Below are 48,900 nucleotides of genomic sequence, written 5' to 3'. Positions count from 1 at the left end.
CTCGTTTATTTTCAAGGCCATCGCTCGTTCCCTCCATTGGCGGGAACAGGGAATCACGCTCACCCAAAACAAGACAATCACAACCGAGTCAGATCAAGCGCGGACCGGTATCATTGCGCTTCTGCACGAGGTCGTGCTCTGCCATGGTCATCTCCGGTCAGCATGAGGTTGAACCATACATGGCCAGGGATGGCGCCGCGGCGAGGGCACATGGGCGCGACAACTGCGGCCGCGGTCGCAGCCGCCAACATTCGTGTCGGCGTTGGCGGGAGCGGCATCCGGGGGCGGCATCCCGAAAGTAATACCCCATGACAGTTTCGGACGAATCGCTTCATATCGTGTGCGGCAGGGAGTGGCCGAATGGTGCGTCGATGCGGTCGTTGGGGGGACGGGATGACGAAGCATGCGGAACGCGGCGGTTCGAGGGCCCGGTGACCCCATGACATCCGAGCGTCTTCCAGATGCGGCCGCGCCTCTGTTCTCCCTCGACGGTCACGTCGCGCTCGTCACCGGCGCCAGCCGTGGGCTCGGCCTCGAGATTTCACGCGCGATGGCGGCAGCGGGTGCCCGGGTGATCATGGCGGGCCGCGACCGGCAACGGCTGGCATTGGCAGCCTCGACCCTGTCCGGCACCGCGCACGCTGCGGCGCTGGCCGTGTTCGACGTCGCGGACCCTGCCGCGACACGGGAAGCCCTTGGCCGGATCCATGAGGAGCATGGTCGTCTGGACATCCTCGTCCACAATGCAGGGGCGCGCAAACGCCAGCCCCTGTCCGGCTTTTCCGATATCGAGATCCGGGACCTCATCGACACGAACCTGACCGCCGGCATCGTCCTGGCGCGCGAGGCGGCCAGGATCATGGTTCCGCAGCGATCCGGCCGGCTGATCATGATCACGTCTATCGCCGGCCAGGTCGCCCGCGCCAACGACGCGGTATACACGGCCTCCAAGCATGGCCTGACGGGCCTCGTGCGGGCACTGGCAGCCGAATACGGGCCGCACGGCATCACCAGCAATGCAATCGCACCCGGCGGTTTTGCCACCGAGGCCAATGCCGAGCTGATGTCCGATCCGAAAGCCTCCGAACATTTCGCCAGCCGGTCGCTGCTCGGGCGATGGGGGCAACCCCGCGAGATCGCGGGCGCGGCCGTGTTTCTGGCGTCTCCCGCCGCGTCCTACGTGACGGGTCACGTGCTGGTGGTCGACGGGGGACTGACGGCGGCAATGTGAGTTTTGCGCGCGGTGCCGATCGCACGCGCCGGGAGGAGCCCAGGATATCCAGGGATATGAAAACGGGAGGAAGATAGATGGACCGCAGACACTTCATCGCCACAGCCGGACTGGGTGCCGTCGGCACGACCCTTGCCAAACCGGCGATCGCGCAGTCGCAGCCGGAAGTGATCTGGCGCCTGCAGTCCAGCTATCCGAAATCCCTGAACACGATCTACGGCGCGTCGGAATCCTTTGCGAAGGCCGTGGCGGAGGCGACGGACAACAGGTTCCAGATCCAGGTCTTCGCAGCCGGCGAGATCATTCCACCGCTGAGCATCGTCGACGGGGTGCAGCGCGGCACCGTCGAGATGGGGCAGACCGGCTCCTACTTCTACATCGGCCAGGACCCGGCCTTCGCCTTCGGCACCTGCATTCCCTTCGGCCCCAACGCCCGCCAGCAGAATGGCTGGTTCTACGAGGCCGGCGGCAACGATCTCTTCAACGAGTTCTGCGCGACCTACGATCTGGTGCATTTCCCCGCCGGCAACACCGGCACCCAGATGGGCGGCTGGTTCCGCAAGGAGATCAACAGCGTCGACGATCTGAAGGGGCTGAAGATGCGCATCGGCGGCCTTGCCGGCAACGTCCTTCAGCGGCTTGGCCTGGTTCCCACGCAGATCGCGGCGGGTGACATCTATCCCTCGCTGGAACGCGGGACGATCGATGCGGCCGAATTTGTCGGGCCGCAGGACGACCAGAATCTCGGACTGTCGAAGATCGCGCCGTATTATTACTTCCCCGGCTTCTGGGAAGGCGCGGCATCGCTGAGCTTCTTCGTCAATCTGGAGACGTGGAACGCCCTGCCGGCCGGCTACCAGTCGGTTGTCCGGACGGCGGCGATGGCCGCCGGCACCGAAATGACGGCGAAATACGATGCCCTGAACCCTATTGCGCTGGCGACGCTGCTCTCGGAGGGAACGCAGCTGCGGGCCTTCCCGCAGGATGTCCTCCAGCAGAGCTATGCAGCGGCCCGGGAAGTCTACGCCGAGCTGAGCGAACAGAGCCCGGCCTTCAAGAAGCTCCTCGACCACCAGATGGCATTTCGGGACCGGACCTATCAGTGGTGGCGGATCGCCGACTACAGCTACGATACGCTGATGCTGCGCGCGGCACAGGACCAGTGGTGAACGTAGTGGCCTGACCCGGCGTCGGAACGGTGGAGAAGCCGAGAGGCGATCCGTCAGGTTCTCGCCGCCTTGTCGATGGGCATCCAGCTGCGGAGAGGTCTGTCGCCGATAACGATGAGGAACAAGCGGATCTCTGCCGAGCTTTCGCCGGCGCTTGCCCGACCCCGGTCAGTTGCCGAAGATCAGATTGGGAACCAGCAAGACGAAGGACGGCACGAAGATCAGGATCAGCGTGACCAGCACCACCGCGAGGAGTAGCGGCGCGGATTCCCGCGTGTATTCGCCGATCGGACAGCGAAGGATCGAGCAGACCGCATACATCGCCGCGCCGACCGGCGGGGTGAAATTGCCGATGGTCGCGGCGACGATGAAGACGATGCCGAAATGCACCGGATCCGCCCCCAGTTCGCGCACCACCGGCAGGAGGATCGGCGTCAGCATGATGATCAGCACCGTCGCATCGATGAAGAAGCCGATCCCCACCACAGCAAGGGCGATCAGGATCATCGCGCCGTAGATATTGTCGGTGATCCCGAGGATCCATCCGGCCACGGTTTCCGGCACCCGCTCCAGCACGATGCCATAGGTGAAGATCGCCGAAAGGGCGATCAGGAACATCACCGAGCCGACATCGGCAAGACTGCTTTCGAGACCCTCGACGAAACCCTGCCGCTTCATCTTGCGATAGATCAGGACGCCGATGAACACCGCGTAGATGACTGCAAAGGCGCCGATCTCGGATGGCGTGAAGATGCCCATCCGCAGACCGACGAGCAGGAAAACAGGGAAGAGCAGCGCCCAGATGCAGCCGGTGAACGCCCGGCCGACATCGCCGGCGGTGGGGCGGGTGGCGCGCTCCGGCTGGTAGCCGCGCCGGCGTGCGGTCAGCCAGACCGCCAGCCCGAGTCCCGCCCACAGAAGCAGCGCCGGGGCGAAGCCGGCGGCGAACAGGCGTCCGATCGAGACCTGGCCGATCGTGCCGTAAAGGATCATGCCGATGCCCGGCGGGATGATCGGTGTCAGCACCGCCCCATAGGAGAGGACGCCGGCGGTAAAGCCCCGCGTGAATCCGCGTCGCACCATCTCGTCGCCGAGCATGCGGCTCTGCATCGCCGCGTCGGCGATGGCCGAACCGGAGACACCGCCCATGAGCGCCGAGAGCGCCAGCGACACCTGCGCCAGCCCGCCCTTGAGCCGCCCGGTCAGTACCGAGGCGAGGTCGAGCAGTCGCCCGGTGATGCCGGAGCGGTTCATGAAGTTGCCCGCCAGGATGAACAGCGGGATCGCCAGGAGAGCGAAGTTCTGGGTCTGGGAAATCGTCACTTGCGCCGGGATGGTGAACGGCAACCCCGGGTTCTGGAAGAAGAACAGCGTCCCGGCAATGCCGATGGCGAAGGCCACCGGCATGCCGATCAGAAGAAGCACGACAAAGCCGAGCGTGACGATCAGCATCGCGGGGTCAACCTTGCTTGGCAGCGGCCGTGGCGGCGCTGTCTGCCTGGCGGTCCCGCAGTACTGCACGCAGCTTCACGATGGTGGTAATCAGCAGCAGCAGGGCTCCGACAGGCAGGCTCATCGTCACCCAGGAGTAGCTGATGGCGGGAATACCCTGGAAACTCCGGGCCCGGCTGATCCAAGCCAGCCAGATACCGGCATAAATGCCGACGCCGAGAAATGCCATGATCATCAGGTTGTTGGCGATCTGGAGCAGGTGCCGCGCACCTTCCGGGAGCCGCGCCTTGATCACGTCGATCGACATCAACGCGTCCTTGCGCCAGGCGATGTCGGCGCAGAGAAAACAGGCCCATGCGAAGAAGCATGTGGCAAAGTCGATGGTCCAGTTGATCGGGCTGTGCATCATCCGGGCGATGCCGCCCCCAAAGATCAGCCCGACCATCAGCAGCAGCAATGTGCCGGCGAGGATGGCTTCCGCCCTGAGGACGGCTTGATAGAAGGTGCGCATCGTCATCTCCCCGCCGGCTGCGTGCTGCCTATTGCTGGCCGGCGATTTCGGCCTGCACCTTGTTCTTCGCTTCGGTCAGGCCGAGCGCCTCGTAGGCCTTTTCGCCTGCGGCGCGGAACGCACTGCTGGATCGCATCTACACCGAGACCGGCACCGACGGCTGAGCGCGCGGAGCGGCCTGATGAAGCGTCTCCTGAATTCGCTGGACAGCTTCGAGGATTGGACGATGGTGTGCGGCGTAGCAGTCGCCACCATTCTCGTCGTCACCCAGGTGGTGCTGCGCTACGTCTTCAACATGTCGATCTATTGGGCGGAAGAAGCCGTCCGGTACATCGTTGTCTGGATGGCGATGGTCGGCGCGAGCATGGGCGTCCGCAAGGGCAAGCATGTCTCGATCGACCTGCTCAGCATTTTGGCTCCTAGCTGCTTGGAAACGAACTGGCGCCGCCGTGTGCGGCGGACCATTCCAGCGGGTTGTTGAGGAAGGCTTCCACTTCACGCAGCGTCCGGTCGTCGAAGTAGCCCTGCTCCTTGGCGACCTTCAGCACGTCCCACCACGTCGCGAGCGCATGCATCTGCAGCCCGAAATCGCTGAGCACCTTCTTGGTGTCGGGGAAGATGTCGTAGTGGAAGATGACGAAGGTGTGCTCCACCGTCAGGCCGGCGGCACGCATCGCCTCGCAGAAGCGGATCTTGGACCGACCGTCGGTGGAGAGATCCTCGACCAGGACGACACGCGAGCCCTCGTGGAAATCGCCCTCGATCTGCGCGTCGCGGCCGAAGCCCTTGGGCTTCTTGCGGACGTACTGCATTGGCATGGACAACCGGTCGGCAATCCATGCCGCGAACGGGATGCCGGCCGTTTCGCCACCGGCAATCGCGTCGAGCGACTCGAAGCCGATGTCGCGCAGGATGACCGAGGCGGCGAAGTCCATCAGCGTGGTGCGCACGCGCGGATAGGAGATCAGCTTGCGGCAGTCGATATAGACCGGGCTCGCCCAGCCGGACGTGAATCGATAGGGCTCGTCGGCCCTGAAGTGAACCGCCTTCACCTCCAGAAGCATTTTCGCGGTGAGTTCGGCGATCAGCGTCTTGTCGGTGAAGCTCGTCAAGGGGTCGTCCTTTTCTGGAACAGCGGCCCGCTCGCAATCGGCGCCGACCGATCGACGGCGGCTTTATTTTTCGGGCGGCGTACCCTTAATCGCTCTTTTCCTTCGCCCACAACACCCTTGGCTGCCTTTCCTCCGGCAAATGACGCAGTCCGACTGGGTCCGATCATCGCGACAGCTGCTCCACTGTCCGCTGCATGACGGCGACGCCGGCCATGAAATCAGCCAGATCCATGGCTTCGTCGGGATTGTGCGAGCCATTGCGGTTGCGCACGAAGATCATCCCGGATGGCACGCCCGCCTGCGCGAAGATCGCCGCGTCGTGGCCGGCGCCGCTCGGGATCGCTTCGGCTGGCAGGCCCTCGGCCCGGCAGGCCTCCAGCATGGTGCCGATGAGGCCGGTATCGAGCTGGGCGGATGCGGTGTAGCGCCTGTCGTCGAAGACGAAGCGGACCTTGCGCTCGCGTTCGATCGACTGGCACTCGGAGCGAAAGAGCGTCTCGATCGCGGCAAGGGTCGCGGGCTCCTGGCTGCGGGCTTCGAAGCTGAAGCTTGCCTCGCCGGGGATGCGTGACATCGCATGGTGGGCGGCATCGGTCTGGAGCATGCCGACGGTCACGACGAGATCGCCGCCGTGCTGCTGGATCGTCGCCCAATGATCGTTCATGCGCGTCACGAGCTCACAGATTGCGAAGACCGCGTCGCGTCGCAGCCAGCGCGGCACGGCGCCGGAATGGCCCGCTTCCCCGAGGCACTGGATCTCGCGATGCCGCAAGTTCCCGCGAATGCCTGTCACCGCCGCGATGGGCCAGCCGCGCTCCACCAGGACCGGGCCCTGCTCGATATGCATCTCGATGAAGAAACGGATCGAGGCCGCGTCGCAGAGCGGCTGCCCGGCGCGAATGCGGGCGATGTCGATCCCCGTCTCGCCCATGGCCTCGCCGAGCGTCTGTGCGACGCCGCGCCCCTGCGATTCCAACACGTGCGGGTCGAGAGCCCCCAGCAGCGCCTGCGAGCCGATACAGGCCGTTCCGAAATACGCGCACTCCTCGCCGCGCAGGGCAAGGACCCGGACGGGGGAGGCGAGCCGGGTGCCGGCCCGTTGCAGTGAAACGAGGACGAGCATGGCGGCGGCCACGCCCGCCAGCCCGTCGAAATTGCCGCCGCGCGGCACGGAATCGACGTGCGAGCCGATGTAGCCGCAAGCCGATGCCGCGCCGCCGTCCTCGCCCATGGCGATGACGAGATTGGCCCCGTCATCGCGCCAGCTGCGCAACCCGAGATCCGCCGCCACGGCGGCCAGATAATCGAGAACCTGCGTTTCCCGATCGCTGTAGGCCGGGCGCGACACGCCCCGAACGTCGCCGGTCATGGCGGCGACGTCGTCGAAGACGCGCTCCGCGAGCGCCTGAAGCGTCGGCGATCCGTCCGCTGCCTGTGCCCCGCGGGCGGCCAATGTTGCGCTCACGTCGAGGCCTCCCAGGCTGCCCCGTCGGATATCACCGGTTCGCGCAGGCCGCCGACGATCTCGCCGACACTCAAGACGCCGTGCGCCTCGCAATAGCGTTCGATGCCGTCGATCACGTCCAGCATGGCACCGGGATGCAGGAAGGTCGCCGTGCCGACCTGTACGGCGGGGCAGCCGACGAGCATGTATTCGAGCGCGTCATCGGCGGTGGCGATGCCGCCACAGCCGATGACCGGGATGTCCACGGAGCGGACGCACTGATAGGCCATGCGCAGGATGATCGGCTTCACCGCCGGTCCCGACAGGCCCCCCATGACATTGCCGAGCGTCGGGCGGCGGCTGGCTAGGTCGACGCTCATGGCAAGGATCGTGTTGGCGACAACGAGCGCGTCGGCCCCGCCGTCCTCCGCGGCTCGTGCGACCTCGCGGATCTCCCCGGTGTTCGGGGTGAGCTTGGCCCAGAGCGGCAGGTCGGTCGCCGCCCGCAACGCTTCCATCACGCGCAGCGTCGTCTCCGGCCGCATGGCGAAGGCGCGGCCATCGTCCTCGATATTGGGGCAGGAGATGTTCACCTCCACGGCGGCGATGCCGGGTATCGAGACCGCCCGGCACAAATCCGCGAACCCGGGAACCGTGTCCGCCGACAGGGAGACGACAAGCGGGACGCCGATGGCCGCGTAAAGCGGGATCGCCTCGGCGATGAAGTGCTCGGCACCCTTGGAGGGGATTCCGATGGAGTTCAGCATGCCGGAGGCGTCCTCCGCCACGCGCGGCGTCGGGTTGCCGAGACGCTTGCCCGGCGTGATGGTCTTCGTCACCAGCGCGCCCAGCCGGGACAGCGGGATCGCCTGGCCGAGTTCGTGCCCGAAGGTCCCGGCTGCGGGCATGACGGGATTGGCAAGGCGCAATCCGCCGCAATCGATCGACAGGTCTACCACGTGATCGCATCCGCCAGCGGAAAGACCGGCCCGTCGCTGCAAACCCGGCGGTGCACGATCGACGCGCCCTCGCGGAACGGGCGAACGCAGCAGAAGCACATGCCGAGACCGCAGGCCATCTGCTGCTCCAGGGCCGCTTCGCCATAGAGTCCATGGCGCCGCGCAATCTCCTGAGCCGCCTGCATCAGGCGGTTGGAGCCGCAGACGTAGAGTGCGCCCATCTGTCCCTGCGCATGACATGCCTCGAGAATCGCGGCGACATTTGCCAGGGCGGAGGTGCCGTCGGCGTCGGTGTCGGTCACCGTCCGCACCGTCGCGCCGTCCCGGCGCATCTCGTCCACCGACATCAGCAGATTGGGCGATCGCGCGCTGAGGACGGCCGTGACACGGTGGCCGTTGTTGCGCGCGAAGCGCACGAGCGGGGCCATCGTCGCAAGCCCGACCCCCCGCGCCAGGATGACGATGGGGCTGCCGCGGGCGGGAGCGAGAATCCGACGCCGAGCGGGCCGAAGACGTTGAAGACTTCGCCTTTTCCAGACCGGCCATCGCGGTCGTGCCGATGCCGGCGACCTTGTAGAGAAACGAGACGCGGTGCGGCTCCTCCTCGACGCGATAGACGCTCATCGGACGGCGCAGGAACGCGCCCGGCGAACCGGTCCCTGGGCACAGGAGCTGATAGAACTGACCGGGCACCGCGCGTGGCATCGTTTCGGGCAGGGATAGGGTCAGCCGACGGTACTCGCCTGCCACGGAAACGTTCGACAGCACCAGCCCGTCGATCTCGCCGCAGGTCGCCGCGGACCGCGTCTCTTCCCGGGACCATGCGCGGTTCGGCACGATCGACACCAACGCATCGCCGACGGGTTTACGGGCAGAATGCGTTCTGACGGCGATGGCCGTGCGCGGGGACCCCGCCGACCGGGAGCCTGGCCGAACGAAGGTCCTGCGCGATGCTTGAGAGTGCCCGATTCCACGAGAGCAGCGCTCCGACTGGATTGATCAAGCACCTAAAGGAACGCTGTCCGGCATCTCTTGTCAACGAAAAATCTCAAAATTGGGACGGCTCACTGAATGAGATGCCGTGGATCTCGGTCAAGCTGATCGGCGAGCGCTCGGCGACGACCGGGCGGCGCGTGCACATGCATCTTCTGGTGACGCGCTACCAGCGGGCCTGGGCCGACCGGACGTTCCCACAAGGCCTCCTGCGCCACCTCGCCGAGATCGGGCTCGTCAACGAGCGGGTCTCCTTCGCCCACGGAATCTATCTGCGCCCCGATGAGATGGAGCTGATCGCCGAGCGCGGTGCGACGATCGTCGTCAATTCCACCTCGAACCTCGTCCTCAGTTCCGGCACGGCCCCGGTGGCGGAATTCCTGAAGCGTGGTTGCCGTGTCGCCATGGGGCCTTGCTCCGGCCGGCATCCTCGCCGTGACCGAGGGAAACGGCTGCGTCAACGACGTCGCGAGCGTTTTATGGAGCGTAATCCTTTGAATTTCTTCTCGGTCACGTCCAGCCGGACACAGCTGGCGGGGGCCGCGAAACGTCATTGCCCGGTTTTCATTTGCCACCGGACCCAACCGTGGGCGCACCGCGCAGACCATTGACCATCCACCGAACGTGTTGCCAGACCGGCACCATCAGCCAGAAGTGAAGATAGCATCATGACGACAGTTCAGATTGAGATCGGCGGCGAACGCTTCCCTGCCCGCTTTGAAGCGGAGGCGGCGCCGCGCACCGTGGCCGCCATTCGCCGTATTCTTCCCTACGAAGAGCGAATAATCCACGTGCGCTGGTCGGGCGAGGCCTGCTGGATCCCGCTTGGCGATCTTGATTTCGGACTCGGCTACGAGAATGCTACCAGCCATCCTGCCCCCGGCCAGTTCATCATCTATCCGGGAGGCGTCAGTGAAACTGAGATTTTGTTCGCCTATGGCCCTGTGGCGTTCGCGTCGAAAGCCGGACCGCTGGCCGGCAATCACTTCCTGACGATTACCGAGGGGCTGGAAACGCTGGCAAAGCTGGGACGCGAGACGCTCTGGACCGGCGCGAAGTCGATCCGTCTCACGGCAGCGTAGTCCCCTCCCGGCTTTTGACGGAAGGCCACCTTGCAGCATGTGCGGGGAGAAGCGCCATTGAAGACTTGAGTTAGCCTTTTTGGACGGGTCCGGCTCCGCAGACGCCTGGCCCTGGCATCGAGGTTAACGAGGTGGTGCTGCGGCAACACGCAGCGGCGAGCTGATATCGGTCCGTCACGAGAATGGCCGATGGTGTGATTCGCCGCGCTTGATCCGCCGGCGGCGTGCTGGTGCGCCCGGATGATGGATCTGTCGTGCATCGCGCCCGGCGAACTGGCCGACAGGTCTCGAGTATCGGGACCCAGACACCGCCGTGGCCCGCCGGTTGAAGCGATTGTAGACCGTCGTGTACGGACAATGACGACCGGGTAGGTCACGCCGCGGGATCCGGTGGGCGCCATACAGAAGATGACGCGCGGCTTATTGGGCAGCGGCGCGATCAGCCGCCACTTCGCTTCCCTCAGATCGTCTCGCCGCAAGCTTTATGGGTTCAGAACCTAGCGCCTGCCTCGATGCGATACGTTACCTGAAGAAGTTCGGCTATTCCGGCGCCCAGACCTTTGCCAGCGAGCGGCCCTGGACGATCAGCCACTGACGCGTGGCGCCGGTGCGGTGCGATGACCGTACCGGCGTGTTGCCGCCCCACCATGCGCAATGGTGCGGCAACGCCCGAGAGGCGGACCGTCCGGCTAGCCGTGTTTGATCGAGATCGTCTTCAGGCGGGAGAAGCCGTAGAGGGCCTCAAAACCCTTTTCGCGGCCATGGCCGGATTTGCTGACGCCGCCGAAGGGAAGCTCGACGCCGCCGCCGGCGCCGTAATTGTTGATGAAGACCTGGCCGACATGCAGCTTGCGGGCAAGTCGCATCTGGCGGGCGCCATTCTCGGTCCATACGCCCGCGACGAGGCCATAATCGGTGCCGTTGGCGATGCGCACGGCGTCGGCCTCGTCCTCGAAGGGGATCAGCACCTGCACCGGGCCGAAGATCTCCTCCTGGGCCAGCGTATGGTCCGGCGGCACGTCGGCAAAGAGGATCGGCGCGATGTAATGGCCGCCCGACGGTGCGTCGGCATGGATCGTTCCTTCGCCCGCGACCGTGAGTTCGGCCTTGCCCCTGGCGATGTAGCCCGCGACGATCGCCTTCTGCTTGCCCGAAACCAGCGGTCCCAGATCGTGGTCGGCGGCGGCGGGGCCGACGACGAGCCCGGCATAGACCTCGGCCATCCGGCGCTTCACCTCGTCATAGATCCCGCGCTGGACAAGCACCCGCGAGGCGGCCGAGCAGGTCTGGCCGGCGGCCTGGATGCAGGCGCCGACGAGAACCGGTAGCGCGGCGTCAAGATCGCAATCATCGAAGACGATGTGCGGCGACTTCCCGCCGAGCTCGAGGGTCACGGGCACGACATTCTCGCTGGCGGCGGCCTGGATGCGCCGGCCGGTGCCCACCGACCCGGTGAAGGAGACATGGTGGACGCGCGGATGCGACGACAGCGCCGCGCCGACCTCATGGCCGTAGCCGGTGACGACGTTGAGGGCGCCGGCGGGCAGGCCCGCCTCCTCGGCGAGGGCGGCAACGGCGAGCGCGCTGAGCGCGGCGTCCTCGGCCGGCTTCAGCACGCAGGCATTGCCCATGGCGAGCGCCGCGCCGACCGAACGGCCCATGATCTGCATCGGGTAGTTCCAGGGGATGATGTGCGCGGTCACGCCATGGGACTCGCGCAGGGTCAGCACCGTCGTGCCGGCCTGGTAGGGGATGGTCTGGCCGGTGATCTTGTCGGCGGCGCCGCCGTAGAACTCGAAATAGCGGGCCAGGGCGACGGCGTCGTTGCGGGCCTGGCCCAGCGGCTTGCCGACATCGCTCGATTCCAGATGCGCCAGCGTCTCTGCCCGCTCCTCCACGAGGCGTGACAGGCGCACCAGGATGCGGCCACGCTGGGTCGCGGTCATGGCGCCCCATTCGCCGTCGAGGGCCGCCTCCGCCGCCGAGACTGCCGCCTCGACGTCGGCCGCCGTGCCTTCCGCGATCGCGCCGATGGTCTCGCCGGTCGACGGGTTCTCGATGGCGATCGTGCCGCCGCCCGTGCCGGGGCGCCATCTGCCGCCGATGAGCAGCATGGACGGGTCGAACCAGAGACCGGTCTGGATTGTCATGTGAGGGTCCTCCCAGAAAAAATGCCTGCGCCGGATCCTGCCTCGGCAGGTCGGCCCGCAGGCCTGCGGCGTTCAGATTGCGCGCCGCACATGTGGTTCGAGACGTTCGCGGGCGGCATCGATATGGTCGAGCATGGCGGCCTCGGCCCGGGCCGCGTCGCGGCTGGCAATGGCGTCGAGGATCTCGACATGCTCGTCGATGACGGCGTGGGCGACGTTGGAGTGATAGCGCAGGCGAAAGATGTGCATCTGCGTGAACAGCCGCCCCAGCGTCTCGGCGATGAGGTCGTTGCCGCAGGCCTCGGCGATGGTGGTGTGGAAGCGGCTGTCGAGAACGACGAGCCGGGCGCGGTGCAGGTCGACGTCCTCGGCCGACAGCGAGCGCATCTCCGCAGCGATCGCGCTCAGCGCCGCGCGCTGGCTGGGGGACGCATGCTCGGCCGCCCGCGCGGCGCTGCGCGGCTCGACCAGGGCGCGCATCTCGAAGATGCTTTCCAGCCGGGCGAGGGAGGGCAGGGGCGCGACGCTGTAGCCGGTCAGGTGCTTCTTGACGACGAGTCCCTCGGCTTCCAGCCGGATCAGCGCGGCCCGCGTCGGGGTCTGCGACACGCCGAAGCGGCGGGCCAGCTTGTCGACCGACAGCCGTTCGCCCGGCGGCGTCCGCAGCGAGATCAGGTCGTCGACCAGCCGCTCATAGACTGCGTCGCCCAATGACGGGCCCTGGACGATGATGTCCTCCCCGGACCCGGTCCAGTCTCCCATGCGCTCCTCGTGAAAGGCGGTGTTCGGGTCGGCCACAGCCCTGTCCTTGACCAAAGCCATTCTCTCTCTTACGAATATCGTATCGGATATCTGGTGTAAACATCATCGGATTTGCGGGTGCCGACGCCGGAGGATGCGGGGCGGCCGCAACCGCCACGGTCCGAACCGAATGGGAGGAATTCGCATGTCATTGAGAGGCATTCTCGCCGGTGTCCTGCTGGCGACCAGCGCGCTGACCGCCACGTCGCTGGCGGCCAAGGAAATGAACTTCGCCATCGTCACGCCGCCGGACGGACACTACGGCAAGGGCGCGCAGGCATTCGCCGAGAAGATGAACGAGCTGTCGAACGGCGAGATCACCATCAACGTCAAGGCGGGCGGCTCGCTCGGCGGCGAGCGCGAGCTCCTGGAAGGCGAACAGATCGGCACGATCGAGCTGGCCATGACCTCGACCGGCCCGGTCGGCAGCTTCGTGCCGGAGATCTACGCCCTGGACTTCCCGTTCCTGTTCAACGACTACGCCAGCGCCCACGAGATTCTCGACGGCGAGATCGGCGACGAGCTCCTGGCCAAGTTCGAGGACAAGGGCATGATCGGCCTGGCCTGGTCGGAGAACGGCTTCCGCCACATCACCAATTCGGTGCGTCCGGTGAAGACGCCGGCGGACGTGGCGGGCCTCAAGCTGCGCACGATGGAAAACCAGGTCCATATCGACGCCTTCAAGGAACTCGGCGCATCGCCGACCCCGATGAGCTGGACCGAGGTGCTGACCTCGCTGCAGCAGGGCACGATCGACGGGCAGGAAAACCCGATCCCGATCATCGTCTCCAACAACATGTGGGACATGCAGAAGCATGTGACGCTGACGGGCCACGTCTATTCGCCGGCCGTCATCACCATGTCGAAGATCCACTGGGACCAGCTTTCCGAAGAGGAGCAGGGCTGGATCGAGGAAGCCGCCGATGTCGCGGTCGAGGCGACCCGCGCGGTTGTGGCAGAGACCGAGAAGAACGGCGTCGCCACCATGCGCGAGAACGGCATGGAGGTGATCGAGGACGTCGACAAGCAGGCGTTCCAGGATGCCGTGCAGCCGACCTATGATCGCTACGGCAAGGAATATGGCGAGGCGATGATCAAGCGGATCCGCGACGCCCAGAAGTAAGCCGCCTTACCAACCCGCGGGGCTGGCCTTTCGGCTCCGCGGCGCTCGGCTCCTGCCGCCGGGTCTGCGCTGGGTGTCCACGACGCCGCGGCGGGACCTTGCGGGGCTGGGCAAGCGGGTTCCGCCGTCCGATCTCGAAGGTGTCGTCCATGCGCAAGGCCCTCCTGCTCGCCGCAGAGAAGCTGACCGTTCTTACCCATAACCTCGCGGCGCTGCTTCTCGCGCTCGCCACGGTGCTGGTCTTCTGGCAGGTGGTGACGCGCTTCGTGCTCGGCGACGCCGCGGCGTGGTCGGAGGTGCTGGCGCGCGGCGTCGTGATCTGGATGGTGTTTCTCGTCGCCGGTGCCGGTTTCCGCCTCAGCGCAATGATTCCGCTGGAATTCGTGCGCACCGTCCTGCCGGAGCGCATGCAGCGCGGCGTCTCCTTTCTCGTGCTCCTGGGCATTCTCGCTTTTCTGGGGGTGCTCACCTGGTTCGGGACGATGATGGCGATCCGCGTCTCCGGCCAGCAGGTGGCGATGCTGAACATCCCGATCTCCTGGCTCTATGCGGCCATTCCCGTCGGCGCAGTCCTGGCGATCCCGGGCGCGATCCTCGAATTCCTGCGCCCGATCGAGCCGTCGCGGGCCGATCCGGATTTGCGGCGCGACCGGGAAGCCTTCGAATGAACGCCGCACTCGTCGCCGCCCTGCTGGTCTTCTTCTCGCTGTCGGTTCCGGTCGCGGTGGCGATCGGTCTCGCCGCGATCGTCGGCGTTACCTTCTTCTCGTCGCTGCCGCTTCTGGTCGTGCCCCAGAAGATCTTCACCTCCATCGACAGCTTTCCGCTGCTGGCGGTGCCGTTCTTCATCCTGGCCGGCAATCTGATGACCCATGGCGGTGTGTCGCGCCGGCTGGTGGATTTCGCCAAGTCGCTGGTCGGCGGCGTGCAGGGCGGGCTGTCCTCGACCTGCGTGGTCACCTGCATGATCTTCGCGGCGATCTCCGGTTCCTCGGTGGCGACGACGTTTGCCATCGGTGCCATCCTCGTGCCGGCCATGGCGCGGCACAATTATCCGCTGCCCATGGCCGCGACGATCCAGGCCACCTCCGCCGAACTCGGCGTGATCATCCCGCCGTCGGTGCCGATGATCATCTTCGGCGTCTCCACGGAAACCTCAGTGACCAAGCTCTTCATCGCCGGCATCGGGCCGGGGTTGTTGGTGGCTGGCGCGCTGATCGTGATGACGCAGATCTGGTGCCGGCTAAAGGGCATCGGCAAGGAGGACGGCGACGACGCGCTGCCCATCGTCAAGAGCACGGTGGACGCCTTCTGGGCGCTGATGCTGCCGGTGATCATTCTCGGCGGGATCTATGGCGGCATCTTCACGCCGACAGAGGCGGCCGCGGTTTCGGCCGTCTATGCCCTCGTCGTCGGCCTCTTAATCTACCGCGAGATGACATTCTCCGACCTGCCGCGGATCTTCCGTGCCTCGGCGGTGGCGACCGGCGCGATCATGCTGATCATCGCGACGGCCGGGCTGTTCTCCTTCCTCGTCAGCCTGTCCGGCCTGCCCAACGTCGTCGGCAGCTGGGCCGCGGCGAATTTCGACAGCGCCGTCGGCTTCCTGCTCTTCGTCAACGTGTTGCTGCTGCTCGTCGGCATGTTCGTGGAGACCTCGGCGGCAATCCTGGTGCTTGCGCCGATCCTCACGCCGATCGCCATCAGCTTCGGCGTCGACCCGGTGCATTTCGGCATCGTCGTCATCGTCAATCTGGCGCTCGGCATGGTAACGCCGCCGCTCGGGGTGAACCTCTTCGCGGCCGCCGCCGTGGCGGGCATTCCGGTGCAGAGCATGTTCAAGTCGCTGATCGTGCCGGTGCTGGTGGTGTTCGCAACGCTGCTGCTGATCACCTTCGTGCCGGCGATCTCGCTGTGGCCGGCGGCGCATCTGTGACCGGCCCGCTCCGCGCACTCTTTCCAGGCATTCCAGGGACAGCTTCATGACCGCAGCAATGGCGTCGCCCTACAGGATCGCGACCATCGAGGGGGACGGGATCGGGCCGGAGGTGACGCAGGCCGCCATGCGGGTTCTGGCCGAGGCCTGCGGCTCGGGCGTCCTCGACTTCGTCATGCTGGAAGGCGGCGCCGGCTGCCACCAGGCGACCGGCGAGGTGCTGCCGGCAGCCACCGCCGAGGCCTGCCGGACCCATGACGCGATCCTGCACGGCGCGGCCGGGCTGCCGGGCGTCGTCTACCCGGACGGAACCGAGGTCGGCAACGAACTGCATCTGAAGTTGCGCTTCGAACTCGACCTCTATGCCAATGTGCGGCCGATCAAGCTCCTGAAGGGGGTGACCTCGCCGCTACGGGCCTTCGAGGGCGGCGGCATCGACTATGTCATCGTGCGCGAGAACACCGAGGGGCTCTATGCCAGCCGCGGCGCCGGGGTGGTGTTGCGCGGCGAGATGGCTTCCGACAGCCTCGTCATCACCCGCAAGGGCACCGAGCGGGTCGCCCGCTTCGCCTTCGAGCTCGCCAAAAAACGCAACGGGGCATTAAGCGACGGCAAGCGCCGGGTGACGGTCTGCGACAAGGCCAACATCCTGCGCAGCTACGCCTTCTTCCGCCGGATCTGCGACGAGGTCCACGGCGCCTATCCCGATGTCGAGATCGACTACGCCTATGCCGACGCCATCACCGTGCACCTTTTGAAGCGGCCTGATTTCTACGATGTGATCGTCGCCGAGAACATGTTCGGCGACATCATTTCCGACCTTGGTGCCGCCACCGTCGGCGGCATGGGCATCTCGCCGTCCGGCGAGATCGGTGACAGCCACGGCCTGTTCCAGGGCGCCCATGGCTCGGCGCCGGACATTGCCGGCCAGGACCTGGCGAGCCCGGTCGCGGCGATCCTGTCGGGCGCGATGATGCTGCGCTGGCTGGCCGACAAGCACGACGACGCGGCGCTGGCGACGGCCGCCGGGCGCGTCGAGGCGGCGGTCGACCGCACGCTCGGCGAGGGCGCCTTCGTGCCCACCGATCTCGGCGGCCATGCGCGCTGCAGCGAAATGACCGAAGCCATCCTGCGGGCCATGGCGTGATCGCCCGTTCCGGACAAGAGGACAACAGCATGACGAAGCAGATGATCGGCGTGATCGGCGTCGGGATGATGGGCCACGGCATTGCCCGCAACATCCGCAGGAAAGGATGGCCGCTCGCCTATCTCGACCATCCCGGCAACCAGCCGAGCGACGATCTCGACGCCGACGGCGCCCAGCGGTTCGACGACGCGTCGGCGCTGGCTGCGGCCAGCGACGTCCTGATCCTGTGCGTCACCGGCAGCCCGCAGATCGAGGCGCTGCTGCTCGGGCCGGACAGCGTTACCGCGTCGCTGCGGCCCGGCACCATCGTGGTGGACTGCTCGACCGGCATTCCCAGTGCCACCATGAAGGCGGCCGAAGCCGTGAAGGCGGCTGACTGCGACTTCGTCGACGCGGCGATGACCCGCACGCCGAAGGAGGCCGAGGAGGGGCGGCTGAACCTCCTGATCGGCGGCGATCCGGCGACGGTGGAGCGCCTGACGACGCTCTTCGAGGCGTTCTCGGAGAACCGGTTCCACGCCGGCGGCATCGGCCGCGGCCAGACGCTGAAGCTCCTGCACAATTTCGTCTCGCTGGGCAGCGTCACGCTGATCGCCGAAGCTGCGGCCTGCGCGGCGGAAAACGACATTGCCCCCGAGGTTCTGGTCGACTGCCTGCGGCGTGGCGGTGGCTATGGCGCCGCGCTCGACCGCACCGCACCGTACATCCTGGAGGGCGACGTGACGCCGATGCGCTTTTCCAATGCGAATGCGCGCAAGGACCTGACCTATTACAGCCAGCTCGTCGAGGAGACCGGCACCTCGCGCAAGGTTGCCGAAGGCGTGCGCGCCGCGCTCGACTGGCTGGTGGAATCAGGCCATGGCGACGAGATGATGCCCACGGCCTGCACGACCTTCCGCAAGACGGAACGCTGAATTTCGGCATCCAAAAGTCGACATCGAAGCCGGCAAAGTGAACCGCGGCTTGTGTGTTCACTGTGATGAACCGGCAGCGGCGGCGCCGCTGCCTGTTCCGTTTGGGTTGTCCGATCAGGCGATATGGGCGCCCTGGGCGGCGGTGAAGATCGCGTAGACCGACTGGCTCGCGGTCATCAGCAGCCGGTTCCGGTGCTCGCCCACGAAGGTGAGGTTGGCGCAGCCTTCCGGTGTCTTGATCTGGCCGATCTTGGTGCCGTCGGGCGAATAGACATGCACCCCGTCCTGGCCCTCGCCGGCAAAGCCCGTCGCGGCCCAGACATTGCCGTCGACATCGGCCCGCACGCCGTCATGGAAACCGCTCTCCAGCGTGGCGAATTCCCGCCGGCCGGTCAGCCGGCGACCATTGTCCTCCACCGTCCAGGCGATGATCCGGGCCGGCTCCGGATGATGGGTGGCGGCGGAATCGGCGACATAGAGCGTGCGGTAGTCGGGCGAGAAGCAAAGGCCGTTCGGCTTGAAGATCTCGTCGGTCAGCCGGGTCAGCGCGCCGCTCGAGGCATCGATGTGGTAGACGCTCGTCGGCAGTTCGAGCTCGCGCACGTTGCCTTCGTAATACCAGTGGCTGCCATAGCCGGGGTCGGTGAAGATGATGCCACCGTCGTCGGGATGGACGACTGCGTCGTTGGGGGCGTTGAGCGGCTTGCCTTCGAAGGTCTCGGCCAGCACCTCGGCCGGACCCTGATGACCGTAGCGCACCACGCGGGCCGTGGAATGCTCGCAGCTGATCTGCCGGCCCTGGAAGTCGAAGGTGTTGCCGTTGGAATAGTTCGAGGCGTGGCGCAGCGGCGTCACCGCTCCGGTGACCTCGTCCCAGCGCATCTGGCGATTGTTCGGGATGTCGCTGAAGACGGCGTAGCGGCCGACGCCGTTCCAGGCCGGGCCCTCCGCCCAGAGAGCACCGCTCCACACGCGCTGCAGCGGCGTGTTGCCGATCATGTATTGCGAGAAGCGCGGATCGAGCACCTCCCAGGCGTCGTCCGGATAGCGTGAAGGCTGCGGTGCCAGGGCTTGTGCCCGGACGACATGCGGCATGGCGAGAGCGGCCCCGAGGGCCGCACCGCCGGCAAGCAAGGTGCGTCGATCCATGGTCATGGGTTTCCTCCCCGTCGACCGGCACCGACCTTCCGGACGACCTTGTTCTTGTTGCTGTGTCGATCGGTGGCCAAGCCTAGCGCGAAGCGGTCATCCGGGCCAGCGCCGCGCCGCAATGTCATGCCACACGGTTGCTGCTGCATCACAAGTTTACGTTGCGGTGCAGCACAAGTTTTCGTCCGTCGCCAGCTTCGAACCATTGCGCCGACCCCGGTGCGCATACAGTATGCCGCTGCAACTTGATGCGGGTGGGGGTTCGATGGCATCGGTGACGTTTCGGGACGTGCGCAAGGCGTTTGGCCCGGTCGAAGTGCTGCATGGCGTGTCGATCGACATCGAGGAGGGGCAGTTCGTCGTGCTGGTCGGGCCGTCCGGTTGTGGCAAGTCGACCCTGCTGCGCATGCTGGCCGGGCTGGAGCACATCACCTCCGGCGAGATCCTGATCGGTGACCGGGTCGTCAACGCCCTGCCGCCCAAGGATCGCGACATCGCGATGGTCTTCCAGAACTATGCGCTCTACCCGCATATCACCGTGGCCGAGAACATGGGCTTCTCGCTCATGCTGAAGAAGGTTTCCAAGAGCGAGATCGCCGAACGGGTGCGGCCGGCGGCAGAGATCCTCGGCCTGACGAATTTGCTCGACCGCTATCCGCGGCAGCTGTCCGGCGGCCAGCGCCAGCGCGTCGCCATGGGCCGCGCCATCGTGCGCGAGCCGCAGGTCTTCCTGTTCGACGAGCCGTTGTCCAATCTCGACGCCAAGCTGCGCGTCTCGATGCGCTCGGAGATGAAGAACCTGCACCAGCGGCTGAAGACCACCACGGTGTACGTCACCCATGACCAGATCGAGGCGATGACCATGGCCGACAAGATTGTCGTCATGCATGACGGCATCGTCGAACAGGTCGGCACGCCCCTGGAGCTCTACGACCGGCCGGACAATCTCTTCGTCGCCGGCTTCATCGGCTCGCCCGCCATGAACATGATGACCGGCGCGGTCGATTCGTCCGACCGCACCTCTTTCGTGACCGGCAACCATCACCGCCTTCCGATCGGGCGGCCGGGCAAGGCCGAGCCGGGCCGCGAGACGATCTATGGCGTGCGGCCGGAATCCTTTCGCATCGGCGGCGACATTCCCCTGCGGGTCGAGGTGGTCGAGCCAACCGGCTCGGAGACCCACGTCATCGCCAAGCTGGGCGACAGCGACGTGATGTGCGTGTTCCGCGAGCGAATTTCGGCGGGGCCGGGCGACGAATTGCCGGTCTCGATCGACCCGGAGGCCGTGCATCTGTTCGACGCGGCGACGGGCGCGCGCGTCTCGGCCTGAGGCCGGAACGCGGCGCGTTGCCGGCGGGGCCATGCCCCCGACCGGCGAGGGAGGACAGCCGTGACGGCAGCGGGAGAGCCGTCGTGGCAGAACACCGAACGCTCCCGCGCAAGTGGAGGAGACGATGATGACCATCAATCGCAGGACGCTTCTGGCCGGCACGGCCAGCCTGGCCGCGGGGGCGGCGCTGACCGGGCCCTTCGGCATCCGCGGGGCGCTGGCCCAGGGGGCGGCGCCGAAATTCACGCCCGAAGAAGGCGCCACGCTGCGGCTTCTGCGCTGGGTGCCCTTCGTCGCCGGCGAGGAGGAAGCCTGGAACGCCAACACCAAGGCCTTCACCGAGGCGACCGGCGTCCAGGTGCAGATCGACCAGGAGAGCTGGGAGGACGTGCGTCCCAAGGCAGCCGTGGCGGCCAATGTCGGCTCGGGTCCTGACATGGTGATGAGCTGGTTCGACGATCCGTTCCAGTATCCCGACAAGCTGGTCGACGTGACCGACCTCGCCACATCGCTCGGCGAGCAGCATGGCGGCTGGTACGAGGGACTGGAAGGCTACGCCAAGCAGGGCGACACCTTCATCGCCGTGCCGCTGTGCGCCATCGGTAATGCAATCTGCTACCGCGACAGCCACATGAAGGCGGCCGGCTTCGAGGAATTCCCGACCGATACCGCAGGCTTCCTGGAGCTCTGCAAGGCGATGCAGGCCAAGGGCACGCCCGCCGGCTTCCCGCACGGCAAGGCGGTCGGCGACGGCAACAACTACGCGCACTGGCTGCTCTGGAGCCATGGCGGCATGACCGTGGACGAGAACGGCCAGCCGGCGATCGACAGCCCCGAGACCCGGGCCGCGATCGAATATGCCAAGCAGCTCTACGCGACCTTCATCCCCGGCACCGAGAGCTGGCTCGACATCAACAACAACCGGGCCTTCCTGGCCGGCCAGATCTCGCTGACGGCGAACGGCGTGTCGCTCTATTACGCCGCCATCAAGGATCCGGCGATGGCCGAGATCGCCGAGGACATCCGCACCACGACGATGCCGATCGGACCGGTCGGCCAGTCGGTGGAACTGCACCAGACCTCGACGCTCAACATCTTCAAGCACACCCAGTATCCGGAGGCGGCCAAGGCCTATATCGAGTTCATGTTCCAGCCGGACCAGATGAACGCCTGGATCGAGGGCGCCAGCGCCTATTGCTGCCAGGCACTCAAGGCCTATGCGGACAATCCGGTCTGGACGTCGAACCCGATCCACGAGCCCTACTCAAGGGCTTCCGCCAGCCTGCGGCCCAACGGCTATGCCGGTCCGCTCGGACCGTCCTCGGCCGCCGTCATGGCCGACTACGTGCTGGTCGACATGTTCGCCGAGGCGGTGACCGGCCAGCGCACGGCCGACGAGGCCATCGCCAACGCCGAGCGGCGCATCGCCCGCTACTACCGCTGACGATGCCGGCACCGGTCCTGCGACCGGTGCCGCACCCACTGCACGGGGCGCGCGGACCTTGTCGGTACGGGCGTCCTGCCGGCGCCGGCATCCGCCCGGCGCCCTGTCGGCAACGGAGACGATCGACGATGTCCAGTATAGAGGCGAGGGGCAGGCCCTCGGTCTTCCGCCGGTTCGTGCAGAGCCGCGGCGGACTTGGCCTGATGTTCATGCTGCCAGCCGCAGCGTTTCTCCTGTGCTTCCTGACCTATCCGCTCGGCCTCGGCATCTGGCTCAGCTTCACCGACACAACGATCGGGCGAACCGGCCTCTTCATCGGCCTGGAGAACTATGCCTGGCTGTTCGACGACCCGGTGTTCTGGCTGTCGGTCTACAACACGATGCTCTATACGACCGTCGCCTCAGTGCTGAAATTTGGGCTCGGCCTGTGGCTGGCGCTGATCCTCAACCAGCATCTGCCGTTCAAGAACTTCTTTCGGGCGATCATCCTCCTGCCGTGGGTGGTGCCGACCGTCCTGTCGGCGCTGGCCTTCTGGTGGATCTTCGACAGCCAGTTCTCGATCCTGTCCTTCGTGCTGATGCAATGGGGCTGGATCGACGCGCCGATCAACTTCCTCGGCGACCCCAACAATGCGCGGGCGTCGGTCATCGCGGCCAATGTCTGGCGCGGCATCCCCTTCGTGGCGATCTCGCTGCTCGCCGGCCTGCAGACGATCCCGCAATCGCTGAACGAGGCGGCGGCGCTGGACGGCGCCACAGCCTGGCAGCGCTTCACCAAGATCACCCTGCCATTGCTGACGCCGATCATCGCCGTGGTGATGACCTTCTCGGTGCTGTTCACCTTCACCGATTTCCAGCTGATCTACGTCCTGACCCGCGGCGGGCCGGTCAACGCCACACACCTGATGGCGACCCTCTCCTTCCAGCGGGCGATCCCCGGAGGCCAGCTCGGCGAGGGCGCGGCCATCGCGGTGGCAATGATCCCGTTCCTGCTCGCCGCGATCCTGTTCTCCTTCTTCGGCCTGCAGCGGCGCCGATGGCAGCAGGGAGGCGGCGAATGAGGCGCGGGCAGATGGCAGGGAGGACGATCCGATGAGCAAGCGATCGGCGGCCGCACAGGCGGCGAGCGAGCGGGCGGATGCCGCCGGCCTCAGCCAGTTCGACACCGTGCCGCGGCGCATCCTGACGATCTACCTGCCGCTGGCGGTGTTCGTCTTCGTGCTGCTGTTCCCGTTCTACTGGATGGTGATCACCGCGGTGAAGCCCGACAACCAGCTCACCGACTACCAGACCTACAGCCCGTTCTGGGTGGTCGGGCCGACGCTGGAGCACATCAAGTATCTCCTGTTCGAGACCTCCTACCCGGGCTGGCTGTGGAACACGATGGTGGTCGCGGTCTGCTCGACCTTCCTGGCGCTCGCCGCCTCGGTCTTCGCGGCCTACGCTATCGAGCGGATCCGCTTTTCCGGGGCGCGGGTCACCGGGCTGCTGATCTTCCTGGCCTATCTGGTGCCGCCGTCGATCCTGTTCATTCCGCTCGCCTTCATCGTCTTCCAGGTCGGCATCTTCGATTCCATGTTCGCCCTGATCCTGACCTATCCGACCTTCCTGATCCCGTTCTGCACCTGGCTGCTGATGGGCTATTTCCGCACCATCCCGTTCGAGCTGGAGGAATCGGCGCTTGTCGACGGGGCGACGCGCTGGCAGATCCTGACCAAGGTGGTGCTGCCGCTGGCCGTGCCCGGCCTCATCTCGGCGGGCATCTTTGCCTTCACCCTGTCGTGGAACGAGTTCATCTACGCGCTGACCTTCATCTCCTCCTCTGAGAACAAGACTGTGCCGGTCGGCGTCCTCACCGAACTCGTGCGCGGCGACATCTACGAGTGGGGCGCGCTGATGTCCGGCGCGCTGCTCGGCTCCCTGCCGGTCGTCGTGCTCTACTCGTTCTTCGTCGACTACTACGTGTCGTCGATGACCGGAGCCGTGAAGGAATAGGGCGCCCGGCGGCGGACCGGCGCACGACCTGAGCTGCGCACCGGCCGGCCTGCCCACTCCGTCCGGCGAGGGTCGCCCGTCCCTGGTCTTGGCAGGGCGCATCGCCCGCCCGAACTCCGTGCCGACGCGGCGTTTGCGGGCGCGGCGTGCGGAAATTTATCCGCGATTGCGCGCATCCTTTCGGGCTCCAGACACCTTACGGCAGGGAGGATTTCACAGACCCGGAGCATACATGTCCCAGCACAAGAACGCCGAAACACCCCTGAGCACCGGCAACAGCCAGGATTATCGGGGTGAGGGCGGCGAACTGCACCAGGTCGCGGGCGGCGACGTGCCGCAGCTGACGACCCAGGGCGGCGCCCCGATCGGCGACGACCAGAATTCGCTCAAGGTCGGTCCGCGCGGCCCCACGCTGATCGAGGATCAGGCCTTTCGCGAGAAGATCTTCCACTTCGACCACGAGCGCATCCCCGAGCGCGTCGTGCATGCCCGCGGCTTCGGGGTGCATGGCGTGTTCGAGACCTACGAATCCCTGTCCGACATCACCCGTGCCGACATGTTCCAGCGGGCCGGCGAGAAGACCGAGATGTTCGTCCGCTTCTCGACCGTGGCGGGCAACAAGGGCTCGGCCGACCTGGCCCGCGACGTGCGCGGCTTCGCCTGCCGCTTCTATACCGCGGAAGGTAACTGGGACCTTGTGGGCAACAACATCCCGGTGTTCTTCATCCAGGACGCCATCAAGTTCCCCGACCTGATCCACGCGGCCAAGCAGGAGCCGGACCGCGGCTTCCCGCAGGCCCAGACGGCACATGACAATTTCTGGGACTTCATGTCCCTGACGCCGGAAGCCATGAACATGGCCCTGTGGATCATGTCCGACCGCACGATTCCGCGCTCGTTCCGCTTCATGGAAGGCTTCGGCGTCCATACGTTCCGCATGATCAATGCCGAGGGCAAGTCGACCTATGTGAAGTTCCACTGGAAGCCCAAGCAGGGCATGCAGTCGGTGGTGTGGAACGAGGCGCTGAAGCTGAACGGCGCCGATCCCGACTTCCACCGCCGCGACCTGTGGGACGCGATCCAGATGGGCGACTATCCGGAGTGGGAACTCGGCCTGCAGCTCTTCGACGACGATTTCGCCGATCGCTTCGACTTCGACATTCTCGACGCAACCAAGATCATCCCCGAGGAAGAGGTCCCGATCCGCATCGTCGGTAAGATGACGCTGGACCGCTGCGTCGACAATTTCTTCCAGGAAACCGAGCAGGTTGCCTTCCAGACCGGCAACATCGTGCCGGGCATCGACTTCACCAACGACCCGCTGCTGCAGGGCCGCAACTTCTCCTACCTGGACACGCAGCTGAAGCGTCTGGGCGGACCGAACTTCACCCATATCCCGGTGAATGCGCCGCGGACTGCGGTGCGAAACTTCCAGCAGGACGGCCACATGTCCATGCGCAACCCCCGGGGTCGCGCGAATTACGAGCCGAACTCCTGGGGCGGGGAAGCTGGTGGGCCGCGCGAGGCGCCGCGGGGCACGTATCAGAGCTTCCCGGCCGAGGAAGCCGGCCGGAAGCAGCGGGTCCGTTCGGAAACCTTCGCCGACCATTACAGCCAGGCCCGGCAGTTCTACCTGTCGCAGACCCGGACCGAGCGCCAGCACATCGCCGACGCCTTCACCTTCGAACTGTCCAAGGTCGAAACGCTGGCGATCCGGGCGCGCATCGTCTCGCATCTCCTGAATGTCGACGAGGATCTCGCCGGCGCGGTCGCCAAGAGCCTGCGCCTGAAGGAGATGCCGGCGCCTGCCCAGGCGGCGATGCCGACGCGGATGGACCTGAACACCTCACCAAAGCTGTCAATCATCCTCAATGGCCCGGAGAGCTTCAAGGGCCGCAAGGTCGGCGTGCTGGTCACCGACGGCGTCGATGCAAGACTGCTTGCCGGACTGAAATCCGCCATCGAGGCCGAGGGCGCGATGATGGAACTGGTGGCGCCGATGGTCGGCGGCGTCGAGGCCAGCGACGGCAGCTGGATCGAGGCCAAGCAGAAGGTCGATGGCGGACCGTCGTTGCTCTACGACGCCGTTGCGGTCCTGGCCTCAAGCGATGGGGCGGCCATTCTCGCCAACGAGGCGACGGCGCGCGACTTCGTTACCGATGCCTTCGCCCACTGCAAGTTCATCGCCTACTCGGCGGAGGCGATGCCGCTGTTCGAGAAGGCCGGCCTGGCCGCCGATCTCGACGAGGGCTGTCTGCAACTGGGCAGTGCCGGGGGCGCGCCGGCCTTCATCGCCCACTGCCGCAAGTTGCGGCACTGGCAGCGTGAACCCAACGTCAATGTCGTCTGACAGCCAGCCCCTCGGTCAGGGGGCGCGGCGTCCCTTGGCAATAGCCTGTGGGCACCTGCCGATCGTGGCGGTGCCGGCCCGCAACGAGGAGGAGCGCCTGCCGGCGCTTCTCCGCTCCTTGGCGGATCAGAGCTGGATCGCCCGCTGCGGCCAGTTTCTCGACGTCGTCCTTGTCCTCAACAACACCGACGACCGCTCCCGGGCCGCCGCAGAGGCCGCCGCGGCCGGCACGCGGCTGCGGCTGCACGTGGTCGAATGTCTGTTTCCCGCGCCCTTCGCCCATGTTGGTGCCGCGCGGCGGCTGGGCATGGATCTCGCCCGCACGCTCTCGAGCGAGCCCGAACGCACCGTGCTGTTGACCACCGACGCGGATGCGGTGCCGTCCGCCGGCTGGATCGACGCCAATCTTTCCGCGATCGAACGTGGTGCCGATCTAGTGGGTGGCCGCGTGGTCGGCGACCGGCGCGAGGAGGCGCTTCTGGGGCCGGCCTTCGGAGCAAGGGTGGAGAACTATCTCTGCTATGCTGAATTGTGCGACCGGCTCGCCTGCCATGTGGATCCGATACCCCACGATCCCTGGCCGCGCCATCGCGACCATACCGGCGCGAGCCTGGCCGTGCGTGCCAGTGTCTACGACGCGGTGGCCGGCCTGCCGGCGACGGCCTTCCGCGAGGATCTCGAATTCGTCGCCCGGGTGCGGCGCGCCGGTTTCAGCCTGCGCCACGATCCTGCGGTGTGGGTGGAAGTCTCGGCCCGCACCTGCGGACGCGCCGCGGGCGGCATGGCCGATACGCTGGCGCAATGGGTTGCCGACGCCGAAGCGGGGCGACCGCATCTGGTGGAAGCGCCACAACGGGCGCTGGCACGGGCCGTCCGCCGCAATCTTCTGCGCGAAGTCGGCCGTGCCGACCCGGCGCGACTGGCTGTTATCGCCACGCGTCTCGGATTGAAGCCCGCCGAACTGCACGATGCGGACGGCCGCGTCCTGCCATCCTATGCCCTGATCGAACGCTTCGCACCGGACGAGCCGGATGCCCCAGGGATGATGCCGGTGGTGCAGGCGATCGCGGAACTGGGACAATTGCTGAGACGGGATGAGGCCAGAGAGCATGCTGCATAAGCTTCGACCGCAGGATGCGGCGTCGGCTCTCAGCCGCGCGCTGTTCGTCTTGCCGCGGTCCTACGAGACGGAGGCGGCGTTTCCCCATGCGGCCTTCGCGCTCTTGGCCAATTCGTCGCTCGCCGCCGATCCGCCTCTGGAGCCCGCCAGGATCGGCGATCTCCTGCGTCTGCTCGCCGCGATCGGACGCGGCGATCTCAGTGTCGGCCGCATCTATGAGGGACATGTCAACGCGCTGCTGCTGATCCGCGCCTATGGCAGCGACGCCCAGCGCGAGGCGGTGCGCCATGCCGCGGCCGACGGCGCATGGCTTGGGGTCTGGAACACCGATGCGCCCGGCCATCCCCTGACCGAGACCGCCGGGACCCTGTCCGGCGCCAAGAACTTCGCTTCCGGCGTCGACGGGCTGTCGCGGGCGATCGTCACGGTCCCGAGCGAGGCCGGTCGGCAGATGCTGCTGATGCCGCTCGCCGACGCGCCTGTCGACCGGTCGTGGTGGGACCCGATGGGCATGCGCGGCTCGGGCAGCCATGTCGTCGATTTTTCCGGCGTCGTCATCGACGACGCACATCGGCTGGGCCGGCCCGGGGACTACACCACGGAGCCGTGGTTCAGTGGCGGAGCCATCCGCTTTGCCGCCGTGCAGGTGGGTGGGCTCCATGCCGTCTTCGATGTCGCGCTCGAACATCTGACGCGCACCGGCCGGGCTGCGGATCCCTATCAGGCGCAGCGCCTGGCCCGGATGGGGCTGGCGGTCGATGCCGCCCATGGTTGGCTGGTTCGCGGGGCCCGTGCATGGGCCAGTGCGGCTGCCGATCCGGCCGATGCAGCGAAACAACGCCATCTCGTGGCGACGGCCAATGCAACGCGCTCGGCGGTCGAGGCTGCGGCGCTGGCGGTCCTGGAGGACGCCGAGCGCGCGGTAGGGGCCGCCGGCTTCAACCGGCCGCATCCGCTGGAGCGGCTGGTGCGCGACCTGCGCACCTATCTGCGGCAACCCAATCCCGACGGCGCCCTGCGCGCGCTCGGCGACGCCATCGCCGCCGGCGACTGGCTGCCGGGCGAGGGACCGGACGCATGAGCCAGGCGCGCGATCCGCGCATGCTGGCCGCCCGCAACATCCTCATCGTCGCGCCCCATGCCGACGATGAATCGCTTGGGTGCGGCGGCCTTGCCGCCATTCTCGCCAGGGATGGCCGCCACTTCCACACGCTGTTCGTCACCGACGGCGGCGCCTCGCACCGCAACTCGCCGACATGGCCCCGGCCGGCGCTCGCCGCCAAGCGTCTCCAGGAGGCCGAGGACGCGCTGGCCATTCTCGGTCTCGGCGTCATGCCCCGGAGCTTCCTCGACCTGCCCGATGCCGATCTGCCGGAAGAGGGCTCGAGCGGCTGGGACGCGGCCCTTGGAGTAATCCGCGCCGTCGCCGCCGGGTTCGGGCCCGACCTCGTGCTGCTACCCTGGCGCCGCGATCCGCATTCGGACCACCGCGCCGCCTGGCATCTCGTCACCCAGGCGCTGGCGCTGGAAGGCCTGACGCCGGACCGGCTGGAATACGCCATCTGGCTCGACGAGCTGGGCGCGGCGGACGACCACCCGCGCCCGGGGGAGATGCGCCGTGTCTCCTTCGACATTGCCGCGGCCGTCGAGACCAAGCGTGCGGCGGTCGCCGCGCATCTGTCCCAGACCACGGCGCTGATCGACGACGATCCGGACGGCTTCCGCCTCGACGAAACGACCATCGCCCGGCTGACGGGCCCGATCGAAAGTTACTGGCAGGATGGCCAAGCCGATTGATGTGGACGGGTTCGAGGCGATGTTCGCCGCCGATCCCGATCCGTGGCGCTATGCCGCCTCGCCCTTCGAGCGGTTCAAGCGGCGTATCCTGATGGAGGCGGTCGGCACGCGGACGCGGGGCCGTGCGCTGGAACTTGCCTGCGCCAACGGCGAGACCACGGCCGTCCTGGGCAAGACATCGCTGCGTCTCCTGGCGCTGGACAGTTCGCCGTCGGCCCTCGCGATCGCGCGGGAGCGCAATGCGGGGTCGCGGCAAATCCGCTTTGCCGAGGCGGTGCTGCCACGAGACATGCCGCGCGGGCCCTATGACCTCGTGGTGGTGTCGGAGCTCCTCTACTACCTGCGGCCGAACGATCTGCGGCAGATGCTGGCCCGGCTGCGAGCGGCGGTGGCCCCGGGCGGGCGGATCGTCTTTCTCCACCATTTCCTGGCGTTCGACGACGCCGCCACCCCGCCCGCCCTCGTGACGGAAGCGGTCGAGCGGGCCTTCGCCCGCGGCTTTCGCGCCGGCGTCCGCTACCGGACCGGACGTTTTTCGGCGGTCGCCTTCGACCGCTGATGCACACGGGGCGGCGGGCAATTCTCGCCCCGCCGATCACCCGCCGGCGGTGCCGAGAAGGGTTCCGACGAAGCGGATCGTCCGTGGATCCTCCGGCTGGCGGAAGATCGTCTCCGGCGATCCCTCCTCGACGATGTCGCCTCCGTCGAGAAACGCCACATGATCGGCGATCTGGGCGGCGAGCCGCAGATCGTGGGTGGCCATGAGCATGGTCATGCCTTCCTCGGCGAGGCTGCGCAGCACGTCCACCACCTCGATGGCGAGTTCGGGATCGAGGGCCGATGTCGGCTCGTCGCACAGAAGCAGCGTCGGCGACGCGGCGATCGCCCGGGCGATGGCCACGCGCTGCTGCTGGCCGCCGGACAATGTCGACGGCCAGGCATCGGCCTTGTGGGCCATGCCGACCTTCTCCAGAAGCATCATGGCGTGGCTTCGTGCCCTGGCCGCCGGCCATTTCCAGACGGTGACCAGTCCTTCGGTCACGTTTTCGGCGACGGACCGGTGCGGGAAGAGCTGGAAGTTCTGGAAGACCATGCCGGTCTTGCGACGGGTCGCCAGGATCTGCGCCTGCGATGGCCGCGCTCCCGGCGCGAAGGCGACCCGCGTGTCGCCGATCTCCAGCGTGCCCGCCTCCGGCATCTCCAGGAGGTTGGCGGTGCGCAGCAGCGTGCTCTTGCCGCTGCCGGACGGGCCGATCAGCGCCGTGACGCGGCCCTCGGCAATGCCGAGATCGACGCCGCGCAGGACCTCGTTGTCGCCGAAACGCTTGCGGATGCCGGACAGGCGGATCATGCGCCGGACTCCAGATAGCCGCCCTGGCGGCCGAAGCGTTTTTCCAGCCGGCTCTGCAGGGTCGACAGGACCGAGGACAGGACGAGGTAGAGCAGCGCCGCCTCCACATACAGGATCAGCGGCTCGTAGGTGGTCGCCACGATACGCTGGGCCTGCTGGAACATCTCGGGCACGGTGATGGCCGCGGCCAGCGAGGTGTCCTTCACCAGCGAGATGAAGGAATTCGACAGCGGCGGCACGGCGACGCGCACGGCCTGGGGCACGACGGTGCGCTTCATCGCCTGGCTCTGGGTCATGCCGATCGCATAGGCGGCCTCCCACTGGCCCTTGCCGATGGAGGACAGGGCCGCCCTGATGATCTCCGACGTATAGGCGCCGACGCTGAGGGTGAAGCCGATCAGCGCCGCCGGGAAGGCGTCGATGAGGATGCCGACGCTGGGCAGGCCATAGAAGATGACGAAGAGCTGGACGAGCAGCGGCGTGCCGCGGATGAACCAGACATAGAAGCGTGCCACCGCCGCCAGCGGCCTGGGGCCGAACAGTCGCACCACGGCGGTGAGGAAGCCGAGCGACAGGCCGAAGGCGAAGGACAGGATCGCCAGCGGCACGGTGAAGACGAGACCCGCCCGGACCAGGGGCCAGAGCGAATCGAGCATCAGTTGCAGGGTGGGGTGNGGCCGAAGGCGAAGGACAGGATCGCCAGCGGCACGGTGAAGACGAGACCCGCCCGGACCAGGGGCCAGAGCGAATCGAGCATCAGTTGCAGGGTGGGGTGCAAGGGAGGGTCCGATCCTGTCGCAGCGGCAAGTGGGGGCGCTCTACGTCAGAAGCGCGGCCCTGCAGCAACGATGTAGCGCGGCGGCGGCGGCCGGCATCGTGCCGCCGCCGCCATCACGATCAGCGCGAGACGTCGGCGCCGAAATATTTCTGCGAGATGGTCTCGTAGGTGCCGTCGGCGCGGATGGCGTCGAGTGCCTTGTCGATCTCGGCGACGAGCTCGGGATTGCCCTTCTGGACGACCACGCCGGAGGCGGCGGCCTCGGCCTCGCTGGCAACGACCTTCACCGGCGCGTCGGGCTGCTGCTTCTTGAAGTCGAGATAGGAGAGGTTGTCGTTGATCGTCGCATCGGCGCGCCCGGTGATGACGAGCTGGATCGACTGGTCGAAGCCGTCCGTGCCGACAAGGCTGGCGCCGGCTTCCTCGGCGATGCGGCCGTAATTGGATGTCAGCGACTGGGCCGCGCGCTTGCCGTCGAGATCGGCGAAGCCGGCGATCTCGTCATTGTCGTCCTTCACGATGAGAACGGCCTTGGACAAGATATAGGGCTTGGAGAAATCGAAGCGGGCCTGGCGCTCCTCGGTGATGCCGACCTGGTTGATCACCGCGTCGTAGCGGTCCGAGGCGAGGCCGGCGATGAGACCGTCCCACTTGCCCTCGACGAATTCCGCCTCCACGCCGAGGCGCCTGGCGATCTCGCGGCCGATCTCGACGTCGAAGCCGACGAGGGTCCCGGATGTGTCGTGATAGGTGAAGGGGGCATAGGTGCCCTCGGTGCCGATCCGCAGCGTGCCGGAGGACGTTACGTCTTCGAGGCTGCCTGCATGGGCGGCCGTGCCGATGAGAAGGGCGGCGGAGAGTGTTGCAAGCGTGAGCTTCATGATGGTCGTTCCCGAGATGAGAGGGCGCTCGTCGCGCGTTGCCCGGAAACTCGGTATTCGCGGCGTGTCCATCAAGGAATGGTTTGGCGCAGGGACGCCGGATCGGGGTTGCTTGTTCCCCAGGCGGCATTTTCGCGGTGATCCGCCGCGTGACGCGCAATACGCTTCGCCTGCGGCCCGCGGTTCCGGATCCAGGCTTCTCGCCGCCGCAGGTCAGCCGCGTGCGGTCTGGCAACGTGAGATCAACCGCTCAGGCGGCCGCCGCCTTCGTCGATACGATCGCGCCCTCGCCGGCCAGCATCGTCTCGATGTCCGACCAGGGTTGTGGCCGGGCGATATGATAGCCCTGCAGAAGCCGGCAGCCCGCGGTCGTGGCGAGCACCATCTGCTCGGCCGTCTCGATTCCCTCGGCGACGAGGGACAGGCCCATGGCGTTCGCCACGCTGGCGAGCGCGGTGATCAGCACGTTCTCGGCCTCGCTGTCCCCCAGCCGGGCCACAAAGCTGCGGTCGATCTTGAGGGAATCGATCGGGAAGGTGCGCAGATAGGAAAAGCCGCAGAAGCCGGTGCCGAAATCGTCGAGCGAAATGCGCACGCCCAGGGCACGGAGCGCCGTCAGCCGCCGGATGACATGCTCGTTGGCGTTCATCGCCACCGATTCGGTGATCTCGATGACGATCCGACTGGCCGGCATGCCGGTTTCCGCCAGCACCCGGTCGACCATCGCCACCACATCGTCGCGCTTGAGCTGGCTGGCGGAGAAATTGACGCCGATGCTGAGGGAGCCCGCGCCCATGCCGTCCCGGCAGGCGCGGCGGAAGACCCATTCGCCCAGCAGGTCGATCAGCATCGACTGTTCGGCGATGGGAACGAAATCCACCGGAGGAATGACGCCGCGCAGGGGATGGCGCCAGCGCACCAGCGCCTCGAGGCCATGCAACGTGCCATCGACCCGCACGATGGGCTGATAGGCGAGTTCCAGCTCGTTGAGCAGGATCGCGGCCCGCAATTCGCGCTCGATGTAGCGGATGTGCTTCTGGTCCCGCAGCATCTCGCTCTCGAACAGGGTGGCCTGGGCGCGGCCGTTGCGCTTGCTCTGGTAGAGGGCAAGGTCGGCATATTGCATCAGATCGTCGAACAGGGCGGTGTCGCCACAGGCACAGGCGCAGGCGATGCCGATTGACGCCGACAGGTTCATCGGCCGGCCGGAATGATAGACGGTGCGGTCCAGTTCGCTGAGGAAGCGCCCGGCCAGCCGGGTGGCACCGATTGGTGAAGCGCATTGCGTCAGAAGTGCGAATTCGTCGCCGCCGACCCGGCCGATGATGCTGCCGGGGAAAAGGCGGCCGGCGACCGATGCGAGATGCCGCAGGGCCGCGTCGCCCATGTCGTGGCCATAGGCGTCGTTGATCTGCTTGAGATGATCCAGGTCGATGAGCAACAGCGCGTGGCCACCCGATCCGGGGACGCTCTTCAGGCGCTCCCCGCAACGGCTGATGAAGACCCGCCGGGTCAGCGCGCCGGTGGCCGCGTCGCGTTCGTGGATCTGTGCGTTCTGGCGGTCCGTCACCGCCTTCTGACGGAACAGCTCGATCTCGAGGCGATGCTGCCAGCAGGCCGAGGCGAGGGCGATCACCGCGACCACGGCCATGGCGGCCAGGATCCGGGTCATCAGCGGATCCTCGCCGTCCGCTTCGAAAAGCCCGAGTGCAGCGAGCCCCAGGATCGCCAGGAGCCAGCCGAGCATCGAGGCATGGCCGAGACGCATCGTCGTGCGAGGATCGCGGAACTGGGACAATTGCTTATCCTGGAAGTTTCATTTGGGACTTTGTCGGCGAGCAAGTCATAAGGCCGGGTAAACGGTTCGTGACGATCTGGTGACAACGCGCGTTGGCCGGCTCCTGCAGGCGATTTGCCGGAAACGCCACACTGCAAGACCGTCCCGACCCGGACGGGCGCTCGACGCCGCTGCAGGCGGCCGCGATCAGGCCGATCCGCGCGCCACGATCCGAAAGCCGAGATCGGTGACGGCCGCCGGCGGGCTTTGGCCATCGAAGCGGGCGAGGATCACCTCCGCCGCGGCGCGGCCGAAGGCCGGGCGGTCGACCCGGATGGTGGTCAGGCCGGGCTCCACATGGGCCGCGAAATCCTGGTCGCCGAAGCCGATCACCGCGATCTGGCCCGGCACGGCAAGACCGCGTGCCCTGGCCTCGATCACGACGCCATGGGCGAGGAGGTCGGAGCTGCAGAAGACTACGCCGCGGCTGAAGCCACGCCCGTTGACGAGCTCGGCCAGACCCTGCCGACCCCGCTCGAGGCTCGCCGACCCTTCGAAGTCGACCTGCTCGACCGCTGCGTCCGAATGCCGGGCAAAGCGCGCGACGAACGCAGCCTTGCGGCGCGCCGCACGCTCGTCGCCGGCCGACACCGTGCCGGCGCGGACATAACCGGCCGCGGCGGCGAAATCGGCTGCTTCCCGCCCCGCCTCGACATGGGAAAAGCCGACGCAGAGATCGATGGGAGACTCCGTGATGTCCCACATCTCGACCACTGGAATGCCGGCGCCGAGCAGCATCCGGCGGGCCCTCGCCGTGTGGTGGATGCCGGTCAACAGCATCGCGTCCGGCCGGCGCGATAGATGCGTCTCGATCAGTGTTTCCTCGTCGGCGGGATCGAGCCCGGTTTCCGACAGGAGGATCTGGTAGCCGTGCTCGCGGATCCGCTCGCTGAAGGCCTTGATCATGGCGGCATAGACGATGTTGGTGATCGACGGCACCAGGGCGGTGATGAGCCGGCTGCGGCGCGAGGCGAGGGCGCCGGCCAGGGCATTGGGCACGAATCCGGTGGTCGCGATCGCCGCGCGGATCCTGTCCAGCGTGGCCGGCGCGACCCGGGTGGGATCGCTGAGCGCACGCGACACGGTCACCTGGGAGACACCGGCGAGGCGCCCGACCGTTGCCATCGTGACGGTACCGCCGCCGCGGTGAGACTCCTTCGGCTGCGTTTCGGGCTCGTTCATCGATGGCCTCGTCCGGCGCTGTCGGTATCCGGTGTATTGCATGGCGTATCGAACCAACGCGGATCGTGGGTCGATCGGTTCGAAATATCACGTCATTCGGTCGATAGATGTATACGCATTCTTTCCGTTCTGTCATCCGCGGTTCGAACCCTCCGGTCGATCCTGTAGCAGAGAACGCGTGCCCGTCCTTGCGTTGACACCTCCTGATGGAAGCGCATACATTCCGTCAAATTGTTGGCGGAGGACACATGGCCGAGACCAGCCGGAAGACGCCGGAGACCCTGCGCAGCGCCCGCTGGTTCGCGCCCGACGATCTGCGCAGCTTCGGCCACCGCTCTCGGATGATGCAGCTCGGATATGCGGAGGAGGATTTCCGCGGCAAGCCGATCATCGGCGTCTTGAACACCTGGTCGGAGCTCAATTCCTGCCACGGCCATTTTCGCGAGCGCGTGCAGGACGTGAAGCGCGGCGTCGCCCAGGCCGGCGGCTTTGCCGTCGAACTGCCGTCGCTGTCGGTGGACGAGAGCTTCACCAAGCCGACCTCCATGCTCTACCGCAACATGCTGGCCATGGAGACGGAGGAGACGATCCGCTCGCACCCCCTCGACGGGGTGGTGCTGATGGGCGGCTGCGACAAGACCACGCCGGGCCTGGTCATGGGCGCGCTGACCGCCGGCGTGCCGATGATCTACCTGCCAGCCGGGCCCATGCTGCGCGGCCATTATGCCGGCAAGATCCTCGGCTCCGGTTCGGATGCCTGGAAATACTGGGACGAGCGCCGCGCCGGCAACATCACCGACGAGGAATGGCTCGGCATCCAGGGTGGCATCGCGCGCTCGGTCGGCACCTGCATGACCATGGGAACCGCCTCGACCATGACGGCGATCGCCGACGCGATGGGGCTGACCCTGCCGGGCGCCTCGTCGATCCCGGCCGCCGATTCCGGCCACCAGCGCATGTCGTCGGCCTGCGGCCGGCGGATCGTGGACATGGTCTGGGAGGACCTGACGCCGGACAAGATCGTGACCGCGGCCGCCGTGCGCAATGCGGCGATCGTGGCCATGGCCACCGGCTGCTCGACCAATGCCGTCGTCCACATCATCGCCATGGCGCGCCGCGCCGGGGTGGACCTGACGCTGGACGATCTCGACGCGCTGGGACGCACGACGCCGCTGATCGCCAATGTCCGCCCATCGGGCAAGGACTATCTCATGGAGGACTTCTTCTATGCGGGCGGGCTGCGCGCCCTGATGAAGCAGATCGAGGCGCGGCTCGACACCTCCTGCATCACCGTCACGGGCAAGACCCTCGGCGAATGCCTGGAAGGCGCCGAGGTCTACAATGACGACGTGATCCGGCCCCTGTCCAACCCGGTCTATCACGAGGGCTCGCTGGCGCTGCTGCGCGGCAATCTCTGCCCGGACGGGGCGGTGATCAAGCCTGCGGCCTGCGATCCGCGCTTCCATGTGCACCAGGGCCCGGCGCTGGTCTTCGATTCTTATCCCGAGATGAAGGCGGCGATCGACGACGAAACCCTCGACGTTTCGCCGGACCACGTGCTGGTCCTGCGCAATGCCGGGCCGCAGGGCGGGCCCGGCATGCCGGAATGGGGCATGCTGCCGATCCCCAAGGCGCTGATCAAGCAGGGACACCGGGACATGCTGCGCATTTCCGACGCGCGGATGTCGGGCACGTCCTACGGGGCCTGCGTCCTGCATGTGGCGCCGGAATCCTTCGTGGGCGGGCCGCTGGCACTGCTGAAGACCGGCGACATCGTGCGCCTCGACCTGCCGAACCGACGCCTCGACATGTTGGTGGACGAGGCCGAGCTGGCGGCGCGCCGCGAGGCCTGGAAGCCGCCAGAGCCGCGCTACGGCCGCGGCTATGGCTGGATGTTCTCGCGCCACGTCACCCAGGCCGACAAGGGCTGCGACTTCGATTATCTCGAGCGGGGCTTCGGCCCGGCGGTCCCCGAACCCGACATATTCTGAAGGCCGCCATGCGCCACGACCTCGACAGGGCCCTTGCGGGCATTTCCGGCATTCTGGTCACGCCCTATGACGCGGCGGGCGACATTGCGCCCGGGCGGCTGGCGCCGATCCTGGACCGGGCGCTGGCCGCGGGCGTGCACATGCCGGTGGTCAACGGCAATACCGGCGAGTTCTATGCGCTGACCACGGACGAGGCCGTGACCATGGTCCGCGAGGTTGCCGCACTTGTGGCGGGGCGCGCGCCGCTGCTCGCCGGCGTCGGCCGCGGCATCCGCGATGCCTGCCGGCTGGCCCGGGCCTCGGCCGATGCCGGGGCTTCGGCGCTGATGGTGCACCAGCCGCCCGATCCTTTCGTCGCGCCGCGCGGCACCGTCGACTATGTCCGCGCCATCATCGATGCCTCGGGCGGGTTGCCGGTCATGCTGTATCTGCGCAACGACGCGATCGGCACCGGGGGCATCGCCGCCCTCTGCGCGCTGCCGGGCGTCAAGGGCGTGAAATGGGCAACGCCCAATCCGATGAAGCTCGCCGAGGCCATCGCCGCCTGCGATCCCTCGATCACCTGGGTCGGCGGCCTTGCCGAAGTCTGGGCGCCGGCCTTCTACGCCGTCGGCGCGCGGGGCTTCACCTCGGGCCTGATCAATGTCTGGCTGGAGCGCTCCATGGCGATCCATGCGGCGCTGGAAGCCTCCGACTTTGCGGCGGCCCGCCAGCTCATCGCCGGCATGCGCGCCTTCGAGGAGATCCGGGCGGAGGAACTGAACGGGACCAACGTCACCGGCGTGAAGGCGGCGCTCGCAGCGATGGGGCAGGATTGCGGGCCCACGCGGCCGCCGTCCGCCTGGCCGCTGAGCGAGGCCCAGCAGGCGCGCATGACCGATTTCCTCACCACCAACGGCCTGATCTGACAAAGGCGGCGCCCGAAGGGCGCGCGACCAACGACCCGAAGCGAGACCTTGGCGATGAACGAAGCGACACGGCAGAAACTGATGGGCGTCTCGGTGGCGACGCTGGCCACGGCGCTCTTCAAGCGCGGCCTGCGCAACCAGGTGATCCAGGAGGTTCGTCCGGTGGCCCCGAAGGGGCGCAACATGGTCGGCCCGGCCTTCACCCTGCGCTACATGCCGGCGCGCGAGGACCGCAACCAGCTCGCAGAGTTCCGCAAGCCCGACCATCCGCAGCGCGCCGCCATCGAAGCGTGCCCGGCCGGCCATGTCATGGTCATCGACAGCCGCAAGGACCCGCGCGCGGCCAGCGCAGGCGACATCCTGATCACCCGGCTCATGGTGCGCGGCGTCGCCGGCGTGGTGACCGATGGCGGCTTTCGCGACGCGGCGACGATCGGCGGCATCGACATGCCGGCCTATCATACGCGGCCGTCGAGCCCGACCAACCTGACCCTGCACGAGGCGATCGAGATCAACGGGCCGATCGGCTGCGGCGACTCGCCGGTCTTTCCGGGCGACGTGGTGGTCGGTGACGACGACTGCGTGATCGTCATCCCGGCGGACATCGCCGACGAGGTGGCCGACGAGGCGGTGGAGATGACCGCCTACGAGGATTTCGTCGTCGAGCGCGTCCGCGACGGGGCGTCGATCATGGGGCTCTATCCCTGCACCAGGGACGAGCACCAGGTTGCCTTCGCGGAGTGGCGGGCCAGACACGGACGCTGACGGACCTTCGGCCCGCGCCGACGAGCCCTGTTCGCAGAGGCGTCCGGCCGGAAGCGGGGCACCCCGTTCCGGCTGATCGGATCAGGCGCGCGAGGCGCCGAGCAGGCCGCGGGCGGCGAGGTTGCGCATCAGTTCGGTGATGCCGAAGGTCCACTTTGGTGCCTTGTCGGTGTGGGTGACGGTGTTGACCAGCCGGCCGAGGCGCGCGCTGGCGATTTCCACCTTGTCGCCGAGCTTGTGGGTAAAGCCCTCGCCGGCCACGTCGCGGTCCTCGACCGGGGCGAAGAGCGTGCCCAGGAACAGCATGAACCCGTCGGGATACTGATGGTGGCGGCTGCAGGTCTGGCCGACCAGATCCAGCGGGTCGCGGCTGATCTCGCGCATGGAACTGCGCCCTTCCAGAACGTAGCCATCGGTGCCGGTGACCGTCAGGTCGAGTTCGGCCGCGCGCACGTCGTCCATGGTGAAGCGGTCGTCGAAGAGGCGGATCAGCGGACCGATGGCGGAGGAGGCGTTGTTGTCCTTGGCCTTGCCGAGGAGGAGGGCGCTGCGCCCTTCCACGTCCCGCAGATTGACGTCGTTGCCGAGCGTCGCGCCGACGACCTGGCCGCGCGAATTGGCCGCCAGCACCACCTCCGGCTCGGGATTGTTCCAGGCCGACGAGGGCAGGATGCCGATCTCGGCGGCATGGCCGACGGAGGACAGCACCGGCGCCTTGGTGAACACCTCCGCATCCGGACCGATCCCGACTTCCAGATATTGCGACCAGTAGCCGCCCTTCAGCAGCACCTCCTTGGCGTGCTCCGCCTCGGGGGAGCCCGCCTTGATGTCCGACAGGGTGCCGCCGATGACCGCGGCGATCTCCTCGCGGATGGCCCGGGCACGGGCCAGGTCGCCCTTGGCACGCTCCTCGATCACCCGCTCGACCATCGAGCGCGCGAAGGTGACGCCGCAGGCCTTCACGGCCTGCAGGTCGCAGGGCGCAAGCAGATGCGGCCTCGTCGCATCCGCCGGCGAGGCGGCCAGCACCTCCTCCGCGGACCAGCTCTTGCCGGAATCGGCGCGGGCGAGGAGCGCGACCGGATCCTCGGTCTCCAGCAGTTCGGACATGGTGGCGGCGTGCGCCGAGACGTCGACGAAGCGATCGCCCTTCAGCACGACGACAGAGGGGCCCGAGACCTCGGGATCGTGGATGCGGCCGACGAGGACGGCCTCGCCATGGTCGGCGGGAAGATAGTCGGTCAATGTCATGGCGGGTTCCTGTTGACGGCGGGAGCCGGCGCGCAGGCGCATCGGCGGTCGGCAACAGGGATCACATCGGGCGTGGCCTGTGCAACCCTTTCGGGCGATCCTCAGTGCCGGCCCCTTCCGGAACCGGGCCGGACCGGTGCAGTTTCGCCCCGGCAAGAAGGAAGGCGGACATGGACAGACGCAGAATCGGTGCCCGGAAGGCGGCCCGCTCGCCATGGATCGACCGGATGTTCGCCTATGGCGCGATGCTGCCGCTGATCGTCGGTGCGCTGGCGTTGTGGTTCGCGCCGGACGCCCAGTCGTTCCTGGCGCTCAACCTCACCCTGTTCTGGGGCGCGTCGGTGCTGCTCTTCCTGTCCGGCGTCCGGCGCGGCGCGAGTTTCGGCCAGCCCGGAGGCGTGACGGCCGTGCAGATCCTGACCATGCTGTGGCTGTTCCAGGCCGGCGTGGGCAGCCTTGTTGCGACGATCTGGGCCTTTCCGATGATCGCGGCGCTGCTACAGATGGCCGGCTATGCCAGCCTTGCCATCCTCGATCCGCTCGGCTCCCGCCGTGGCGAGGCGCCCGGATCCTTCGACCCGCTGCGGCCGGTGCAGATGCTGGTTCCGATTCTCGCGCTGGCGGTCGTCGCGGCGCGCATCTGGACGAGCCCGTACCTTTAGACCATCCGGAAAGCACCCTATATCTGCCGAGCGCAGGCCGCTCTCGGGCGGTGACGGCATGCCTTCATGTCCTGATCGGAGACCACCATGAGCCTTGCGGCCATCGCCAGCTTCCTCGCCTTTCTCGCCATCATGATGGCCGTTGCCATGAGCGGCGTGATCTTCAAGCCGGGGGCCTGGTACGAGCGGCTCGACAAGCCGGGCTGGACCCCGCCGAACCTGGCGTTCCCGCTGATCTGGACGGCGCTGTATCTGATGATCGCGATCGCCGGCTGGCGCGTCTACCAGGCGGCCGGGCTGGTGGCGCTGCCCTTCGCCGTCTATGCCCTGCAGCTCGTCCTGAACGCGGGCTGGTCGGCGCTGTTCTTCGGCTTGCGGCGGCCGGGCCTGGCGTTTGCCGACGTCGTCGCCATGGCGTTGGCCATCGCCCTGAACATCGCGGTGTTCTACGCGATCGACGCAATCGCCGGATGGCTCCTGGTGCCGTATCTGGTCTGGGCCTGCGTGGCGGCCTGCCTCAATTTCTCGGTCTGGCGCCGAAATCCAGGCGCCTTCGCCAGCGCCTGAGGGGTTTCAGGCGCGAAAGGCGGGTCTCGTCACTACTTCGACAGGGCGATGTTGCCGCCGACCGGGCCCACGCCCACCGGGACCGGTACGTCAGAGCCCGCGTAATTGGTGTTGAGCACCAGCTTCACGCCCGATGTGACGGTGATCTTGTTCGCGACGAGAGCCGTCCAGTCGGAGAATTCCCCGACATTGGCCTTGCAGCCAGGCGTGCCGGCGCCGCCGCCACGCCCGCCGCCTTCGTCCTCGTCCTCGTCGTCGACGACGGCGATGTCGGGATCGCAGACCCCGTCGGCATTCTTGTCGCCGCCGATGGTCAGTGTGTCATTGGGCAGGTAGATCGTGCCGATCATGCGCTTGGCGTTGTTGCTCTCGATCTTGAAGTCGCGAGCATTCCTCTTCTGGCTGTCGGCATAGATCAGAATACCCGCCATCGGGCCGTCCTCCGATGCCGAAAGGGAGATCGTCGAGTCGTTCTTCAGGTCGAGGCTGGATTTGTGGCCGATGAAGACAAGGCTGACATTGTCGCCGATCACCTCGCTGCCCTTGTCGAGCCTCACCTTGGCATTCCAGAACACATAGATGCCGGACTGCAGTGTGATTTTCGAGCCGCTGATCTGCAGCTTGCCGCAATAGACGCCCGGCCGAAGGATCAGGTTGTTGTTGGTGATCCGTTCATTCTCGTGGTCGCATTTCGTCGGGACAGGCGGGATCCGCGAGGACAGCGGATCGCTCACCGCCGGACAGTCGGTCAGCGGCAGCGGCTCGTAATTCGTCTCGATGCCGTCATAGCCGCCCGACGAGCAGGCGAGTTCGCTGGAGAGCTTGGCCACCCGGGTGACCGACAGGCCTCTGGGGTCTGCGGAGTTGGAGTAGACGGCGCATTTGGCGGCATGGACGACGGCGTTGCCGGAAATGTCGATGGCCTTGCTGCCCTCGCTGGTGAGGGCGATTGCGCAGATCCGCCCGCCCCCGGCGATCCGCGCCGTGGCGCTGGCCGTCAGCGTGCCGATGGTGCCTGTCAGGTCCGGCATCGGCAGGGAACTCGCAAAATCGCGGGTCAGCGTGACCGTGACTTCCGTCGATACGGAGGGAGCGGCTGCTGTCGACGCGGTGGCGCCACCGATCTCGACGTCGAATTCGACGCCTTCGGCCTGGCTGCCGAGATTGGTCATGGCGAAGGAATAGGCGACGCTTTTCAGGATCTCGGGCCGGCTGTTGGCCAGATACAATTCCCGCGCGGCGGCCAGGGCCGCGCTGTCGGCCGCGCTCTGCAGCCGCGAATTGGCCGAATGGACGGTCGAGAAATTGACGACGGTGCCCATCGTGAAGAGGAGCACCGGGGCGAGCAGCGCCACGATCGCGGCGACATTTCCCCGTGTCGCGCCGGCGAAGGCATACAGACGTGTCGTCATTTCATACCTCCTCCTGTCAGGGTTCCGGTCGCGGGCGGGACAGCTTTTCCTTTTCGCTCACAGGCCCTTAGGACCGAGTGAATTCCGCATTTCGCATTTGAACTTTCGGTTGCAGGCGTCGCCGCCGGGTTGCGAAACGCCGGCCTCATGCGGTTTGTCCCGCAGCATCCCGGCCGTCGTCGGCGCAGAGCGCGGCCAGCGCGGCATGGCTGTCGCCCAGGACCTGTCCCAGTTCCGTTATCGCGGCGGGGGCGATCGGCTCGCCCGCCTGCGCGGCTGCCTCGATGTCCCCGCACAAGCCTGCCGCGCGTGCGGCGCCGGCGCTGTTGCACATGGATTTCAGCGCATGCGCCAGCCGGGCGGTCTCGGCGCTGCCGCTCGCCATGGCCTCCTGCAGGTCCTCGAGGGCCTTCGGCGCATTGGCTGCGAACAGGCCGACGATCTTCTGCAGGACGGACGGGCCGCTGCGCGCCGCGAGCGAGGCCAGCATGTCCAGCGTCGCCGGATCGAGGAGCGGATGCGCCGCGGCGTCGGGGGCAGGAGCTGTGGCTGCGATGTCCGCGCCATCGGTGCCTGGCTGGGCATGGCCGGCGCCCGGCCGGGGGGTGAAATCGCCGAGGATCCGCGCGATCTGGGGGATCGTGAAGGGCTTGGTCAAATAGGCGTCCATGCCGGCGCTCTGCCACTCCCCGGTCCTGCCGGGGTCCTTGTGGGCGGTCAGGGCGACGATCGTCGCCGGCTGGCGACCGGCCGACCGCTCGCCGTCGCGGATCAGGCGCGTCGCGGTGAAGCCGTCCATGCCGGGCATGGAGCAATCCATGAAGATCAGGTCGTAGGCGTCGCGCGCGCTCATCGCCACCGCGGCTTCGCCGCTCTCGGCCAGCATCGTCGTGACGCCGAGGGTCGACAGGGCCTCCTTCAGGACCTCGCGATTGACCGCGACGTCGTCCACCGCCAGGACGCGCAGGCCGGCCATGTCGGGCAGGGTCGCCGCGGGCTCCATCGCCGGGGCTTCGTCCCGCAGGGGCGCGAAGTCGCCGCTCGCAAGACATTGCGCCAGGCGGTCGAGGTCGCTGCGCCGCAGGGGCAGCGCGAGGGTGCCCGAGACCGCCATGGCTCCGTCATGGTCCCCGCCGCCCCGGGCGTTGCCGTCCGTCAGCACCACGACCGGCGGCAAATCCTGCGCCGCCTTCGACAATGTGCTCAGGTCCGGCAGTGCGGCCAGGATCAGCGCGGGGTGAGGCCCCGCCGCGTCGCCGCGCAGGACATATGCGCCGCGGCGCGCGAGCAGGCTTGCAGTCGCCTCGGCGGTGATCGGGTCGCTGTCGAGAAGCCTGATCGTGCGGCCCGCAAAGCGCCCCGGCTGCGATGCCGGGCGGGTGATCGCAAGGGCCAGTTCGAAGCCGAAGCAGGAGCCGACGTCCTCCTGACTGGTGACCTGGATGGTGCCGCCCATCGCCTCGACCAGTTGCTTGGAGATCGCCAGGCCCAGGCCGGTGCCGCCGAACTTGCGGGTGATCGTCTGGTCGGCCTGGGTGAAGCGGCCGAACAGCTTGCCCAGCTTGTCGGCGGGAATGCCGATGCCGGTGTCGCGGATGGCGAAGCTCAGCGTTGCTTGCGCGGGCTCGACAGGATCGCGCCGGCGCACCGCGATGGTCACGCCGCCGGTCTCGGTGAATTTCAGGGCGTTGTTCACGAGATTGGTCAGCACCTGGGAGATGCGGACCGGATCGCCGATCATCTCGGCCGGCACGTCGGGATCGATCATGATGGCGATCGACAGGGATTTCTCCCGGGCCTTCTCGGCAAACAGGCTGGCCACGTCCTCGACCAGCGTGTCGACCGACAACGGGATCTCCTCCAGATCGAGGCGGCCGGCCTCGATCTTGGACATGTCCAGGATGTCGTTGAGGATGTTCAGAAGACCGCGGCCCGAGCGCAGGATGATCTCGGCATGGCGCAGATACCGGCCGGCAATGGGGGCGGCCGTCAGCATTTCGGCCATCACCAGCATGCCGTTCATCGGGGTGCGGATCTCGTGGCTGACCGTGGCGAGGAATTCCGATTTCGCCGCATTGGCGCGCTCGGCCTCGTCCCTGGCGCTGCGCATTTCCGCGGTCCGCAGCGCGACTGTGTCCTCCAGCGTCTCGCGATGGCGCTGCAGCAGCCGGTCGCGCTCGTCGATCCGCGCGAACATGTCGTTGAACGCGCCCGACAGGATGCCGACCTCGTCGCGCGACGTCACCTGCAGGCGCTTCGACAGGTCGGAACGGCGGCCGATATCGGCGAATTCGCCCGCCAGCGTTCGCAGCGGGTCGACGATCCGGGCAATCATTACCCAGGCGACCAAGATCGTCGCGACAAGCACCGTGCCGCCGACCAGAAGCGAGGTCAGGAGGTTCGAAAGATACAGCCCGCGCAGCCAGGCGATGTCGGCGTGGATGGTGATCGCGCCGATGGTGACGCCGCCCTTGCGGACGGGCGCCCCGCCGGTGATCGTATCGGCGAAGAGCAGCGACAGCCGACTGGCTTCGCCGAGGGCGGTGTCGGTGCTGACGAGGGCTTCCGACGTGCCGATCTCGGCCAGCATCACGCCATCGGCATCGGCGGCGCTGGCATAGCGCACATGGGCGAGATCGCGGATTCCCCGCAGAACCTCCAGCGTGCCGCGCCGGTCCTTCTGGGCGACGGCGTTGGATGCTGCGGCGGCGAAAGCGGCGGCAGAACTCTGCAGGCGGTTCTGCTCGGCGGCGACCGTCTGGCGAAAATCCTGGTAGACGAAGAAGCCGACCGTGCTGGTCATGCCGACCAGAACCGCGAGCACGACGACCAGCGACAGGCGGAAGCCGAGGGAGTGCCAGAGGTTGACCCGGAGGGCCGGTGGCGAAGGCTGCATCGGCCTATCCCGGGCGCGTGATCGTCGGCGGCCGTGATCGGGCCCGGGCCGACGTCACGCGACGCGCGCGGAGCTGACCGTGCGGTCCCGCCGCAGGCGCGAGTTCGGTCGGCGGTGCCAACGGCTCAGCCCGAACCGGCCTGGCGCACCGGACGCGAGATGTCGGTCAAGGGGAAGGCGTCCATGGCCGGCAGCGGCCTGCTGTAGAAATAGCCCTGGACGATATGGATGCCGGACTCGCGCACGATCTGCAGTTCTTCCGCCGTCTCGACGCCCTCGGCCACCACCGACATGCCGAGATCGTCTGCCGTCGTTGCAGCGGTTTCCAGGAACCGCCGCGAGATCCGGTCCTTCGTGCAGACCTGCACGATGGAGCGGTCGATCTTGAGCTCGCTGAACGGACAGAGGCGCAACAGGGCAAAATTGGCGCTGCCGGTGCCGTAATCGTCGATCGAGACGCCGTAGCCGGCCATCCGGGTGCGCGTCAGGATCTCGATCATGTCGGTCATCGAATGCGGCAGGGCCTTCTCGGTCAGTTCGAAGACGATGGCGGCCGGATCGATGCCGCGCTCGGCGGCCAGTTCGAACAGGTGCGGCATGACGTTCGGCACCTCGATGACCCGTGCGTCGAGATTGATCGAGACGCGGTGGAAGATACCCCGGGCGCGCCATGCCGCGATGCCGTCCATCACCCGCGTGGCGATCGCGATCGTCAGCGCGGGCAGGTCGGCATCCGTTATGCCAGGATGGAAGACCGCCGGGGGCCCGAGAATCGTACCGTCGTCGGTCTTGAGCCGGATCAGCGCTTCCAGTCCGACGACGGCCAGAGACCGGATGTCGACCTGGGGCTGGTAATAGGGAAGGAGCGTCCCGAGCGGTCCGCCCGAAGCCTGGGCACCGTTCGGATCGAGCGAGGGCGGGCGTTGCGACACGCGCGCTTCGCAGGCTTCCAGCATGGAGACGAGATCGGCGGTGCGGATCGGCTTCTTCAGCGACCCGCAGATGCGCACCCCGAGCATCTCGCCCATGCGCCTGGCCGCATCCAGGATGGCCTCGGATTCGCCGCTCGACAGCACGACGCCGCCCGCATAGCCGAGCTGGCCGAGGCTGCGCAGATAGGCCAGCCCGTCCATCTTCGGCATGTTCAGATCGAGAATGATGACATCGACGGGCTGGGTTGCGGCTTGGAGAATCCGCAGTCCCTCGACGCCGTTGCACGCGGTCGAGACCGCGTGATTGTCCAGCGACAGCACGACGCTCTCGATCACGGCCAGGAATATCGGGTCGTCGTCGACAACGAGAATGTGATGCGCAGTCGCCATTGTGCCTCCAGCGAGGCTAACATCCCACGGGGTAACGAAGAATCTGTTACCAGACGGCCCGGATTTTCGATGGCTGGGAATGAATGGCGGTGAGAGAGGCCGTATCGATGGGGCGTCACATGCCGTCACTAACCGTCTTCGCCTCTTTCCTCTCCGCCTAACCGACTGTTTATCCACAGGATTTATCCGCTCAAGAGCGATCACTAGCGCCATGAGCATTCAGCCGGAAATAGGCGACTGGTGAGCGGCAAAAGGTGAGCGGTAGCGTGGCGACCAACCGAAAAGGACGCTCCGCATATGAAGACCGCATCCCCCCGAAAGGGGCTCACCTCCCGCACCATTTCCACGCTCGTCCAAGCCCGTCAGCCCGGATTGTGGGCGCATCGGTTTGGCTTGTCCCTCGCCATATCCAAGGCCGGTTCCGCAAGCTGGACGTTCCGCTATACCGCGCCGTCAGGGACGCGCCGGCTGATGACGCTGGAAATCATCGACCCTCGCGAACCGATCACGGCGGCTGATTTGAAATCGCTTGAACTTCGCGCCGAAGGCCTTCGCCTTGAGGTGCGAGCCGGCAATGATCCGCTTGTGATGCGCAATGGAGCGGCCACGGCGAGCCCTAAACGATCTGGCGACACATTCGAGACTGTCGCGCTGGATTACATCGAGCAGCATCGCGACGAGTGGAAGAATGCCAAGCATTCTCAGCAATGGCAGAACACATTGGCGGCGTACGTATATCCGATTATTGGGACCAAAGCGCCGCACGAGATCAGCACCGATGACGTGTTGAACGTCCTGCGCCAACCGCACACCAAAAACGGGATAACAGCACCGCTGTGGAAGAATGCTCGCGAAACCGCATCGCGAGTGCGCAGCCGCATTGAGATCGTGATCGCGGCAGCAAAGGCGAAAGGGGCGAGCGATTTATGGACGAACCACCGCAATCCGGCCCAGTGGAAAGACAATCTGGAATTTTGGCTAAACGGCAAGCAGTCCAGAGGCAATCATTCAGCTATGGATTGGAAGGAGGTCCCGACATTTGTGCGAGAACTACAAAGCAAACCGGACTTCTCCGCAAAAGCGCTCTTGCTGACGATCCTGACCGCCGTCCGCACGTCAGAAGCTCTGAACGCGACGTGGAGCGAGGTCGATCTAAAAAACGCAACGTGGACCATTCCAGCCGAACGAATGAAGGCCGGCAATGAACATGCGGTGCCGTTGTCGAGTGCAGCAATCGAATTGCTGGAAAGCCTACCGCGACTAGACGGCAATCCGTTTGTCTTTCCCGGTGCCAAACGCAACAAACCCCTGAGCAACATGGCGATGCTGATGATGCTTCGCGGAATGCGAAACGATCTAACCGTCCACGGATTTCGATCATCGTTCCGCGATTGGGTGAGCGAGACGACATTGCATCCCGATACCATCGCGGAAATGGCCTTGGCCCATACGATCAAGGATAGGACCGAAAGGGCTTATCGACGCGGCAATGCGTTTGATCGACGCAAGGACCTAATGCAGCAATGGTGCGATTATCTGAGTCTTGATCGCAATGAATATAACGAAAAATGGTCGAAATTCATCGCATGACTAGGGACGCAAGGGCCGATCCAAGCGGATCGGCCCTTTTCTTTGTGACGGTACTTGACGGGCCGTGTTGCGCCATGTCTTCTTAGCATTGCCGCGCTCAGATGAGACGGCGCTAGGGCCGGATGGCCCATGCTGCGGTAAAGACGCAGCGCTCCGGGTGGATGCCCGAAATCCTGAAAACCAGCGATTTTGGAGAGGCACCCCGTGTCCGATCAAACCATCATTCTGACCGTCGCCCAGACCTGCGAACGGCTTACCATCAGCGAGCCCACGCTGCGCCGCTATGCGAAGTCCTCGA

At 66.7% G+C, this 48,900-nt stretch carries 43 protein-coding genes and 1 pseudogene; 25 read left to right on the top strand and 19 right to left on the bottom strand.

The window, feature by feature from the left end:
- Nucleotides 1-439 precede the first annotated feature (439 nt).
- Together VQ042_RS15085 and VQ042_RS15080 are read left to right on the top strand one after the other, a co-directional pair.
- The gene (locus VQ042_RS15085) at nucleotides 440-1,231 is read left to right on the top strand and encodes an SDR family oxidoreductase (RefSeq protein ID WP_331820703.1); all 792 of its coding nucleotides are present in this window, start codon (nucleotides 440-442) and stop codon (nucleotides 1,229-1,231) included.
- 77 nt (nucleotides 1,232-1,308) lie between these two features.
- Nucleotides 1,309-2,400, top strand: coding sequence for a TRAP transporter substrate-binding protein (locus VQ042_RS15080; protein WP_331820701.1), 1,092 nt, complete (start codon nucleotides 1,309-1,311; stop codon nucleotides 2,398-2,400).
- 168 nt (nucleotides 2,401-2,568) lie between these two features.
- On the opposite strand, the gene VQ042_RS15075 is transcribed toward VQ042_RS15080, so the two are convergent.
- Nucleotides 2,569-3,852 (bottom strand): TRAP transporter large permease, encoded by a 1,284-nt coding sequence (locus VQ042_RS15075; RefSeq protein ID WP_331820699.1) that lies wholly within the window; start codon nucleotides 3,850-3,852, stop codon nucleotides 2,569-2,571.
- Between the two features lie 7 nt (nucleotides 3,853-3,859).
- Nucleotides 3,860-4,363, bottom strand: coding sequence for a TRAP transporter small permease (locus VQ042_RS15070; protein ID WP_331820697.1), 504 nt, complete (start codon nucleotides 4,361-4,363; stop codon nucleotides 3,860-3,862).
- Between the two features lie 181 nt (nucleotides 4,364-4,544).
- On the opposite strand from VQ042_RS15070, the gene VQ042_RS15065 reads away from it, so the two are divergent.
- A complete protein-coding gene (locus tag VQ042_RS15065) occupies nucleotides 4,545-4,844 on the top strand; it encodes a TRAP transporter small permease (protein ID WP_331820695.1) in 300 nt (99 codons plus the stop codon).
- Here VQ042_RS15065 and VQ042_RS15060 read toward each other — a convergent pair.
- The 4 genes from VQ042_RS15060 to VQ042_RS15045 form a co-directional block, all read right to left on the bottom strand.
- Nucleotides 4,783-5,427, bottom strand: a complete 645-nt coding sequence (locus tag VQ042_RS15060; RefSeq protein ID WP_331820707.1) for an orotate phosphoribosyltransferase — start codon at nucleotides 5,425-5,427, stop codon at nucleotides 4,783-4,785. The two genes, VQ042_RS15065 and VQ042_RS15060, sit on opposite strands and share 62 nt — an antisense overlap.
- Before the next feature lie 211 nt (nucleotides 5,428-5,638).
- Nucleotides 5,639-6,940 carry a hydantoinase/carbamoylase family amidase gene (locus VQ042_RS15055; protein WP_331820693.1) on the bottom strand — a complete coding sequence of 434 codons (1,302 nt, stop codon included), beginning with the start codon at nucleotides 6,938-6,940 and terminating at the stop codon, nucleotides 5,639-5,641.
- On the bottom strand, nucleotides 6,937-7,878 hold the full coding sequence (locus VQ042_RS15050) for a dihydroorotate dehydrogenase (protein ID WP_331820691.1): 942 nt from the start codon (nucleotides 7,876-7,878) through the stop codon (nucleotides 6,937-6,939). The genes VQ042_RS15055 and VQ042_RS15050 overlap by 4 nt, the downstream gene beginning before the upstream one ends.
- A complete protein-coding gene (locus VQ042_RS15045) occupies nucleotides 7,872-8,306 on the bottom strand; it encodes an iron-sulfur cluster-binding protein (RefSeq protein ID WP_331820689.1) in 435 nt (144 codons plus the stop codon). The genes VQ042_RS15050 and VQ042_RS15045 overlap by 7 nt, the downstream gene beginning before the upstream one ends.
- Before the next feature lie 522 nt (nucleotides 8,307-8,828).
- Here VQ042_RS15045 and VQ042_RS15040 point away from each other — a divergent pair.
- Nucleotides 8,829-9,482: an amidohydrolase family protein gene (locus VQ042_RS15040; RefSeq protein ID WP_331820687.1), complete on the top strand. Its 654-nt coding sequence runs from the start codon at nucleotides 8,829-8,831 to the stop codon at nucleotides 9,480-9,482.
- Between the two features lie 57 nt (nucleotides 9,483-9,539).
- Complete coding sequence (locus VQ042_RS15035; protein ID WP_331820685.1) at nucleotides 9,540-9,953, top strand: DUF3830 family protein; 414 nt, start codon at nucleotides 9,540-9,542, stop codon at nucleotides 9,951-9,953.
- Between the two features lie 689 nt (nucleotides 9,954-10,642).
- On the opposite strand, the gene VQ042_RS15030 is transcribed toward VQ042_RS15035, so the two are convergent.
- Both VQ042_RS15030 and VQ042_RS15025 read right to left on the bottom strand, forming a co-directional pair.
- Entirely contained in the window at nucleotides 10,643-12,103 is a 1,461-nt protein-coding gene (locus VQ042_RS15030) for an aldehyde dehydrogenase family protein (RefSeq protein ID WP_331820683.1), read from the bottom strand.
- A 72-nt stretch (nucleotides 12,104-12,175) separates the two neighbouring features.
- Entirely contained in the window at nucleotides 12,176-12,925 is a 750-nt protein-coding gene (locus VQ042_RS15025) for a GntR family transcriptional regulator (RefSeq protein ID WP_331820681.1), read from the bottom strand.
- 124 nt (nucleotides 12,926-13,049) lie between these two features.
- On the opposite strand from VQ042_RS15025, the gene VQ042_RS15020 reads away from it, so the two are divergent.
- From VQ042_RS15020 to VQ042_RS15000, 5 genes are all read left to right on the top strand, one after another.
- Nucleotides 13,050-14,027: a TRAP transporter substrate-binding protein gene (locus VQ042_RS15020; protein ID WP_331820679.1), complete on the top strand. Its 978-nt coding sequence runs from the start codon at nucleotides 13,050-13,052 to the stop codon at nucleotides 14,025-14,027.
- A gap of 149 nt (nucleotides 14,028-14,176) precedes the next feature.
- Nucleotides 14,177-14,695, top strand: coding sequence for a TRAP transporter small permease (locus VQ042_RS15015; RefSeq protein WP_331820677.1), 519 nt, complete (start codon nucleotides 14,177-14,179; stop codon nucleotides 14,693-14,695).
- Entirely contained in the window at nucleotides 14,692-15,963 is a 1,272-nt protein-coding gene (locus VQ042_RS15010; protein WP_331820675.1) for a TRAP transporter large permease, read from the top strand. Before VQ042_RS15015 ends, VQ042_RS15010 begins: the two co-directional genes overlap by 4 nt.
- A 46-nt stretch (nucleotides 15,964-16,009) precedes the next feature.
- Complete coding sequence (locus VQ042_RS15005) at nucleotides 16,010-17,110, top strand: isocitrate/isopropylmalate dehydrogenase family protein (protein ID WP_331820673.1); 1,101 nt, start codon at nucleotides 16,010-16,012, stop codon at nucleotides 17,108-17,110.
- Complete coding sequence (locus VQ042_RS15000; RefSeq protein ID WP_331820671.1) at nucleotides 17,107-18,024, top strand: NAD(P)-dependent oxidoreductase; 918 nt, start codon at nucleotides 17,107-17,109, stop codon at nucleotides 18,022-18,024. Before VQ042_RS15005 ends, VQ042_RS15000 begins: the two co-directional genes overlap by 4 nt.
- Nucleotides 18,025-18,138: 114 nt before the next feature.
- Here VQ042_RS15000 and VQ042_RS14995 read toward each other — a convergent pair whose 3' ends face one another.
- Entirely contained in the window at nucleotides 18,139-19,179 is a 1,041-nt protein-coding gene (locus VQ042_RS14995; RefSeq protein WP_331820669.1) for an SMP-30/gluconolactonase/LRE family protein, read from the bottom strand.
- A 259-nt stretch (nucleotides 19,180-19,438) separates the two neighbouring features.
- Here VQ042_RS14995 and VQ042_RS14990 point away from each other — a divergent pair, with 259 nt between their 5' ends.
- The 9 genes from VQ042_RS14990 to VQ042_RS14950 all read left to right on the top strand — a co-directional run bounded on the left by VQ042_RS14990 (nucleotide 19,439) and on the right by VQ042_RS14950 (nucleotide 29,768).
- A complete protein-coding gene (locus VQ042_RS14990) occupies nucleotides 19,439-20,503 on the top strand; it encodes an ABC transporter ATP-binding protein (RefSeq protein WP_331820667.1) in 1,065 nt (354 codons plus the stop codon).
- Between the two features lie 127 nt (nucleotides 20,504-20,630).
- The gene (locus tag VQ042_RS14985) at nucleotides 20,631-21,947 is read left to right on the top strand and encodes an ABC transporter substrate-binding protein (RefSeq protein ID WP_331820705.1); all 1,317 of its coding nucleotides are present in this window, start codon (nucleotides 20,631-20,633) and stop codon (nucleotides 21,945-21,947) included.
- Between the two features lie 128 nt (nucleotides 21,948-22,075).
- On the top strand, nucleotides 22,076-23,008 hold the full coding sequence (locus tag VQ042_RS14980; RefSeq protein ID WP_331820665.1) for a carbohydrate ABC transporter permease: 933 nt from the start codon (nucleotides 22,076-22,078) through the stop codon (nucleotides 23,006-23,008).
- Nucleotides 23,009-23,039: 31 nt separating this feature from the next.
- A complete protein-coding gene (locus VQ042_RS14975; RefSeq protein ID WP_331820663.1) occupies nucleotides 23,040-23,942 on the top strand; it encodes a carbohydrate ABC transporter permease in 903 nt (300 codons plus the stop codon).
- Between the two features lie 232 nt (nucleotides 23,943-24,174).
- Nucleotides 24,175-26,292: a catalase gene (locus VQ042_RS14970; protein ID WP_331820661.1), complete on the top strand. Its 2,118-nt coding sequence runs from the start codon at nucleotides 24,175-24,177 to the stop codon at nucleotides 26,290-26,292.
- Between the two features lie 34 nt (nucleotides 26,293-26,326).
- Complete coding sequence (locus VQ042_RS14965) at nucleotides 26,327-27,412, top strand: glycosyltransferase (protein ID WP_331820659.1); 1,086 nt, start codon at nucleotides 26,327-26,329, stop codon at nucleotides 27,410-27,412.
- Nucleotides 27,402-28,493 (top strand): acyl-CoA dehydrogenase family protein, encoded by a 1,092-nt coding sequence (locus VQ042_RS14960; RefSeq protein WP_331820657.1) that lies wholly within the window; start codon nucleotides 27,402-27,404, stop codon nucleotides 28,491-28,493. The genes VQ042_RS14965 and VQ042_RS14960 overlap by 11 nt, the downstream gene beginning before the upstream one ends.
- On the top strand, nucleotides 28,490-29,209 hold the full coding sequence (locus VQ042_RS14955; RefSeq protein ID WP_331820655.1) for a PIG-L deacetylase family protein: 720 nt from the start codon (nucleotides 28,490-28,492) through the stop codon (nucleotides 29,207-29,209). Before VQ042_RS14960 ends, VQ042_RS14955 begins: the two co-directional genes overlap by 4 nt.
- Nucleotides 29,193-29,768 (top strand): class I SAM-dependent methyltransferase, encoded by a 576-nt coding sequence (locus VQ042_RS14950; protein ID WP_331820653.1) that lies wholly within the window; start codon nucleotides 29,193-29,195, stop codon nucleotides 29,766-29,768. The genes VQ042_RS14955 and VQ042_RS14950 overlap by 17 nt, the downstream gene beginning before the upstream one ends.
- Before the next feature lie 36 nt (nucleotides 29,769-29,804).
- Here VQ042_RS14950 and VQ042_RS14945 read toward each other — a convergent pair whose 3' ends face one another.
- From VQ042_RS14945 to VQ042_RS14925, 6 genes and pseudogenes are all read right to left on the bottom strand, one after another.
- Nucleotides 29,805-30,560 carry an amino acid ABC transporter ATP-binding protein gene (locus VQ042_RS14945; RefSeq protein WP_331820651.1) on the bottom strand — a complete coding sequence of 252 codons (756 nt, stop codon included), beginning with the start codon at nucleotides 30,558-30,560 and terminating at the stop codon, nucleotides 29,805-29,807.
- Nucleotides 30,557-31,216, bottom strand: coding sequence for an ABC transporter permease subunit (locus tag VQ042_RS14940; RefSeq protein ID WP_331820649.1), 660 nt, complete (start codon nucleotides 31,214-31,216; stop codon nucleotides 30,557-30,559). Before VQ042_RS14940 ends, VQ042_RS14945 begins: the two co-directional genes overlap by 4 nt.
- Before the next feature lie 20 nt (nucleotides 31,217-31,236).
- Nucleotides 31,237-31,317, bottom strand: a pseudogene (locus VQ042_RS26005) (cysteine ABC transporter permease); the annotation flags it as partial.
- 140 nt (nucleotides 31,318-31,457) lie between these two features.
- A complete protein-coding gene (locus VQ042_RS14935) occupies nucleotides 31,458-32,219 on the bottom strand; it encodes an amino acid ABC transporter substrate-binding protein (RefSeq protein WP_331820647.1) in 762 nt (253 codons plus the stop codon).
- Between the two features lie 250 nt (nucleotides 32,220-32,469).
- Nucleotides 32,470-34,017, bottom strand: a complete 1,548-nt coding sequence (locus VQ042_RS14930) for a putative bifunctional diguanylate cyclase/phosphodiesterase (RefSeq protein ID WP_331820645.1) — start codon at nucleotides 34,015-34,017, stop codon at nucleotides 32,470-32,472.
- 186 nt (nucleotides 34,018-34,203) lie between these two features.
- Nucleotides 34,204-35,238: a LacI family DNA-binding transcriptional regulator gene (locus tag VQ042_RS14925; RefSeq protein WP_331820643.1), complete on the bottom strand. Its 1,035-nt coding sequence runs from the start codon at nucleotides 35,236-35,238 to the stop codon at nucleotides 34,204-34,206.
- A 248-nt stretch (nucleotides 35,239-35,486) separates the two neighbouring features.
- Between VQ042_RS14925 and araD the strand changes: the two genes are divergently transcribed.
- From araD to VQ042_RS14910, 3 genes are read left to right on the top strand one after another with little or no spacing between them, the layout of a single operon-like run.
- Nucleotides 35,487-37,229, top strand: coding sequence for an L-arabinonate dehydratase (araD, locus tag VQ042_RS14920; RefSeq protein WP_331820641.1), 1,743 nt, complete (start codon nucleotides 35,487-35,489; stop codon nucleotides 37,227-37,229).
- Nucleotides 37,230-37,237: 8 nt separating this feature from the next.
- Nucleotides 37,238-38,137 (top strand): dihydrodipicolinate synthase family protein, encoded by a 900-nt coding sequence (locus VQ042_RS14915; RefSeq protein ID WP_331820639.1) that lies wholly within the window; start codon nucleotides 37,238-37,240, stop codon nucleotides 38,135-38,137.
- 54 nt (nucleotides 38,138-38,191) lie between these two features.
- The gene (locus VQ042_RS14910; protein ID WP_331820637.1) at nucleotides 38,192-38,902 is read left to right on the top strand and encodes a ribonuclease activity regulator RraA; all 711 of its coding nucleotides are present in this window, start codon (nucleotides 38,192-38,194) and stop codon (nucleotides 38,900-38,902) included.
- Nucleotides 38,903-38,983: 81 nt separating this feature from the next.
- Here the strand turns inward: VQ042_RS14910 and VQ042_RS14905 are convergent, their stop codons facing one another.
- Nucleotides 38,984-40,153 (bottom strand): fumarylacetoacetate hydrolase family protein, encoded by a 1,170-nt coding sequence (locus VQ042_RS14905; protein ID WP_331820635.1) that lies wholly within the window; start codon nucleotides 40,151-40,153, stop codon nucleotides 38,984-38,986.
- Between the two features lie 170 nt (nucleotides 40,154-40,323).
- Here VQ042_RS14905 and VQ042_RS14900 point away from each other — a divergent pair, with 170 nt between their 5' ends.
- Together VQ042_RS14900 and VQ042_RS14895 are read left to right on the top strand one after the other, a co-directional pair.
- Nucleotides 40,324-40,815: a DUF3429 domain-containing protein gene (locus VQ042_RS14900; RefSeq protein ID WP_331820633.1), complete on the top strand. Its 492-nt coding sequence runs from the start codon at nucleotides 40,324-40,326 to the stop codon at nucleotides 40,813-40,815.
- Between the two features lie 87 nt (nucleotides 40,816-40,902).
- Nucleotides 40,903-41,382 (top strand): TspO/MBR family protein, encoded by a 480-nt coding sequence (locus VQ042_RS14895; protein ID WP_331820631.1) that lies wholly within the window; start codon nucleotides 40,903-40,905, stop codon nucleotides 41,380-41,382.
- 32 nt (nucleotides 41,383-41,414) lie between these two features.
- On the opposite strand, the gene VQ042_RS14890 is transcribed toward VQ042_RS14895, so the two are convergent.
- The 3 genes from VQ042_RS14890 to VQ042_RS14880 all read right to left on the bottom strand — a co-directional run bounded on the left by VQ042_RS14890 (nucleotide 41,415) and on the right by VQ042_RS14880 (nucleotide 47,012).
- Nucleotides 41,415-42,794 (bottom strand): pilus assembly protein TadG-related protein, encoded by a 1,380-nt coding sequence (locus tag VQ042_RS14890; RefSeq protein WP_331820629.1) that lies wholly within the window; start codon nucleotides 42,792-42,794, stop codon nucleotides 41,415-41,417.
- 145 nt (nucleotides 42,795-42,939) lie between these two features.
- Nucleotides 42,940-45,690, bottom strand: a complete 2,751-nt coding sequence (locus VQ042_RS14885) for an ATP-binding protein (protein WP_331820627.1) — start codon at nucleotides 45,688-45,690, stop codon at nucleotides 42,940-42,942.
- Nucleotides 45,691-45,815: 125 nt separating this feature from the next.
- Nucleotides 45,816-47,012 carry an EAL domain-containing response regulator gene (locus tag VQ042_RS14880; RefSeq protein WP_331820625.1) on the bottom strand — a complete coding sequence of 399 codons (1,197 nt, stop codon included), beginning with the start codon at nucleotides 47,010-47,012 and terminating at the stop codon, nucleotides 45,816-45,818.
- Nucleotides 47,013-47,309: 297 nt separating this feature from the next.
- Between VQ042_RS14880 and VQ042_RS14875 the strand changes: the two genes are divergently transcribed.
- Complete coding sequence (locus tag VQ042_RS14875) at nucleotides 47,310-48,602, top strand: tyrosine-type recombinase/integrase (protein ID WP_331820622.1); 1,293 nt, start codon at nucleotides 47,310-47,312, stop codon at nucleotides 48,600-48,602.
- Nucleotides 48,603-48,900: the final 298 nt, after the last annotated feature.

The sequence above is a fragment of the Aurantimonas sp. A2-1-M11 genome (assembly GCF_036549475.1).
In the GTDB taxonomy this organism is placed as follows: Bacteria; Pseudomonadota; Alphaproteobacteria; order Rhizobiales; family Rhizobiaceae; genus Aurantimonas.
The sequence above is the reverse complement of the archived record's forward strand: the minus strand, read 5'-3'. Positions and strand labels throughout refer to the sequence as shown.

What these genes read in the sequence shown, in the direction of transcription:
- VQ042_RS14985 (WP_331820705.1), top strand. Translation starts at nt 20,631, where the DNA reads ATGACCATCAATCGCAGGACGCTTCTGGCCGGCACGGCCAGCCTGGCC.
- VQ042_RS14875 (WP_331820622.1), top strand. Translation starts at nt 47,310, where the DNA reads ATGAAGACCGCATCCCCCCGAAAGGGGCTCACCTCCCGCACCATTTCC.
- VQ042_RS14960 (WP_331820657.1), top strand. Translation starts at nt 27,402, where the DNA reads ATGCTGCATAAGCTTCGACCGCAGGATGCGGCGTCGGCTCTCAGCCGC.
- VQ042_RS14910 (WP_331820637.1), top strand. Translation starts at nt 38,192, where the DNA reads ATGAACGAAGCGACACGGCAGAAACTGATGGGCGTCTCGGTGGCGACG.
- VQ042_RS14885 (WP_331820627.1), bottom strand. Translation starts at nt 45,690, where the DNA reads ATGCAGCCTTCGCCACCGGCCCTCCGGGTCAACCTCTGGCACTCCCTC.
- VQ042_RS14950 (WP_331820653.1), top strand. Translation starts at nt 29,193, where the DNA reads ATGGCCAAGCCGATTGATGTGGACGGGTTCGAGGCGATGTTCGCCGCC.
- VQ042_RS15080 (WP_331820701.1), top strand. Translation starts at nt 1,309, where the DNA reads ATGGACCGCAGACACTTCATCGCCACAGCCGGACTGGGTGCCGTCGGC.
- araD (WP_331820641.1), top strand. Translation starts at nt 35,487, where the DNA reads ATGGCCGAGACCAGCCGGAAGACGCCGGAGACCCTGCGCAGCGCCCGC.
- VQ042_RS15025 (WP_331820681.1), bottom strand. Translation starts at nt 12,925, where the DNA reads ATGGCTTTGGTCAAGGACAGGGCTGTGGCCGACCCGAACACCGCCTTT.
- VQ042_RS14925 (WP_331820643.1), bottom strand. Translation starts at nt 35,238, where the DNA reads ATGAACGAGCCCGAAACGCAGCCGAAGGAGTCTCACCGCGGCGGCGGT.
- VQ042_RS14890 (WP_331820629.1), bottom strand. Translation starts at nt 42,794, where the DNA reads ATGACGACACGTCTGTATGCCTTCGCCGGCGCGACACGGGGAAATGTC.
- VQ042_RS15085 (WP_331820703.1), top strand. Translation starts at nt 440, where the DNA reads ATGACATCCGAGCGTCTTCCAGATGCGGCCGCGCCTCTGTTCTCCCTC.
- VQ042_RS14970 (WP_331820661.1), top strand. Translation starts at nt 24,175, where the DNA reads ATGTCCCAGCACAAGAACGCCGAAACACCCCTGAGCACCGGCAACAGC.
- VQ042_RS15065 (WP_331820695.1), top strand. Translation starts at nt 4,545, where the DNA reads ATGAAGCGTCTCCTGAATTCGCTGGACAGCTTCGAGGATTGGACGATG.
- VQ042_RS15075 (WP_331820699.1), bottom strand. Translation starts at nt 3,852, where the DNA reads ATGCTGATCGTCACGCTCGGCTTTGTCGTGCTTCTTCTGATCGGCATG.
- VQ042_RS15045 (WP_331820689.1), bottom strand. Translation starts at nt 8,306, where the DNA reads ATGGCCCCGCTCGTGCGCTTCGCGCGCAACAACGGCCACCGTGTCACG.
- VQ042_RS14900 (WP_331820633.1), top strand. Translation starts at nt 40,324, where the DNA reads ATGGACAGACGCAGAATCGGTGCCCGGAAGGCGGCCCGCTCGCCATGG.
- VQ042_RS14935 (WP_331820647.1), bottom strand. Translation starts at nt 32,219, where the DNA reads ATGAAGCTCACGCTTGCAACACTCTCCGCCGCCCTTCTCATCGGCACG.
- VQ042_RS14990 (WP_331820667.1), top strand. Translation starts at nt 19,439, where the DNA reads ATGGCATCGGTGACGTTTCGGGACGTGCGCAAGGCGTTTGGCCCGGTC.
- VQ042_RS14940 (WP_331820649.1), bottom strand. Translation starts at nt 31,216, where the DNA reads ATGCTCGATTCGCTCTGGCCCCTGGTCCGGGCGGGTCTCGTCTTCACC.
- VQ042_RS14955 (WP_331820655.1), top strand. Translation starts at nt 28,490, where the DNA reads ATGAGCCAGGCGCGCGATCCGCGCATGCTGGCCGCCCGCAACATCCTC.
- VQ042_RS14975 (WP_331820663.1), top strand. Translation starts at nt 23,040, where the DNA reads ATGAGCAAGCGATCGGCGGCCGCACAGGCGGCGAGCGAGCGGGCGGAT.
- VQ042_RS14915 (WP_331820639.1), top strand. Translation starts at nt 37,238, where the DNA reads ATGCGCCACGACCTCGACAGGGCCCTTGCGGGCATTTCCGGCATTCTG.
- VQ042_RS15070 (WP_331820697.1), bottom strand. Translation starts at nt 4,363, where the DNA reads ATGCGCACCTTCTATCAAGCCGTCCTCAGGGCGGAAGCCATCCTCGCC.
- VQ042_RS14945 (WP_331820651.1), bottom strand. Translation starts at nt 30,560, where the DNA reads ATGATCCGCCTGTCCGGCATCCGCAAGCGTTTCGGCGACAACGAGGTC.
- VQ042_RS14880 (WP_331820625.1), bottom strand. Translation starts at nt 47,012, where the DNA reads ATGGCGACTGCGCATCACATTCTCGTTGTCGACGACGACCCGATATTC.
- VQ042_RS14905 (WP_331820635.1), bottom strand. Translation starts at nt 40,153, where the DNA reads ATGACATTGACCGACTATCTTCCCGCCGACCATGGCGAGGCCGTCCTC.
- VQ042_RS14980 (WP_331820665.1), top strand. Translation starts at nt 22,076, where the DNA reads ATGTCCAGTATAGAGGCGAGGGGCAGGCCCTCGGTCTTCCGCCGGTTC.
- VQ042_RS15005 (WP_331820673.1), top strand. Translation starts at nt 16,010, where the DNA reads ATGACCGCAGCAATGGCGTCGCCCTACAGGATCGCGACCATCGAGGGG.
- VQ042_RS15030 (WP_331820683.1), bottom strand. Translation starts at nt 12,103, where the DNA reads ATGACAATCCAGACCGGTCTCTGGTTCGACCCGTCCATGCTGCTCATC.
- VQ042_RS15060 (WP_331820707.1), bottom strand. Translation starts at nt 5,427, where the DNA reads ATGCTTCTGGAGGTGAAGGCGGTTCACTTCAGGGCCGACGAGCCCTAT.
- VQ042_RS15020 (WP_331820679.1), top strand. Translation starts at nt 13,050, where the DNA reads ATGTCATTGAGAGGCATTCTCGCCGGTGTCCTGCTGGCGACCAGCGCG.
- VQ042_RS14995 (WP_331820669.1), bottom strand. Translation starts at nt 19,179, where the DNA reads ATGACCATGGATCGACGCACCTTGCTTGCCGGCGGTGCGGCCCTCGGG.
- VQ042_RS15040 (WP_331820687.1), top strand. Translation starts at nt 8,829, where the DNA reads ATGCTTGAGAGTGCCCGATTCCACGAGAGCAGCGCTCCGACTGGATTG.
- VQ042_RS15010 (WP_331820675.1), top strand. Translation starts at nt 14,692, where the DNA reads ATGAACGCCGCACTCGTCGCCGCCCTGCTGGTCTTCTTCTCGCTGTCG.
- VQ042_RS15035 (WP_331820685.1), top strand. Translation starts at nt 9,540, where the DNA reads ATGACGACAGTTCAGATTGAGATCGGCGGCGAACGCTTCCCTGCCCGC.
- VQ042_RS14895 (WP_331820631.1), top strand. Translation starts at nt 40,903, where the DNA reads ATGAGCCTTGCGGCCATCGCCAGCTTCCTCGCCTTTCTCGCCATCATG.
- VQ042_RS15015 (WP_331820677.1), top strand. Translation starts at nt 14,177, where the DNA reads ATGCGCAAGGCCCTCCTGCTCGCCGCAGAGAAGCTGACCGTTCTTACC.